The organism is Pantoea sp. Ae19-2 (assembly GCF_059801205.1).
On sequence record NZ_JBCHWE010000001.1, the window covers coordinates 1783597 to 1841267 of the forward strand.

The 57671-nt window shown below is 55.3% G+C and carries 51 protein-coding genes (2 of these 51 only partly in view); 15 read left to right on the forward strand and 36 right to left on the reverse strand.

Translation table 11 applies throughout. The features are described 5' to 3' along the window. A protein-coding gene (gene fetA / locus AAIE03_RS08195; RefSeq protein WP_029570002.1) for an iron efflux ABC transporter ATP-binding subunit FetA crosses the window boundary here: on the forward strand, nt 1-482 show its 3' portion. It extends 187 nt beyond the left edge of the window; only the last 482 of its 669 coding nucleotides appear in the window; the start codon falls outside the window, past its left edge; it ends in the stop codon at nt 480-482. Continuing rightward, nucleotides 469-1236: an iron efflux ABC transporter permease subunit FetB gene (gene fetB / locus AAIE03_RS08200; protein WP_210523628.1), complete on the forward strand. Its 768-nt coding sequence runs from the start codon at nt 469-471 to the stop codon at nt 1234-1236. Before fetA ends, fetB begins: the two co-directional genes overlap by 14 nt. 484 nt (nt 1237-1720) lie before the next feature. On the opposite strand, the gene AAIE03_RS08205 is transcribed toward fetB, so the two are convergent. Further along, nucleotides 1721-2596 (reverse strand): MCP four helix bundle domain-containing protein, encoded by an 876-nt coding sequence (locus AAIE03_RS08205; RefSeq protein ID WP_498562938.1) that lies wholly within the window; start codon nt 2594-2596, stop codon nt 1721-1723. Between the two features lie 725 nt (nt 2597-3321). Here AAIE03_RS08205 and AAIE03_RS08210 point away from each other — a divergent pair. Further along, the gene (locus tag AAIE03_RS08210) at nt 3322-3936 is read left to right on the forward strand and encodes an undecaprenyl-diphosphatase (RefSeq protein WP_104933372.1); all 615 of its coding nucleotides are present in this window, start codon (nt 3322-3324) and stop codon (nt 3934-3936) included. A 457-nt stretch (nt 3937-4393) separates the two neighbouring features. Then, complete coding sequence (gene curA / locus AAIE03_RS08215; RefSeq protein ID WP_210509617.1) at nt 4394-5425, forward strand: NADPH-dependent curcumin/dihydrocurcumin reductase; 1032 nt, start codon at nt 4394-4396, stop codon at nt 5423-5425. Between the two features lie 49 nt (nt 5426-5474). Here the strand turns inward: curA and AAIE03_RS08220 are convergent, their stop codons facing one another. The 6 genes from AAIE03_RS08220 to AAIE03_RS08245 form a co-directional block, all read right to left on the reverse strand. Next, the gene (locus AAIE03_RS08220; RefSeq protein WP_089517356.1) at nt 5475-6332 is read right to left on the reverse strand and encodes a PfkB family carbohydrate kinase; all 858 of its coding nucleotides are present in this window, start codon (nt 6330-6332) and stop codon (nt 5475-5477) included. 2 nt (nt 6333-6334) lie between these two features. Further along, nucleotides 6335-7192, reverse strand: coding sequence for a MurR/RpiR family transcriptional regulator (locus AAIE03_RS08225; protein ID WP_014605861.1), 858 nt, complete (start codon nt 7190-7192; stop codon nt 6335-6337). Further along, the gene (locus tag AAIE03_RS08230) at nt 7192-8163 is read right to left on the reverse strand and encodes an ABC transporter permease (protein ID WP_014605862.1); all 972 of its coding nucleotides are present in this window, start codon (nt 8161-8163) and stop codon (nt 7192-7194) included. The genes AAIE03_RS08225 and AAIE03_RS08230 overlap by 1 nt, the downstream gene beginning before the upstream one ends. A 29-nt stretch (nt 8164-8192) precedes the next feature. Beyond that, nucleotides 8193-9692 (reverse strand): sugar ABC transporter ATP-binding protein, encoded by a 1500-nt coding sequence (locus AAIE03_RS08235; protein WP_498562939.1) that lies wholly within the window; start codon nt 9690-9692, stop codon nt 8193-8195. A gap of 16 nt (nt 9693-9708) precedes the next feature. After that, nucleotides 9709-10749: a sugar ABC transporter substrate-binding protein gene (locus tag AAIE03_RS08240; RefSeq protein WP_014605863.1), complete on the reverse strand. Its 1041-nt coding sequence runs from the start codon at nt 10747-10749 to the stop codon at nt 9709-9711. 65 nt (nt 10750-10814) lie between these two features. Continuing rightward, nucleotides 10815-11795 carry a TIM barrel protein gene (locus AAIE03_RS08245; protein WP_014605864.1) on the reverse strand — a complete coding sequence of 327 codons (981 nt, stop codon included), beginning with the start codon at nt 11793-11795 and terminating at the stop codon, nt 10815-10817. A gap of 321 nt (nt 11796-12116) precedes the next feature. On the opposite strand from AAIE03_RS08245, the gene AAIE03_RS08250 reads away from it, so the two are divergent. After that, nucleotides 12117-13583 carry a catalase gene (locus AAIE03_RS08250; RefSeq protein ID WP_014605865.1) on the forward strand — a complete coding sequence of 489 codons (1467 nt, stop codon included), beginning with the start codon at nt 12117-12119 and terminating at the stop codon, nt 13581-13583. 53 nt (nt 13584-13636) lie between these two features. Here the strand turns inward: AAIE03_RS08250 and AAIE03_RS08255 are convergent, their stop codons facing one another. The 19 genes from AAIE03_RS08255 to AAIE03_RS08345 all read right to left on the reverse strand — a co-directional run bounded on the left by AAIE03_RS08255 (nt 13637) and on the right by AAIE03_RS08345 (nt 29927). Further along, on the reverse strand, nt 13637-14266 hold the full coding sequence (locus AAIE03_RS08255; RefSeq protein ID WP_210509613.1) for a DapH/DapD/GlmU-related protein: 630 nt from the start codon (nt 14264-14266) through the stop codon (nt 13637-13639). A gap of 626 nt (nt 14267-14892) precedes the next feature. After that, entirely contained in the window at nt 14893-16194 is a 1302-nt protein-coding gene (locus AAIE03_RS08260) for a PQQ-dependent sugar dehydrogenase (RefSeq protein ID WP_014593685.1), read from the reverse strand. A gap of 12 nt (nt 16195-16206) precedes the next feature. Then, nucleotides 16207-16614 (reverse strand): DUF2231 domain-containing protein, encoded by a 408-nt coding sequence (locus AAIE03_RS08265; protein WP_014605867.1) that lies wholly within the window; start codon nt 16612-16614, stop codon nt 16207-16209. A 115-nt stretch (nt 16615-16729) separates the two neighbouring features. Then, nucleotides 16730-17197 carry a thiol-disulfide oxidoreductase DCC family protein gene (locus AAIE03_RS08270; protein ID WP_072138750.1) on the reverse strand — a complete coding sequence of 156 codons (468 nt, stop codon included), beginning with the start codon at nt 17195-17197 and terminating at the stop codon, nt 16730-16732. Then, nucleotides 17148-17789, reverse strand: coding sequence for a P-loop nucleotide/nucleoside kinase family protein (locus tag AAIE03_RS08275; RefSeq protein WP_015700330.1), 642 nt, complete (start codon nt 17787-17789; stop codon nt 17148-17150). Before AAIE03_RS08275 ends, AAIE03_RS08270 begins: the two co-directional genes overlap by 50 nt. Next, a complete protein-coding gene (locus tag AAIE03_RS08280) occupies nt 17786-18223 on the reverse strand; it encodes a PTS sugar transporter subunit IIA (RefSeq protein WP_013025742.1) in 438 nt (145 codons plus the stop codon). The genes AAIE03_RS08275 and AAIE03_RS08280 overlap by 4 nt, the downstream gene beginning before the upstream one ends. Nucleotides 18224-18232: 9 nt before the next feature. Further along, nucleotides 18233-18502 carry a hypothetical protein gene (locus AAIE03_RS08285; protein WP_013025741.1) on the reverse strand — a complete coding sequence of 90 codons (270 nt, stop codon included), beginning with the start codon at nt 18500-18502 and terminating at the stop codon, nt 18233-18235. A gap of 66 nt (nt 18503-18568) precedes the next feature. Further along, a complete protein-coding gene (locus AAIE03_RS08290; protein ID WP_014605870.1) occupies nt 18569-19411 on the reverse strand; it encodes a class II fructose-bisphosphate aldolase in 843 nt (280 codons plus the stop codon). After that, a complete protein-coding gene (locus AAIE03_RS08295; protein ID WP_014593681.1) occupies nt 19398-20765 on the reverse strand; it encodes a PTS sugar transporter subunit IIC in 1368 nt (455 codons plus the stop codon). Before AAIE03_RS08295 ends, AAIE03_RS08290 begins: the two co-directional genes overlap by 14 nt. Next, nucleotides 20758-21072, reverse strand: a complete 315-nt coding sequence (locus AAIE03_RS08300) for a PTS sugar transporter subunit IIB (RefSeq protein WP_013025738.1) — start codon at nt 21070-21072, stop codon at nt 20758-20760. Before AAIE03_RS08300 ends, AAIE03_RS08295 begins: the two co-directional genes overlap by 8 nt. 9 nt (nt 21073-21081) lie before the next feature. After that, nucleotides 21082-22062, reverse strand: coding sequence for a 6-phosphofructokinase (locus AAIE03_RS08305; protein WP_014593680.1), 981 nt, complete (start codon nt 22060-22062; stop codon nt 21082-21084). 522 nt (nt 22063-22584) lie between these two features. Next, nucleotides 22585-23169 carry a YceI family protein gene (locus tag AAIE03_RS08310; protein ID WP_022622759.1) on the reverse strand — a complete coding sequence of 195 codons (585 nt, stop codon included), beginning with the start codon at nt 23167-23169 and terminating at the stop codon, nt 22585-22587. Nucleotides 23170-23287: 118 nt separating this feature from the next. After that, entirely contained in the window at nt 23288-25549 is a 2262-nt protein-coding gene (pqqF, locus tag AAIE03_RS08315) for a pyrroloquinoline quinone biosynthesis protein PqqF (protein WP_498562940.1), read from the reverse strand. Then, nucleotides 25549-26691 carry a pyrroloquinoline quinone biosynthesis protein PqqE gene (gene pqqE / locus AAIE03_RS08320; protein WP_013025734.1) on the reverse strand — a complete coding sequence of 381 codons (1143 nt, stop codon included), beginning with the start codon at nt 26689-26691 and terminating at the stop codon, nt 25549-25551. The genes pqqF and pqqE overlap by 1 nt, the downstream gene beginning before the upstream one ends. Next, nucleotides 26678-26956 (reverse strand): pyrroloquinoline quinone biosynthesis peptide chaperone PqqD, encoded by a 279-nt coding sequence (gene pqqD, locus AAIE03_RS08325; RefSeq protein ID WP_013025733.1) that lies wholly within the window; start codon nt 26954-26956, stop codon nt 26678-26680. Before pqqD ends, pqqE begins: the two co-directional genes overlap by 14 nt. Before the next feature lie 2 nt (nt 26957-26958). Further along, nucleotides 26959-27714, reverse strand: a complete 756-nt coding sequence (gene pqqC, locus AAIE03_RS08330; RefSeq protein ID WP_194761442.1) for a pyrroloquinoline-quinone synthase PqqC — start codon at nt 27712-27714, stop codon at nt 26959-26961. Nucleotides 27715-27717: 3 nt separating this feature from the next. Further along, the gene (gene pqqB, locus AAIE03_RS08335; RefSeq protein ID WP_014593676.1) at nt 27718-28635 is read right to left on the reverse strand and encodes a pyrroloquinoline quinone biosynthesis protein PqqB; all 918 of its coding nucleotides are present in this window, start codon (nt 28633-28635) and stop codon (nt 27718-27720) included. 52 nt (nt 28636-28687) lie between these two features. After that, a complete protein-coding gene (gene pqqA / locus AAIE03_RS08340; RefSeq protein ID WP_009090272.1) occupies nt 28688-28759 on the reverse strand; it encodes a pyrroloquinoline quinone precursor peptide PqqA in 72 nt (23 codons plus the stop codon). Between the two features lie 145 nt (nt 28760-28904). After that, entirely contained in the window at nt 28905-29927 is a 1023-nt protein-coding gene (locus tag AAIE03_RS08345) for a dipeptidase (protein WP_022622756.1), read from the reverse strand. Between the two features lie 186 nt (nt 29928-30113). Between AAIE03_RS08345 and leuA the strand changes: the two genes are divergently transcribed. Continuing rightward, complete coding sequence (leuA, locus tag AAIE03_RS08350) at nt 30114-31829, forward strand: 2-isopropylmalate synthase (protein ID WP_022622755.1); 1716 nt, start codon at nt 30114-30116, stop codon at nt 31827-31829. Here the strand turns inward: leuA and AAIE03_RS08355 are convergent. Both AAIE03_RS08355 and AAIE03_RS08360 read right to left on the reverse strand, forming a co-directional pair. Beyond that, nucleotides 31750-32532: an AraC family transcriptional regulator gene (locus tag AAIE03_RS08355; protein WP_024471589.1), complete on the reverse strand. Its 783-nt coding sequence runs from the start codon at nt 32530-32532 to the stop codon at nt 31750-31752. The two genes, leuA and AAIE03_RS08355, sit on opposite strands and share 80 nt — an antisense overlap. Continuing rightward, entirely contained in the window at nt 32529-33389 is an 861-nt protein-coding gene (locus tag AAIE03_RS08360) for an NAD(P)-dependent oxidoreductase (RefSeq protein WP_194761443.1), read from the reverse strand. The genes AAIE03_RS08355 and AAIE03_RS08360 overlap by 4 nt, the downstream gene beginning before the upstream one ends. A 385-nt stretch (nt 33390-33774) precedes the next feature. Between AAIE03_RS08360 and pqqU the strand changes: the two genes are divergently transcribed. After that, complete coding sequence (gene pqqU, locus AAIE03_RS08365; RefSeq protein WP_498562941.1) at nt 33775-35901, forward strand: TonB-dependent receptor PqqU; 2127 nt, start codon at nt 33775-33777, stop codon at nt 35899-35901. A gap of 910 nt (nt 35902-36811) precedes the next feature. Here the strand turns inward: pqqU and AAIE03_RS08370 are convergent. Further along, on the reverse strand, nt 36812-37369 hold the full coding sequence (locus tag AAIE03_RS08370; protein WP_014605880.1) for an isochorismatase family protein: 558 nt from the start codon (nt 37367-37369) through the stop codon (nt 36812-36814). A 152-nt stretch (nt 37370-37521) separates the two neighbouring features. Then, nucleotides 37522-38067 (reverse strand): helix-turn-helix domain-containing protein, encoded by a 546-nt coding sequence (locus AAIE03_RS08375; RefSeq protein ID WP_014605881.1) that lies wholly within the window; start codon nt 38065-38067, stop codon nt 37522-37524. Between the two features lie 92 nt (nt 38068-38159). Between AAIE03_RS08375 and AAIE03_RS08380 the strand changes: the two genes are divergently transcribed. From AAIE03_RS08380 to AAIE03_RS08395, 4 genes are all read left to right on the forward strand, one after another. After that, a complete protein-coding gene (locus AAIE03_RS08380) occupies nt 38160-39335 on the forward strand; it encodes a benzoate/H(+) symporter BenE family transporter (protein WP_498562942.1) in 1176 nt (391 codons plus the stop codon). Between the two features lie 162 nt (nt 39336-39497). After that, complete coding sequence (locus AAIE03_RS08385; RefSeq protein WP_498562943.1) at nt 39498-40835, forward strand: SrfA family protein; 1338 nt, start codon at nt 39498-39500, stop codon at nt 40833-40835. A 2-nt stretch (nt 40836-40837) separates the two neighbouring features. After that, nucleotides 40838-43801 carry a virulence factor SrfB gene (locus tag AAIE03_RS08390; protein ID WP_498562944.1) on the forward strand — a complete coding sequence of 988 codons (2964 nt, stop codon included), beginning with the start codon at nt 40838-40840 and terminating at the stop codon, nt 43799-43801. Beyond that, the gene (locus AAIE03_RS08395) at nt 43798-46173 is read left to right on the forward strand and encodes a virulence factor SrfC family protein (protein WP_014605884.1); all 2376 of its coding nucleotides are present in this window, start codon (nt 43798-43800) and stop codon (nt 46171-46173) included. The genes AAIE03_RS08390 and AAIE03_RS08395 overlap by 4 nt, the downstream gene beginning before the upstream one ends. On the opposite strand, the gene AAIE03_RS08400 is transcribed toward AAIE03_RS08395, so the two are convergent. The 3 genes from AAIE03_RS08400 to AAIE03_RS08410 form a co-directional block, all read right to left on the reverse strand. After that, the gene (locus tag AAIE03_RS08400; protein ID WP_014605885.1) at nt 46170-46433 is read right to left on the reverse strand and encodes a barstar family protein; all 264 of its coding nucleotides are present in this window, start codon (nt 46431-46433) and stop codon (nt 46170-46172) included. The genes AAIE03_RS08395 and AAIE03_RS08400 overlap by 4 nt on opposite strands. Nucleotides 46434-46435: 2 nt before the next feature. Beyond that, a complete protein-coding gene (locus AAIE03_RS08405) occupies nt 46436-46873 on the reverse strand; it encodes a ribonuclease domain-containing protein (RefSeq protein ID WP_019105253.1) in 438 nt (145 codons plus the stop codon). A gap of 96 nt (nt 46874-46969) precedes the next feature. Continuing rightward, nucleotides 46970-47317 carry a helix-turn-helix domain-containing protein gene (locus AAIE03_RS08410; RefSeq protein ID WP_498562945.1) on the reverse strand — a complete coding sequence of 116 codons (348 nt, stop codon included), beginning with the start codon at nt 47315-47317 and terminating at the stop codon, nt 46970-46972. 302 nt (nt 47318-47619) lie between these two features. Here AAIE03_RS08410 and AAIE03_RS08415 point away from each other — a divergent pair, with 302 nt between their 5' ends. The 3 genes from AAIE03_RS08415 to AAIE03_RS08425 all read left to right on the forward strand — a co-directional run bounded on the left by AAIE03_RS08415 (nt 47620) and on the right by AAIE03_RS08425 (nt 53340). Then, nucleotides 47620-48774: an efflux RND transporter periplasmic adaptor subunit gene (locus AAIE03_RS08415; RefSeq protein ID WP_014593664.1), complete on the forward strand. Its 1155-nt coding sequence runs from the start codon at nt 47620-47622 to the stop codon at nt 48772-48774. A gap of 12 nt (nt 48775-48786) precedes the next feature. Continuing rightward, the gene (gene oqxB, locus AAIE03_RS08420; protein WP_498562946.1) at nt 48787-51942 is read left to right on the forward strand and encodes a multidrug efflux RND transporter permease subunit OqxB; all 3156 of its coding nucleotides are present in this window, start codon (nt 48787-48789) and stop codon (nt 51940-51942) included. A gap of 108 nt (nt 51943-52050) precedes the next feature. Further along, on the forward strand, nt 52051-53340 hold the full coding sequence (locus AAIE03_RS08425) for a dienelactone hydrolase family protein (protein ID WP_498562947.1): 1290 nt from the start codon (nt 52051-52053) through the stop codon (nt 53338-53340). Between the two features lie 141 nt (nt 53341-53481). Here the strand turns inward: AAIE03_RS08425 and AAIE03_RS08430 are convergent, their stop codons facing one another. Both AAIE03_RS08430 and AAIE03_RS08435 read right to left on the reverse strand, forming a co-directional pair. Beyond that, on the reverse strand, nt 53482-53976 hold the full coding sequence (locus AAIE03_RS08430; RefSeq protein ID WP_014605889.1) for an RrF2 family transcriptional regulator: 495 nt from the start codon (nt 53974-53976) through the stop codon (nt 53482-53484). A gap of 187 nt (nt 53977-54163) precedes the next feature. After that, complete coding sequence (locus tag AAIE03_RS08435; protein ID WP_116584519.1) at nt 54164-55348, reverse strand: MFS transporter; 1185 nt, start codon at nt 55346-55348, stop codon at nt 54164-54166. Between the two features lie 198 nt (nt 55349-55546). Between AAIE03_RS08435 and tus the strand changes: the two genes are divergently transcribed. Then, nucleotides 55547-56476, forward strand: coding sequence for a DNA replication terminus site-binding protein (tus, locus tag AAIE03_RS08440; RefSeq protein ID WP_014605891.1), 930 nt, complete (start codon nt 55547-55549; stop codon nt 56474-56476). A 33-nt stretch (nt 56477-56509) separates the two neighbouring features. Here tus and fumC read toward each other — a convergent pair whose 3' ends face one another. Further along, a protein-coding gene (fumC, locus tag AAIE03_RS08445) for a class II fumarate hydratase (protein ID WP_013025710.1) crosses the window boundary here: on the reverse strand, nt 56510-57671 show its 3' portion. It continues 236 nt past the right edge of the window; only the last 1162 of its 1398 coding nucleotides appear in the window; its start codon lies beyond the right edge, outside the window; it ends in the stop codon at nt 56510-56512.

Consider the following 57671-nt stretch of genomic DNA (forward strand, 5'->3'; position numbering starts at 1 on the left):
AAATTCGCTTCAGGGGGCAGGATATCACTGCGCTTAACGCCGAAGAATATCGCCAGCGGGTGTCTTATTGCTTTCAGACCCCACAGCTATTCGGTAACACGGTCTATGAAAATCTGGCACTGCCGTGGCAGCTTCGCCAGCAGAAGCCCCAGCGCGACCACCTTGTGGCAGCCCTGGAAAGCGTGAATCTGTCACCGGAGATGCTGAATAAACCGGTTGAGCAACTTTCAGGTGGGGAAAAGCAGCGTGTCGCACTGCTTTGTCATCTGCAATTTGTGCCTGATGTCCTGTTACTCGACGAGGTGACCAGCGCGCTGGATGAAGATAATAAACGGGTGGTTCACGCGTTGATTAACAGCTTTGTCACCAGCGATCAGATGGCGGTTGTGTGGGTCAGCCATGATGTGAATGAAATACAGCACGCCACACGCCTGTTACGTTTGGCACCGTCAGAAAAGGAGAATAATGTTGAGTCAGCATAATATTACTGACACCTCGCTACTGCTGTCCCTGATCCTGGTGGCCGTGGCAATGCTGATCAGCCAAAAAGAGAAACTGGGTATGGGGAAAGACATCCTCTGGAGCGTAACCCGGGCCATCATTCAGTTGGTCATTATCGGTTATGTTTTGACGTCGATTTTTGCTGTCAACAATAGCTGGCTGACGGTGTTGATGGTGCTGTTTATTTGCGTGAATGCCGCCATTAACGCGGGAAAACGCAGCCGTAATATTGAGCATGCCGTTGTGATCTCCTTTGTGGCGATCGTCAGCGGAACGGTCATGACGCTGGCTATTTTGGTGTTGAGCGGTGCGATCGCGTTTCTGCCCATGCAGGTTATCCCCCTTTCGGGAATGATTGCCAGTAATGCCATGATTGCGGTGGGCCTGTGTTACAGCAATCTGAACCAGCGCTTTAGCGATAACCGCCAAAAAATTGTGGAAATGCTCAGTCTTGGGGCACCGGTAAAGCTGGCTTCTGCGCGCATCATTAGTGAAAGTATCCGGGCTGCCATGATCCCAACAGTGGATGCGGCTAAAACGGTCGGTCTGGTGAGTTTGCCCGGCATGATGTCTGGATTGATTTTCGCAGGCATTGATCCATTAAAAGCGATTAAGTACCAAATGATGGTTACGTTTATGCTTATTGGCACGGCCAGCTTGTCGACCATCATTGCAGCCTACCTGTCCTATCGGCGATTTTATACTGCCCGTGCACAGCTCAAAATGACCTTGTAGGCGATTTTTAACGCGAGTCTGGCTGTGCTCGCCTTTGCTCGTGGCAGTAACATCGCTGCGCAACGCCTGAGCCTGTTAAATTCACCTCTGTCGTCCTGTTGTTATCGCTTATTTTCAACACAACGAGGTAAAACACATTCATTAAATTTATGCTTAACCATTGGCAAAAAATGCTTTTTTTGTTAATTTTTGTTCATCGTTATCTGTCGGGCATCACAATCAATGCGCGTTTTAATTGTCGAAAAAGAGCAATCCTGTGGTCACGAGCTGGCATCCCGGTTGTCCTGCCAGGGCATGGTGGCCGACATCGCTTTTGAAGGCAATGACGTAGTCCGCCTTATCAAAAAGAACCCGCCTGACCTGTTTCTCTTCCGGTGTCATCAATTAACGGAGCAACACTGCGCGTTGATAGCGCGTTACCGTAAAAGAGGCATAGACGTACCTGTCCTGATTGCTGCGGCGGAGAGCACTAAAGCACTCAGGATTAAGGTCCTGGGAGTTCCGTGTTGCCTTGAGAGATCTCATCAGCAGCGAGTGCAACGGAGGAGGACGTATCCCTGATATGGGTCACCATGCTGCGCAGATTCGTCTGCATGGCATTGAGCGAAGCCAGCAGGCTGGACGTATCATTACGTCGCAGTACGACAGGCGATGTCAGATTACCCGAAGCGATAGCCGCTGCCAGAACCTGCGCCTGCGCCGGCTCTCCGCCAAGCTGGCGCATTAACGTGCGGGTAATAATCCAGCACGCCGCGATGGCGATGCCAAAAGAGAGAGCCACCAGCACCGACATCAGAATTGCAGTCTGGGATACCGTTTCCCTCGCATCTTTGACCGTTTTTTCACTGACCTGCATCTGGATTTCAGAAAGTTTATCCAGTGCGTTTAACATCTTACGTTGTACCGGCCTCACTGTTTTCATCAGGTAATCGATCGTTCCCGACGGCGATTTGTTCATGGCTGTTTTACCCGCGAGGGTAAGCATATCCAGGGCTGTATCATCCGTTGCCCGCAGATTTTCAAGGGCGTTTTTTCCTTCTTCTGAAACGTTCACTGCCATGCTGGTAGCCAGCTTGTCTCGGTTCAGTATGTATTTTTCCTTTTGCGCCATCAGCCTGTCCCATTCCGGCTGTTTTTCCTTTTCGTCGGTTAACAGTGCGATGTTTCTTACCGCCACCGAGATGTCCCTGGCCGAGCTGCGCATATCCTGAATCAGGTTGTATCGATACATTTTATTGTTTACCGCATTATCCATGTCATCGCGCGCCTTAAGGAGTGCGTGAAGTGCAATCCCTGTGCAGAGTAGAAACAGGATAATCAGCAGACTAAAACCGGCTGCGAGACGGGTGGCTATTTTCATATTATTTTCCTTTATGGTTCTATACTTTGCTGTGTCGTACTGGCATTGCTGAAAGTATTCGCAGGTAAGCAGGCTACGAATGAAGTTTTTCTCGTCTTAGTACGTTTAACGGCGGACCGGGCATTATTTATAGATCAGAATTGTTAGTTTATAGCGGACAAAACGGACGAGACGATAAACCAGGGACGCAAAGCCCAGTACTAGTGCGGTTCTGACCATAACGAAGGCAGGCTGAATATATTGTTATAAAAAGTTTCATAACGTGAAGGGACAATTTCAGCAAACGTTTTTTCTTTCTGCCATGCGTTCTGTATTAAAATTGAGAGCAGGCAATACGATAAATCAAGTCGCCATCGCCTTCATTTTTATCCGGGTTCGATGACCTTTCCAACGGATAAAAATCGCCCCATGCTTTAACTTATCACTATGATATAAATATCTTTTTCACACTCACTGTAAACGCCCAATACCTTTCTCCTGAAGATGGCGCTTCTGATGCTGCCTGTAAACTTTAACTTCATGTATTGCTAAAACAGGCGCACGTATAATTTTTATCAAGTAATGGTTACCAAACCGACTTAACACAATTTTTTCTGTGAAGGATTTCTTAGCGAAGGTAACAGTAAAATGCTTTTTTAAAGTAAACAAAAATAATGACGTTAAGGTTTCTTTAATGTCTTGACTGGAAAATAGGCCTTTTATTCTCCCAACGGACACATACCTAAATGGGCAATGCTCTTGAGACATATAATCAGGCTTTATTCCTGAAAATCAACGCCCTTCCCGGGACGCCTGAATGGCTGATCGATTTTGGCATTTTCTGCGCTCAATACCTGATTTTTTTGCTGCCGCTTATTCTGCTTATCTACTGGTTTGCCGGTGGACGAGAGGAACGTGGAACCGCCTTGTTTGCTGCAGCAACGGCATTTATCGGACTGTCCCTGGGCTTCCTGTGCTCTGCTGTCTGGTTCCATCCGCGCCCGTTTATGATTCGGCTGGGTCATCTCTGGATTGATCACGTGGCGGACTCGTCTTTTCCCAGCGACCACGGTACGCTTTTTTTGAGTATCACACTGGCGTTATTTGCACGACGCAGCTGGCTCGGCGGCATCGCATTGGCACTGATGTCAGCGCTGGTCGCCTGGGCACGTATTTTTCTGGGCGTTCATTTTCCATTAGACATGGTAGGCTCACTTGCGATGGCAGTTATAGCCGTGTTGATGACTCAACGCATGTGGCTACACAAGGGCGCATTGCTGCTCTCTCTTTTTGAAGCACTATTACTGTTACTCCTTAGCGTTTTACCCTTTAAGTTTGTTCGCTGGAGCAACAGAAGATGACAGGCGCAGACGCAGAGCGCGCGTGAAGCAGGCCGTTGAAGCGTATCCAGTGCTGGGATTGTTGTCGTAAGATGCGTGTTCGGCAGCGTCCTGCATTAACGTCAGCGTCAGAGGAAGGCCATACTGACCTGTTTTCAGATCTGCTGACATCATCCAAAGCAGGCTTTTGTCATGTCGCTGCGTTTAAACAGTCAGGCTAAATCTGAAACGCGCGACGCCGGGTGCTCAGCCCGCATCCGATTAACCGGGACATCCTGTTCCCCACTCCACGCCGTGGATTCAGAGCAATCCGAATGCCCCGTAAAAGAGGCGCTGCGCTTAGTGGCGCGCCCTTCTGACCCTTTCCCGCCGGCATGTTAACAGCCAGCAGGGTTAAGCATGCTTTTTTCACTCATCTACACTTTAGCCATTCATTCCCGGCAAGCCTCAGCGGTTTGCCCATGCAAAGGACGACACTATGACTGAACAATCGACAACAAATCACGCCTGGCTTTTGGCTTCACGCCCACAGGGTGAACCAACGGAAGATAATTTCCGTTATGTTGCGCAGCCAACGCCTGAGATCAAAGAGGGCGAGATCTTACTGCGGACGATTTATCTGTCACTCGACCCTTACATGCGTGGACGCATGGACGAGGGAAAATCTTACGCGCCACCGGCAGAGCTGGATCAGCCGATGGTAGGCGGTACGGTCTGTCAGGTCGTCGCATCAAAAAACGGTGAGTTTAAAGAAGGCGACTGGGTTCTTTCACAGAGCGGCTGGCAGGAATATGCCGTTTCCAAAGGTGACGATGTTGCCCGCCTTGATAACGATCTGCCCCATCCTTCCTGGGCGCTGGGTATTCTCGGTATGCCCGGCTTTACGGCCTATATGGGGTTAATGGATATCGGTCAGCCGAAAGAAGGTGAAACCCTTGTGGTTGCCGCCGCAACGGGTCCGGTGGGCGCCACCGTGGGCCAGTTAGGTAAAATTAAAGGCTGCCGCGTGGTCGGCGTGGCTGGTGGTGAAGAGAAATGCCGCCATGCCGTTGAAAATCTGGGGTTCGATGCATGTATCGATCACCACAGTCAGGACTTCGAAGAGCAGCTGAAAAACGCCTGCCCGGACGGTATTGATATCTATTTCGAAAACGTGGGCGGTAAAGTATTCGATGCCGTGTTCCCGCTGTTGAACACTGCCGCGCGCGTGCCGGTCTGTGGGCTGGTTTCCGCCTACAGCCAGAAAGAGCTGCCTGCCGGTCCGGACAGAACCTCGCTGATTATGGCAGGCATTCTGAAACGCCGTATTCGCATGCAGGGTTTCATTATTTTCCAGGACTACGGCGATCGCTACCCGGAGTTCCTGAAAGCCATGACCCCGCTGGTGGAGAGCAAGAAAATTCAGTATCGCGAGCACGTCATTGAGGGCCTGGAAAATGCCCCTAAAGCCTTTATTGATATGCTGAACGGCAAAAACTTTGGGAAAACGGTCGTTAAAGTGGCCTCGTAATCCCGCTCTGGCTGGCAAAATGCAACGTCACTGACGTTGCATTTTTTTATCAGGCCGGGCGGGAAACGTGATCTGCCGCCGCATTGTTGGCTTTAGCGACCGCGCCCGCGAGTTTATCGCCAGCGTTAAGCGACTGACACAGCACGCCCATGAAGCAGTCGCCCGCGCCATGGGTGCTGACCAGGGTGACCTGACGGGCAGGAAAAGCCTGCGTTTCCCCTGCTTCACTGAAGGCCACGCCGTGCTCTCCGGCAGTCACCACCACGCGGTCGAAACGCAGTGCCAGCTCTGCTGCAGCCTGCCTGGCTGAGGCCAGATCGGTCACCGCGATGCCAGTCATATCCCGGGCTTCAACCCCATTCACCACCAGCAAATCAATGCAGCGCGCGAATTCGGGAGAGAGTGGCCGGGCCGGTGCCGCATTAATGCACACCGGAATCTGCTGCTGCCGCGCCGCCTGCGCCGCGACCAGATTAATGGCTTCCGGCACCTCATTCTGCAGCACCAGCATCGACACATCCTGCCAGAAACCGGCCTGCATGAACGGCTCGGCAGCGATATGTAGATTGGCGTTGGACACCACCACCGCGCCGTAATCGCCTTCAGCATCGGTAATGGCAACGCTCATGCCAGACGCAATATCGTCAATCCTCGTGACTGCATCGGTATTCACCCCTGCCTGGCGCAGCGTTTTCAGCAAAAACGCGCCCTGTTCATCGGCCCCTACCGCACCAATAAAACGGACATCTGCACCTGCTTTTGCGGCCGCTATCGCCTGATTGCCACCCTTGCCCCCAAACTTGTAGTGGCAGGCGGTTCCCATAACCGTTTCGCCTTTTTCAGGCCGATGATGCGCATCCAGCATAATGTCGTAGTGAAGACTGCCGGTAACTGCAATTTTACTCATGCTCAGAATTCCCGCAGATCCTGAACCGCATGCTGGGTTTTCATCAGGTTTTTCTCCGCACGCGTTAAATCCTTTTTCGCGATGGCCACGAACAGCGCATCCAGTATATTCAGCTGGGCAATTCGTGATGCGGCATTTTCACCTAACAGATGCGATCCCTGAGAAGTTGAATTAAGTACCACATGCGCATGACGCGCAATAGGCGACTCGGCGTAATTCGTAATCACAATTACTCTGGCACCGTTACGTCCGGCTAATTTAACCGGATCGTTAACAGCACGCGTCGCACCGGAGTGACTAATCGCAATCACGACATCATCGTCAGATAACACGGCGGCAGACATCAGCATAATATGGGCGTCATCGTAGGCAGTGGACTTAATGCCGATCTTCAGCATCTTGTGGGAGAGATCGCGGGCAACCGTGGCCGATCCCCCTACCGCATAAAGATCAATATGACGCGCCTTAAAAATAATATCTGCTGCGCGGTTAAATTCAGATACATCTAAAATCGACAACGTTTCTTCAATAGCCTGAATAGATGTTCTGAAGACTTTTGCCAGTAATTGTTCCGATGAATCATCGGGCTCAATTTCCGCATGTAAACCTGCCACTTCAGAGGCGTTATAATAAATTAAACTGCTTCTGAAATTCCTGAACCCCGTGAAGTTAAGCTTTTTAGTGATCTTAACTATCATGGCTTCCGATACGCCGTTTTCCTGCGCAATCTCTTTTAAAGACGTGTGTTCGGTGATATCCGTTCTGGCAATGATTGCCTCAATGACTCGCCGTTCTAACGGCGTCAGTTGGGGTAATCGCATACGAATTTGAGCGCCAATGGCTCGCGGATCTTGCTTCATTACTTGCCTCGGGTCGCTCGGTCAATCAACATCGCTATGATAATAATAAGACCCGTAGCGAGCAATTGATAAAACGCCTGAATATTAAGCAAGGTCAGGCCGTTACGTAACGCCCCGAGAATAATCACGCCAATCAGGGTGCCAAAGATACTGCCTTTGCCGCCCATCAGTGACGCACCGCCGATGGCAGCGGCCGCAATGGCATCCAGCTCCCACAGGTTGCCGATGGTGGGTTCCGCCGCACCCAGACGGCCAATCAGAATCAGCGACGCCAGAGAGGCCAGCATGCCAGAGATCACGTAAACCGTGACTTTGGTGCGTTTAACCGGCACACCTGCCACGCGGGCCGCTTCTTCATTACCGCCAATCGCCAGAATGTACTCTCCCAGCGGGGTTTTATTCATGACCGTCCAGAGGCACAGCGCAATCACGGCAACCACGACGATCGGCGTGGGCACGCCGAACACCGTGCTGTTGATGAGGCTACGGAACGACATGGGAATACCGAATACGGGATTACCGCCGGTGGAGATCAGCGCGATAGCACGAAACAGCGACAGGCCACCCAGCGTAACGATAAAGGGTTGCAGGCCGGCATAAGCGATAAGCGTCCCGCTAAATATCCCGCTGACTGCGCCGACGCAAAGCGTGGCCATGATGGCCAGCGGCACCGGCACGCCAGACACCATCAGCGTGGCGCCCAACACGGCAGAGAGCGCAGCCGTTGGCCCAACCGATAAATCAATTCCGCCTGAAATGATCACCAGCGTCATGCCCAGCGCAATTAAGGCATTAATGGAGGACTGCTGCAGAATATTGAGCAGATTCGGAACGGTAAAAAATACCGGCGACAGAAAAGAAAATGTCACCACAATAATCAGTAATCCAATTAACGTGCCGGCATCGCGCAGATTAAATTTTAACAGCGGAGAGGCGCGGCTCACCGGCTGCATGTTCGTTTCAGTCGTCATGGTTATCGCCTTTATATACAGGTATGAGATCAGGCAGTTTCAACATCTTTAATGGCAAAACGGGCAATATTGTCTTCGGTGATAGCCTCGCCCTTTAACTCTTTGGTTATTTTCCCTTCGCGCATCACCAGTACACGATCGGAGATACGAATGATTTCCGTCATTTCCGATGAGACAACAATAATGGCTTTACCTGCCTTCGCCAGTCGTTCAATTAAATTATAGATTTCTGACTTGGCACCAATATCAATGCCGCGCGTGGGTTCATCGAATAAAAAGACTTTTGCGTCAGCGGCTACCCAGCGTCCGATAATGACTTTTTGTTGATTACCGCCACTGAGCGTACCGATGGTTTTTTCAATATCCATGGGGCGCAGTTTAAGATCGCTCATCACCTCATGTGCTGCCCTGTTTAACCGCTGCTTATTGATCACGCCGCCCAGGGTGAACTGACGCATGGACGGCAGCGCCATATTCATTTTCACCGGGCGGGCTTTAATAATGCCCTCTTTTTTACGATCTTCCGGCACCAGACCAATCCCCGCTTTTATGGCCGCGCTGATATTATGGTTTGGAACGGAATACCCATTGACCTTCACCGTGCCGCTGCTGCGCCTGTCGATACCGGCAATCAGCTTAAGCAACTCGGTACGTCCTGCGCCGACCAGCCCCGCAATGCCCAACACTTCCCCGGCGTTGACGCTAAAATTAGCGGGCGATATTTCATTGCCACGCGCCAGATTTTCGACGCGTAATACTTCCTGAGCGGTGACAAAGGCGTTGTGATCGAGCCGTTCTATTTTGCGCCCGACCATTTTAGCCACGATGCTTTCTTCATCTTCATCGCAGATGTTCACCACCCCAACCTGTTTGCCATCGCGCATGATCGTCGCCCGGTCACAGACTCTGAAAATCTCGTTCATCTTATGTGATACATAGATTAAAGAGACGCCCAGCGATTTGAGGTCGGCGATCAGTTCAGCCAGCCGGTCAAACTCGCGCGGCGTCAGACTGGAAGTTGGCTCATCCATCGCGATGATTTTGGCGTCATCCAGCAACGCACGGGCTATTTCGACAATCTGCTGCTGCGAAACCTTAAGATGTTTAATCGGGCTGTTGGGATCGATCGTGGGATCGAGCCGTTTCAGAATCAGCGCGGCACGCGACAGCTGGGCTTTTTTATCCACCCACCAGCCTTTTGCTTTGGTCAGTGGGCGGCCCAGAAACATATTCTGCGCGACCGAGAGCTCTGGAACATGCTGCAGTTCCTGATGGATCATCGCGATCCCCGCATGACGCGCGCTGAGTGGGCTTTTCATCTGCACCGTCTGGCCGTTGACGCTGATTTCGCCACTGTCTGCGCCGCGCACGCCGGAGAGAATGTTTAGCAGCGTAGATTTGCCCGCGCCATTCTCACCGATCAAGGCATGTACTTCACCGGGCTTCACAAAAAAGTCGACATTTTGTAAAGCTGCGGCGCTGCCGTAGGTTTTGTTGATGCAGCGCATCATTAAACGATACTGTTCCATACGCTCTCCGCCAGGCTTACTGTTTAGCTAACAGTTGACGCAGCTTTTCCATGTCCTGAGTGGAAAACGCATCCGCATTCTCTTTGGTGATCAGCGCCTGCGGTGTGGACACCACGCGTGAGATTTTCTGGCCGTTAATCAAACGCAGCATCACATCCATCGCCACTTCACCCGTCAGCACCGGGAAGCTGTCCACGGTACCGGTCAGTTCGCCGCGCTTGATGGAGGCATAGGCATCGGAGATCCCATCGGTTCCGAATACGGCCACCTGTTTGGCTTTGTCCATGGCGCGTACCGCTTCCACCACGCCCAGCGCCATCGTGTCGTTATTGGCATAAAAACCGATCAGGTCAGGATGCTGTTGCAGGATAGTGCTCGCCGCATTAAAGGCCTGCTCACGACTCCAGTTGGCCGGTACGCTGGCCACCACATTGAATTTGCCGTTGGCCTTGAGCGTTTCTTTAAAGCCGCTGGTGCGCTGACCGGCAGCATAGACGCCAGGCTGTCCTTCGATCACCGCAACCTTGCCGCCCTGCGGATGGTGCTCGATAAACCATTTCGCTACGCGCACGCCGTTGTCTTTCTGGACATTACCGACGTAGTGTTCCGCATTCGGCATCACCGCGTCATTGACGTTCACAACCGGGATTTTTTTACTGTTGGCGCTTTCCAGTGCAGGCTCAAGGTTAATGTCGGTTTGCGGAGAGACCAGCAGGCCGTTATAGCCCTGAGAAATCATGGTTTCGGCAATCGACAACTGGCCCAGTTGATCGTCTTCATTTGCCGCGGCCTGATAAGCAACGGTGATGCCATATTTTTTGGCGGCGTTCTGGTAGCCCTCGCCCAGCAAACGCCAGTATTCATTGGTCAGGGTTTTGGATACGCCACCGATTTTGAGAGATTTATCGACTTTCGGCATCGCGCCATAGCGACTGTCGAGCGTTGACCAGTCGGTGCGGTCCTGTTCCGTATCGGACTTAAGCGGTGCCAGATCGGCGGCATAAACGCTGGCACACAAGAGCGACGAAGCGATAACGGCGAGTAAACGTTTTTTCATTTTTTCAGCCTTTTATTCTGCGTTTGTAGGGTAAGAAATTGCTGTTCTGCAGCCGGCGTCGTGCGTTAACGCGCCAGCATAATGTCGTTGACGATTTGCTGTGAGGCGACCGCATCCTGACGGCTGATCGCCGCTGCCAGCGCCGGATTATCATTAAGCTGGTCGCAAAGCTTGAGTAATCGCGTCACGGTGGCAATGTTGGTTTCGGCTTCACGTACTGGATCCAGTCCGCTGGCATCCGGGAAGGTGTCAAAATAGTAGGCGCCCTGATAACCATCACGCTGCATCTGCCACAGAAACTCCAACGTGGCGCGCGGATTAACCGATGCCGCCATCAGTCCGTCATCACGTTTGCCCCAGCCGTCGTTTAAATCCAGCCCCAGCAGCCGGGAACGACGCGCCACCATGGCCGCCGCCCAGGCAGGAATTTCATTGGCGAACAGGACATGGGCGAAATCCAGCGTGATGCCGAGGTTCGGGCTTCCGGCCTCTTCCACGGCCAGCAGGCAGGTGGTCACGTTGGGAAAAATGCTGTAGGCACGCGGCTCGTTGGGTTTGTATTCAATGCTCACATCCACGTCCGGCGCGTAGTCGGCGATTTCACGCACCGCGCTGACGGCGTCTTCCCAGATTTTTTTGTAATCGACCTGGAAGCAGTAGTCGAAACCGTCCTGGCCCATCCATAACGTCATTAAGCGGGAGCCAAATTCCCGTCCGGTATCGATTCCCCGCTTGGTCAGGTCAATCGCCTCACGGCGAATTTTCGGATCCGGATGGGTAAATGCGCCAATTTTGAACTGCGGTGCATCCCACCGCATCTGCATGCCGTTGACCGCCAGCCCGGCATCCTCAATAGCCTGGCGCAGCGTTTTACTGTCACTGGTGAGGTGCTGCGGATAGTTGAGATCCAAATGCGTTAAGCCTTTAACCTTGCCCGCGCGCGCCACCATTTGCAGTACAGAGGGCTTGCCCTGCAAATCTGGCCAGTAGAGATGTGCCCCCGAAGCAAAGGAGTTAAGACGAGTAGCAAACTTTAAATCTGACATGAGGCTCAATCCTTAGTAACAGGGTTGTAATGTACTTTCCTTTTTCACAACTAACTGTGAAGTTATATTAGAATTTACACTTCTCGCTTGAACACGCAATCCTTGTTGTCGCTGAAATAACCAAAATGCGAGAGCGGTCACGGATTAATCAGCGCGGGCAACGATCTGCGGGGACAGCCAGTAAAACGTGGACGACTGCGCCAGGTCAGCCATAGCCGGCAGCAGTAAATGTGAAAACCCGGGAGGATTAGCCGATGCAATGGCCAGATATGCACTACGCTTACTCCATGCATTACCCTTATAAAAATGGAGACTATTTCGATGAGTCATGATGAGCGTAAACCCACCACAACCGATGCCGGTATTCCGGTGGCCAGCGATGAGCATTCCCTTTCCGTCGGTCCCGATGGCCCCCTGGTGCTTCACGACCATTACCTGATTGAGCAGATGGCCAACTTCAACCGGGAACGCATCCCCGAGCGGCAGCCCCATGCGAAAGGAAGCGGCGCATTTGGCTTTTTTGAGGTGACTGAAGATGTGAGTCGCTACACCAAAGCCAACGTTTTTCAGCCGGGCACGAAAACTGACGTGGTGATGCGTTTTTCAACGGTGGCTGGCGAGCGCGGCAGCCCGGATACCTGGCGCGATCCGCGCGGATTTTCCATTAAGTTTTATACCCGCGAAGGCAATTACGACATGGTGGGCAACAATACACCGGTGTTCTTTATTCGCGATCCCATGAAGTTTCAGCACTTTATTCGCTCACAAAAGCGCCGCGCCGATAACAATCTGCGTGACAATGATATGCAGTGGGATTTCTGGACGCTGTCACCCGAATCCTCGCATCAGGTCACCTGGCTAATGGGCGACCGTGGGATTCCCAAAAACTGGCGTCATATGAATGGGTATTCCAGCCACACTTATATGTGGGTCAATGAACAGGGTGAAAAGTTCTGGGTGAAATATCATTTCCACACCGACCAGGGCATTGAATACCTGACGCAGGAGCAAGCCGATAAACTGGCAGGCGAAGATGGCGATTACCATACGCGTGACCTGTTTATGTCGATCAAAAACGGCCAATTCCCGAGCTGGACCCTGTACATGCAGATCATGCCGTTTGCTGAGGCTGACAGCTATCGTTTCAATCCTTTCGATTTGACCAAGGTGTGGCCGCACAGTGATTATCCACTCATCAAAGTTGGCAAGCTGACGCTGAACCGCAACCCAACGGACAACCATGCGCAGATTGAACAAGCCGCATTTGAACCGAATAATCTGGTCCCTGGCATCGGGCTCAGCCCGGATAAGATGCTGATTGGTCGCGTGTTTGCTTATGCCGACGCCCATCGCGCACGGCTTGGAGTGAACTATAAACAGATCCCGGTTAATGCCCCGCAGTCGCCGGTGAACAGCTACAGCAAAGACGGGGCGATGCGGATGAATCCGGTATCCGACCCGGTTTACGCCCCCAACAGCAAAGGCGGCCCGGTGGCAGATGGCGACCGCTATCCCACCGACTCGGTCTGGTCAGCCAGCGGCGACATGGTTCGTGCCCCTTACTCACTGCGTCAGGACGATGACGACGTGGGCCAGGCAAATACCCTGATCAACAAGGTGATGGATGATGCCGCGCGCGACAGGCTGGTCAACAACGTTAGCGGTCATCTGCTGAACGGGGTTGAAGAGCCGGTGCTTTCGCGAGCGTTTCAGTACTGGCGCAACATCGACCAGACCATTGGCGATCGTATCGCCAGCAAGGTGCAGGAAGCACGCGCTAAGCGATAACCCGCACATCTGACGGTGGCGTAAGCCACCGTTACTCTTTTGCGCAAACGCGCTCAGCCATGTCTGGCACAAAACTGCTCAATATCCCCTGACTGAAAATCGGCCAGGTTAGCCATGATTTTTTCCAGCGGCCAGTTCCACCAGGCAATCTGCTGTAGCCGGGTTGCAATCGCCGGATGAAAACGAACGCGGATTGGTTTAGCCGGCACGCCACCCACGACGGTATAGGGCGCCACATCTTTGGTCACCACCGCACCTGCCGCCAGCACCGCACCATCGCCTACCGTCACGCCAGGCAGGACAATCACGCCATGACCTATCCAGACATCGTTGCCAATGATCACCCGTTCTTCGCGGCGGGCGCTAAAAAAACCGTGGTCGCGCGTGGCCGTAGCATCGTAATACTCCGGACAATAAGTAAAGCGGTGTTGCGACGCCCGATCCATCGGATGGTTAGGTGCACCGATGCGTACCTGATTGGCAATGGCGGTGAAGCGGCCTATTGCGCTGTCTGCGATGCAGCAGTGTTCACCGACGTAAGAGAAGTCGCCAAGGGTGCTGTATTCAAGGTAACTGTGCGCCAGAATTTCACACTGTGAGCCAATCTGGGTTTCGCGCATACGTACGCTGGCGTCAATTTCGGTCTGCTGGAGTTTGGCGGGTTTGACAATGGCAAGTGACATGAAAAGGCTCCCGGAACTGGTCTGATGTCTGGATAAGTTGTGCCTTTGAGGCACCCGATTGCCGCGCCACTGTAGCCGGGAAAGATGACAGGCAATTGACAACGAAAAAGGCGGAGTGGTTAGCTCCGCCTTGGTCAAAGTTCCGGTTAATTTGCATGACCGGTCAGTTGCATAAGGGCAACGATGATCTGCAAGATGATCCGGATGATTTCCAGAATCAGCTTCGTCAGTTCCATCACTTTCCTTCTCCCGCAACAGGAGCGCGCTGTTCAGCAACCAGGGCCTTACCGTTACCCGCCAGGTGCCTGAGCACAACTTTGTGGAGAGGGCTGAGCGGCACTCGGGGTTTAAGCCACAGGTCAGCACCACCTGTTACCTGCCGGGATTTGCATTACCGAGCTCCCCTGGAAGCAATCAGTTAACCCTGCGGCGATACCCAACACTCAACACATGTATAAATATACAGTATTTTCGCCAAACTTGAAGTCTTGCGCAGCCCTCTTTACAATCAATTTGTGGAGAGTGCTGAGCACCTCGTTCGCCATCCGGTTACCCGCCGGGCAACGAACGCATAAAAAAAGGATTTGGCGTAATGCCAAATCCTTTTTTGTGTCTGCAGTTTAGCCTTAGTTCGCCGAACTCACGCGCCAGATCGTATCACCGGCGTCATCCGCAATGATCAGACCGCCCTGTTTGTCGCTGGCCAGACCGACCGGTAAGCCACGCACCTGTTTCTCGTCTTGGGTTAAGAAGCCGGATACCACGGTTTGCGGTTGCCCTACCGGTTTGCCGTTCTCAAACTTCACCCAAATCACTTTGTAACCGTTGAGGGGTTTGCGGTTCCAGCTGCCGTGCTCACTGATAAACGCGCCACCGCGATACTGCGGCATGTTCTCAGCGCCGTAGAACAGCAGTCCGAGCGGTGCGACATGCGAACTCAGCGCATAGTCAGGCTTAATCGCCTTTTCAACCAGGTCCGGCCGCTGTGGCTGCGCCCGCACGTCAACATGCTGGCCGAAATAGCTGTAAGGCCAGCCATAGAAGCCGTTCTCTTTAACCGAGGTCAGGTAATCAGGCACCAGGTCAGAGCCGATTTCATCACGCTCATTAATCACCGCCCATAGCTGCTTCGTCTGGGGTTCCCAGTCAAGGCCGGTGGGATTACGCAGCCCGCTGGCATAGATCCGGCTGGCGCCGCTGGCGGCATCCACTTCCAGAATCGCGGCGCGGCGATATTCGGCGCCAATGCCGTTCTCGGTAATGTTGCTGTTGGAACCGACGCCGACATAGAGCTTGCTGCCGTCCGGGCTGGCCAACAGCGCTTTCGTCCAGTGGTGGTTAATGGGCCCGCCAGGTAACTCGGTGACCCACTGGGGCGCGGTGCGAATTTCGGTTTGCCCTTCGCTGTAAGGGAATTTCACCAGACTGTCTGCGTTAGCCACGTACAGCGTGTTCCCCACCAGCTGCATACCAAAGGGGGCACTCAGGTTTTCAATAAAGCGATGCTGTTCCCATTTACCGTTTACGTTGCGCAGCAGCGTGATGCGGTTGCCGCCCTTGCCCCCTTTGCCCGAGGCATTTTTGACCAGCCCGGTGATCAGCTCTTTGGGCTTGGTGGTCGGTTTTGGCATGCCGTTCGATTCGGCGATCAGGATGTCGTTATTCGGCAGAACATAAACCTGACGTGGATGCTGAAGATGGTCGGCAATCTTTTCAATTTTCAGCCCCTGCGCCACGGTTGGCTTTTCACCGTTCTTCCAGGGTGCGCCTTCCGGTACCTGCATGGGCGGCACCATAAAGTTTTTGGCTTCCGGTAACTCGGGATTGGCACCGATTTGCTTTTGCGGATCGATCGTCGCCCCGGTATCACAACCCGCCAGCAGGGCCATCATCGTCAGCGCAATAAGGGATTGTTGCGGCATTTTCATTATGGCTTCTCCTTAAGCAGTACGTTGACGTAGCGCAAGTTGCACGTTCGCCAGCAGCAGCAGTATCACGACCAGGGTCGACAGAATCGCCGCCGTTGGCACCACGGCATACGCGTCACGGCTGTGAATAAAGGCATTGGCAATGGCCAGAATGATGGCGACCAGAGAGAGCCAGAAATGGGTTTTCTCTGGCGCAGTGCTGCCGCGAAACATATAAATCAGACTAATTATTCTGGGCAGGATGGCAATCACAAGGCCAATGGCGATTAACCAGCTGGCACTGATTGACCAGAGAATGATAAAGGTTTTCATATAGATGATATCGAACAGCCAGGCCGCCACGAAAAAGCCAAGCGGTACAGGCTCCAGAAGAGCATACAGCGTCACAGCGACGGCCGAACGTCCAGAGGTATTGCGCATGTTTTTCTCCATTTTGAATAATATTACAGCTCAAGCACAGCGCATTACTTTTCCATCACGCCGTAAACCTGCCTGTAAAATATTAGTAAATCTGAAGAAAAATGACGGTTTTAATTCACATTATCGCGGATTTAACCTGACCCGCACCGCTGTCAGGCGGCGATGAGAGAAAACGCCCCGGATAATCGGCCGTAATCGCCTGTTCCAGGGTATGGCGCCCGAACAGCCTGTAGCGGTTGAGCGCGATACCGTTGTAGAAAAAATTACTGATGGGGTCGGGAAACGCGCGCAGGACGCTCAGCGCCCGCCACGGCAGCGGTAACTGCTGCATCACCCGCAGCACCGCCTGGGCACGCAGCCAATGACCCTCGCTACGGATATAGACGATCGTATTGATATTATCCTCGGGCAGGCCGGCCCATTTCAGCAGCCCTTTGCCCTGTTCACTTTGCACGGACGCAAAACGAACCTGCCGCGCCAGCCGATGGCGCAGCAGAAAACGCACCCAGCCCGTACAGAGTTTACATACGCCATCATAAAGCACGACGCTCTCGCCCGTTTGCAGATAGGGTGGCTGTGGCATGCTCCTCTTCCTCTGTTTCATCCTTAACAGAAGCAGTATAGCCTGCCCACCTCAGATGTTGAGCCAGCCACTGGCCCACCGCGTGCTCGTCAATGGCACTGGCATTGACTTTCAACAGCGGCCCCAGCGCCATCGGCTGCGCCTCCTCTGCCAGGCGACGCAGCTCGGGAAGGTACTCGGCGCCAGGATGGCCCGGCATGCGCTGCGTGAGCCGTGACTGATAGCGCGCGACGGCGGCGTCAGGTGCTATCTGCATCCAGACCTCCAGCACCTCGCTCACGCCAGCCCGCTTTAATCCCTGCTCCAGTACGCTTTTGGGCTGAAACCCAAACCATGCATCGATCAGGAAGACGCAATCAGCCGGGGACTGAGCGACAATGTTCCAGATAGCCTGGTACGCTGCACAGCCCAACTGCCGGTTACGCTGGCGGTCGACCGGCGCAAAGCTGGACATAAAAGGCTCCTTCAGGCTGTCCAGCGTGAGAACCGGCAGGGAAAAACGCCGTGACAGCGCACGGGCCAGCGTGCTTTTGCCTGAGGCGGGAATGCCGTTAACCAACACCACCCGCTTGATGACAGTTTCACTGGTCATAGGATCTCCATCACTTCCGCGACGCTGCTGGCCTGACGTAACCTGACCAACGTTTCTTCATCCTCTAGCAGGGTGACAATCGCGCGAATCCCCTCTTCTATGTGGGCATTACTGTCACGGGCGCCAAACATGATCACAATATCCGCCTTGTCGCTGCCGTCAAACGAGACCGGCTCCGAAAGCAGTACCATGCTGAAGCAGTCGCGAATCACGCCCGTTTCCGGGCGGGCATGCGGGATGGCGATACCTTCTTCAAACACGTAATAGGCACCGTGAGTCAGCGTATTCTCGATCACCGCCTGAGGATAAGAGGCCTGAATATAGCCGCCCTCCACCAGCGGCCTGGCCGCCATGGCGATAACCTGCTGCCAGTCCCTGGCGGCAATACCTACCTGAACAGCATTGGCTTCCTGTAATAACTGTTTAATGGTCATTACTGCTCCTTAAACTGATTTACGCACCAGATTGCGTAATTCATCAATTTTCACAAAAAGAGGATCAATGTCATCCCGGTAAAGGCGACTTTTCGCAAACAATGATAATGCACGGTTATATTCCAGCATTAATTGTTTTTGCGTTTCAGTGTCGCCTGAATTCGCTGCCAGCTTTGCTTCCAGCGCCGTTATTTTTTGACTGACCTGCTCTGCCTGACGATCGCGTTCTGCATCCTCTGAGGCCGTATTTTCCACTTTCTTTTTCATGAATCCAAACATAGCGTCTCCTGCCCCGAAAAGCGCCAGGGCACTTCAGGTTTATTCACGTCGGGATAATAAAAGTGCTTAACGGAACAGCTGCATTTTTTCTACTAATACATTGGTCACTGCATTATTCGCAGGCACGAGGAAATTACGCACGCTGTCGTTAACTTTGCCTTTTTCAAACGTTGCCTTGCATTGGGCGACCCACTGCACATTCATTTCCGTTCCCACGTTCACTTTTTCGATACCGCTGCCCACCGCCAGGCGCATGTCCTCGTCACTGACCCCGGTACCACCGTGCAGAACCAGCGGCGTAGCCGTGGCAGCCGTAATCTCCGCCAGCCGTTGATGCTGAATATGGGCTTTGCCGGTGTAGAGCCCGTGAACCGTGCCGATGGAAATGGCCAGCATATCCACGCCGGTTTCATTCACAAAACGTTTGGCATCCTCTACCGTGGTGAACGCAATATCGCTCATTTCCACACATTTCCCGTCTTCAGAGCCGCCAATTGCGCCCAGCTCCGCTTCCACAGAGACATTTACGGGGCGGGCCATATCAATCACCCTGCGGGTATTGGCAATATTCTCATCAAGCGGTAAATGTGACCCGTCATACATGACCGAACTGAACCCGGCTTGAATTGCCGTCTGAATCGCGTCTAAATCGGAACAGTGATCCAGGTGCAAACAGGTCGGAATATTTTTACTCTTTGACAGCGATTTAATTGCATCCACCAGTAATTCATGTCCCAAATATTTCGCTGTACCGGTTGAAATTTGAATCATTAATGGGCTGTTGGTATTTTCGGCAGCTTTAAAAAAAGCCGGTAACATTTCCAGGCAGTGTAAATTAAATGACCCTACCGCTTTAAATTGGCGTTCTTTGGCAATTTTCAGCAATTCGGTAAAGTTATAAAGTTTCATGCACGTTTTCCTCACGGGGTTTAGTGGATTTTCCGTTAACAAACCAGGCGATAGCGGTAACAAAAGCAATGAACACGGCAACGAACAGCCAGTTATTCTGGAAAGCATGTCCCAGCACCAGGCCGGTACTGATGACGTCGGAATCGCTGAAGGTCACGCCGGTAAAACCGTAGCTTTCCAGCATCGGCACCAGAATGGCGGGCAGGAAAGTGATAAACAGGCCGTGGACGAATCCGCCGATCATCGCCCCGCGTCGTCCGCCCAGCGCGTTACCGAACACGCCTGCCGTTCCGCCGGCAAAAAAGTTAGTCAGCAGACCGGGCAGAATCATCGCCAGACCAAACATCGGGAAAACCAGCATCCCCACCACAGAGCCCAGCGTTGTCGCGAGAAAGCCGACAATGACCGCGTTTGGCGCATAAGGGAACATAACGGGACAGTCGAGGGCGGGTTTCGCATCCGGCACCAGCCGCATGGCAATACCGCGGAAAGCCGGCACCAGTTCGTTCAGCAGCAGTCGCACGCCGCTGTAGAGCACAAACACGCCTGCCACAAACTGGATGGATTGCATAAAGGCATACATCAGGTAGTTGGTGCCGCTGCTGTACTGAGCGATAAAAGCCGGGCCTGCCGCCACGGCAGGAATCAGGTACATCGGCACCATCACCACCGCCATAGACAGATAGGTGTCCTGCAGAAACTTAAAGTTATCGGGCAGCTTTAAGTCTTCCGTCGAGCGTGAGCCTTTTCCGACCACCTTCGCCACTGCCGCAGTGAGCAGGTAACCAATGGTGCAGAAGTGACCGAGCGCGACATCGTCCGAGTCGGTGATACGACGCACCACCGGCTGCGCCAGCGCTGGCATCACGACCGCCATCACGCCACCAAAAATACCGCCGGTTAAAATGAGCGGTAATCCGGTGAGGCCGGCTTTATAGCCGATAACCGCGCCAATGGTGGCCATCCACAGTAGCGCCTGGCCGGTCAGGAAGATGTATTTAAACGGTGTCAGGCGGGCAATGATGATGTTGACGATGAAGATCACCAGCAGCGTCATGGCCACTTCCGATCCCAACTCGCGGTTTGCCAGTCCGGCAATCGCCGCCACGTCGGTGATGTAGCCCTGCATCCCAAAACCATGGGTGAAGATGCTGTTAAGGAAGGTCAGCGCGCCCACGATGATGTTGATGCCGGCCATCATGATCAAGAACCCCAACAGGGTTTTAAACGTGCCTTCTACCACCTTGCCGGCAGATTTTTTTTGCAGGACCAGTCCGATTAGCGCAATAAACGCGATCAGAATGGATGCCTGCCCCAGTAAGTCTTTAACCAGAAAATTAATTACACTATTCATGATTAGCAACCTTCACATTACGCTCTTTTAAGAAAGCCACGATTTTTTGCTCAATTTCAGCTTTATCGGTGAGTTTATTTAATATAATTACGCGTTTAATCTGTTCTGGTGTGGCGTCGGCATTTAAGACATCCGCAAAGGCTTTTTGCGTCAGGATCATGTCGGATTTAAATGCGTTAGCTTCTGAAATCGTGGTGTGATCGATGTCGGCGTCAATCTCCAGTTTTTTTAAAACGGCTTTCGCACTCATTTCGATAGCGAAACTTGACCCCAGACCACAACCACAGACACATAAAATTTTCAGCATGTTTTCTCCTCACAATATATGCAGTTGTTTAGCGAGTTTATAATGATGCCCTTCTGTATCGACCAGGCGTTTTTTCATGCTTATTAAGTCAATCGGAATAGGCTTATTACTGCCGTTAATAATCACGGCTTTATTGCGCATTCCGGATTGAATACAACGAACCACTTCACTTGCCATAATGGTGCCCTGATAAATTTCCTCACAGGTGGGATCGCCATTTCGCAGTCCATAGCCGACGATCGTTTTGCGAATGCGCACGCCGATCAACGGTTCAAGCTGCTTAATTAATGTGTCAATCGCCCCCTGAAAGCCCGGTGAATATTCCCGTGTGTAACCTTCTGAGCAGAGGATTACCACGCTGTTTTGTTCGCTGAGGCGCTGAGTGATGCGTTCTGCCAGCACGTTTGTGGGGATCTGGCATTCCGGGATCAGTGCAAAGTCGGCGTTGGATTTGAGCGCTGACTGGAGCGTCAATTCACCACAGTAGCCGCCGAGCAGTTCCACCATAAATACCCGGCCCGTTAATGCCCGACCGGTGTTTCTGAGCTTTGCCACCTCTTTTAAAACCTGCTCACAGGCGGTGGAAAAGCCCACCGTGTAATCACTGCCGTAGACATCGTTGTCAATCGTCATGCCGATGCCAAAACAGTTCACACCAAATTCACTGAGCGTATGCAGAAATTGCAGCGATCCGTCGCCTCCAGCCAGAATTAATACGTCGATGCGTAATGCTTTTAACTGCCGGGCGATCGTTTCATATTCGCTACGAATTAATTTTCGCGCGGTTCGGCCTGACTGCATTACCGGAAGAGAAGTAATGGAAAAATCCACTAAATCGCGCTGAGAAATTTCCTGGCAGACATTATCCAGCAAGCCTGGAATGCCACCGTTAAATAATATCATCTCCGCCTGCGTCATCCTGGCTATCTGGAAAATGAAATTATTAATGCCGGTGACGTCGCCGCCGCTAATGACCATTCCGATTCTCATCCTGACATCCTTCTGGCTTAATGCGTCTGAAGCTATTGTTTCGGGATATCAGCCTGGTATTTGCAAGTGAGATCACAAAAACGAGAGGAATTTATGCAGGCAATATATTGACAGCCCCTTGAACCAGCTTATTTATGTGAAACAAATCACATTTACTGATTCAGGAAAGACGATTAGCTTCACGTTATAAAACAACAGGTTAAATATAGGGATCGGAATAACTTTTCTGTCAATACGGCATCACGCCGTTGCCAATAAAATCTCGATGTGAATTTGTGATTCTGACCTCATTTTTTTAGGTTCGGCAGGCGATCTGTTATTTCCGAAACAGACGATGGCGTGGTGAATCCGCAGGAACACCATGATGAGATGCATTTTTTAGCGCGTACTGTCGCAGGGCGAAAGGATGCCGAGGGGTGAGTGCAAGGACGACGAATGGCGCTTAGCCTGGCCGGCGGCGGCGTAATCTGCTGCAAAAAAAAAGCCCGACACCTGGGTGCCGGGCCGGAAAAGTAACGGAATTTACTTGGCGTAAGCTTCCGTAGAAATAGTCAGTGTCACGTCATCACTGACTGCTGGTACATATTTGTCCAGTTTGAAGTCAGAACGCTTAATGGTACCGGTGGCGTCAAAACCAATCGCCTGCTTCTTGACCATCGGATGCTCACCCTGCTTATTCAGCGTGGCATGCAGCGTCACAGGTTTGGTAATGCCTTTAAGAGTGAGGTTCCCTTCAACATCAAATTTGTTATCGCCTTTGGCAATGACTTTGGTGCTGCGGAAGGTTGCACTGGGATACTTCGCCACGTCGAAATACTCCGCGCCTTTGAATTCCTTGGTCAGGGCAGGAACATGGCTGTCGATTTTGCTAACCGGTAACGTGACGTCAACGCGCGACTGCTCAGGCTTGCTGCTGTCAAAAACCAGAGAACCTGTCGTGTCTGGAATGTCAGCAGTCGGATGGGAGAAGCCGAAGTGCTCCCAACTTACCACAACAGAGGTATGTTGCGGGTCGAGTTGATAATGCATGGCTTCAGCCTGAGAAACCGGAACATACAGTGCAGCAGCTGCGAGCAGTGGCAGCGTGAAACGTTTTACATTCTTCACTTTTACTTCCTTATTTTATGACATCACCTTGAGTCTGAGCCATATAAGCAGGAAGTAAAAGTGAACAGATTTGGCGTAAACAATCAAAATTATTCAGCAATATCAGTGTGTGATTATTCTAATTCTTACCTTTAGCATACAGGATCTGCCAGCGGTGCCGATCGGTCAGTAAATGCTGCTGTAACTGCTTCACCTCTCCCTCAGTGAGTGCGGCTATCCTCTCCGCCTCCAGGTTTGGCAACCCATTCGCCTGGCGTAACGCCACTTCACTTGCATCTTCTTTCACCTGCAAAAGCGGCGTTTTGAGCAGATCGATTGCCTGCTGGGCAATGTAGATCGCTATGTCACGCAGAAAGTCTTCGCAGTATTGGATCAGCGTCGATGCCGGACAATCCGGTGACTGAAGCGCAAAGAGAAGACCATCGCTATCCGTACTGCGATGGTAGCGGCAACTGACGACGTAGCCGATCGGCTGTTCTACCCGGTAGCGCTGATAAAAGCGCGGCTCACAGATCAGCGCCAGCGCGCGAAGTGCGGCTACCTGCTGCGGGTCGCCCAGGGGAATAAACAGCAGAACGGCACTGTCATCGCTGGGATGGGGAATACAGGTTTCACCGCCTACGCAGCGGTACTCAGGGCGCGTAGGTGAATTCACCGTCAGCACACTCAACTGCCGGGACACGAGCCGATGCTGTTCGGCATTGCCCCCGAGCAGGACGGCACGCCAGCATTGCGGATTGAGTGACGTCGCCAGCCGGAGCGGCAGCTGGCGCAGCAGTTCGCGTATCGCAATGCCCGGTATCACCGGCGTGGATACGCTGTGTGTCTGCATCAGGCATTGCACAAGCTGCCCCAGTGCCGCACTGAGCAGCGTCTTGTCTGACGGCAGGCGCAGGGTGAGTTGCCAGACGCCCTGCACCTCACGCCACTCTCCGCTGCCGGAAAAATGCCGCAGCACCGCAAACACGGGGCGTAACTCAGGCTCGCAGGCCGCGCCGGCTGCCCATGTTGTATAAAGTTCAGGACGCAGCACCAGCGTGCCCTGCGTCTCATCCGGTGTGATATGGGGTAACACGGCCTGACCGGTCGGCTCTGCACGCAGCGGCAAGAGATTCGGCTGCGGGTAAAATGTCCACCTGACGGGCGGGCAATTCATCACGGGCTTTTGCCAGGCTGTCAGTGACAGGTCATAACCCTGAACCCTGTGCGTTTCACCTTTCACCTCGGCGGCGCACATCAGCGTGGTCGCCGTGGCGGCGTGCATTTCGTTCAGTAAGGCGTCCAGGTCGGGACAGTCGCCCACGGCCGCAAAGCCCAGCGCGCGCGCCTGAAGTTGCTGCAGGGGGGACTGTGCGGCCAGGCGCTGCTGCGCCAGCTGCCAGTAGTGCTGCCGCTGCACCGGCGTGGTATGGCGCAGCGCCTCAAGAAAGGACGCGATCAGGGGCGGAACAGCGGCCGGATCCTCCGTGACGAACGTGACCGCCACCCACATGTCCGCGTCCGACTGATAAAGCCATTTCACGTCAGGCTGGCTGGCCCGCGTGCGTGCATACAGCGTTTCCAGCAGCCCGCCTGGGGCATCATCAAGGAAAAACTCGCGCAGTAAAGTGACACTGTCACGAAGTTGCGCGGGTAAAATCCAGCTTTGCCAGAGTGCTGATGGCCCTTCCTGCTGTAACGCCAGCGCCCTGTTGGGCGAAAGCATTACCGGGGCATCGGGCCGCCTGGCACTGTTGCGTGGCTGAAACGCAGCGGCAAACGCCTTCGCCAACGCGGTGAGCTGTTCCAGCGACTGTGGGCCCTGCAGCCACAGCGTCAGGTTGTCTGAGTGAAAGAAGCGCTGATGAAAAGCCCGCAGCGCCGCCTGCAAATCAGTGACGTTGTCACCGAGCGACATCCTGTTCCCGACATGAAAGCGTTTAAACTGCGCCGGAGACGTCACTGGCGTAAACATGGCGGCTTCCGCGCGGGCCGCAGCATGGCGCTGCAGCAGGCGGTACTCTGCATCAATCACCGCGATTTCCTGGCTGATGGCCTCGCGGGTCAGGCTCGGCGCACTCAGCATATCCTGCAGGCGCAACAGGCCTTCACTGAAGTTGTCGGGGGTGACCTCAAAAAACCAGGCGCTTTCGCGTGCCTGGGTGGTAGCATTCACCTGTCCGCCGTTCGCCTGAACCCAACTCATCAGCCGCCCGTCATGCGGCCAGCGCTGACTGCCAGTAAAAAGCAGGTGTTCCAGCAAATGCGCGAGTCCAGGCCAGCGCTCTGGCTCGTCATGGCTGCCTGCCGCCACTTTGACCAGCGCCGCCGCCTGGGTGGCGTCCGGCTGGTGGCACAGCGTTACGTTCAGTCCATTGAGTTGCAGGCAGCGTGAATGCATTACAGAATCCGCGTTTTATAGATCAGCTGAGAATTGCTGCGATTGCGGAACTGAAGCTGACCAATTTTAATGTCGCTGCAGTCGGCTTCACGGCGGGCATCAAGGATTTTGCCATGGTGCGGCGATTTGCTGCAGACCGGATCGGCATTGTCTGCATCGCCGGTAAGCATAAAGGCCTGACAGCGACAGCCGCCAAAATCTTTCTCTTTTTCGTCACAGGAGCGACAGGGTTCCGGCATCCAGTCATAGCCGCGATAGCGGTTGAAGCCAAACGAGTGGTACCAGATATCCTCCAGGCTCTGTTCAAGCACAGAGGGAAAAGCCACCGGCAGCTGGCGTGCGCTGTGGCACGGAAGCGCGGTGCCATCGGGCGTGACGCTCAGGAAGATCGCGCCCCAACCGCCCATGCAGGGCTTGGGACGTTCTTCATAATAGTCAGGCGTCACGAACAGCAGATTGGTGAGGCTACCGCTGTCGCTCATGCGCGCACGGTACTGATTCACGATGCCTTCGGCCCGGGCGATCTGCTCACGGGTAGGCAGCAATCCCTCACGGTTTAACTGCGCCCAGCCGTAAAACTGACAGGTCGCCAGCTCCACATCATCGGCTTCAAGCTCGATGCACAGGTCGATAATCTTATCGATCTGATCGATATTGTGACGATGCAGCACGAAGTTCAGCACCATGGGATAGCCGTGGGCTTTGACCGCCCGCGCCATCTCCAGCTTCTGCTGAAACGCCTTCTTAGAGCCGGCCAGCGCCGCGTTAAGGGTTTCATCACTGGCCTGGAAACTGATCTGAATATGATCCAGTCCCGCGTCGCTGAAAGCCTCAAGCTTTTTCTCCGTCAGGCCAATCCCGGAGGTAATCAGGTTGGTATAAAAACCTAAGTCACGTGCCGCTTTGATCAGGTCGGGCAGGTCTTTGCGCGTTAACGGCTCCCCGCCGGAAAAGCCGAGCTGAACGCTGCCCATGGCGCGTGCCTGGCGAAAGACGTCGATCCACTGTTCAGTGCTCAGCTCTTTTTCCTGCTGGGCAAAATCCAGTGGATTTGAGCAGTACGGGCACTGGAGCGGACAGCGGTACGTCAGCTCGGCCAGCAGCCACAGGGGCGGATTGACGCCGGGTTTATGCTGGTTCACGAAACTGTATCCACTTCTGTTCATAGGCTGACTGCAGGAATTCTTTGACATCCTCGCCCACACCGCCGGCCTCGGGGAAACGCGCATCCAGAATGGCAATGATCGCGGCGATATCCTGCTTGCCGTCAACCAGCTCCAGAATGGCGGCGGCGGTTTCATTGAGTTTCGCCATGCCTTCCGGGTAAAGCACGACGTGGCTGTCCTGTGCCGCTTCCCATTGCATACGGTAGCCCCGGCGAAAGGCGGCAATTGTGTGTTCGTTCATCGTTATACCAGTCGGGTTGTGTGCCAGGCCGCTTTATCCGTCACGCTATGATAAGGCGGGCGTTGAAGTTCGTAAGCCATGGTCATGGCATCCAGCATGGTCCACAGAATATCCAGCTTGAACTGCAGGATCTCCAGCATGCGGTTCTGTTTTTCCGCGGTGTCGCAAAACGCCAGCGCCAGCGCCAGGCCGTGCTCCACGTCGCGGTTGGCCTGACTCAGGCGGCTACGGAAATAGAAGTAACCTTCTTCTTTGATCCACGGATAGTGCTGCGGCCAGCTGTCGAGCCGCGACTGATGTATCTGAGGCGCAAACAGCTCGGTCAGCGAGCTGCAGGCCGCTTCCTGCCAGTTTGCGCGACGGGCAAAACTGACATAGGCATCAACCGCAAACCGGACGCCCGGCAGGACATGCTGCTCCAAGACCAGTTCATCCCGGCTTAAGCCCACCGCTTCGCCCAGGCGTAACCAGGCCTCAATGCCACCATCTTCGCCCTGGCTACCATCATGATCCAGGATGCGTTGTACCCATTTACGTCGGGTTGCCGGATCGGGGCAGTTGGCCATAATCGCCGCGTCTTTCAGCGGAATGCTGGTCTGGTAGTAAAAGCGATTCGCCACCCATCCCTTAATCTGCTCAGGCGTAGCCTGACCGTTATGCATCGCAATATGGTACGGGTGATGAATATGGTAGTAGGCGCCTTTATCACGCAGCGCCTGTTCAAAGGCCTGCGGCGACAGGGTTTCCGTAATCAGCATCGTTTAGTCCTGAAGATGTATCGCCATCCCGTCGTGACTCACCTCAATGCCCTGTTGTGTCAGGTACTGCCGCTGAGGTGACTGTTCGTTGAGAACGGGATTCGTGTTGTTAATATGGATTAAAATCTTTCGTTTTGCTGGCAGACGGGCGAGCAGTGCCATCAGCCCCTGCTCTTCGGCCAGCGCCAGGTGGCCCATGGCCTTGCCGGTATTTTTACCCACGCCCGCGGTCAGTAATTCATCATCCTGCCATACCGTACCATCAATCAGCAGGCAGTCGGCCTGCTCAAGCCAGGGCAGGATCACCGCATCCGGCTCCCCAAGCCCAGGGGCATACAGGAGCGTCTGGCCGTTGGCGCGGTTTTCAATAAACAGCGCGACGTTGTGGCCCGGTAACGGACGGTCACGGTAAGGTGAATACGGCGGTGCATTGCTGAGAATCGGGATAGCGGTAAACTGGAGATCCGGACACACATCCACGTTAAACGGCGTTAACGGACGAATGGGCCGGTGTTGAAGTCCGCCATTCCAGTGTTTCAGCATGGTAAACACCGGGAAACCGGTCGTCAGATCGTCATGCACTTCGGGTGTACACCACACCTGATGTGGGCAGCCCTCACGCAGGCTAAGCAGCCCGGTGGTGTGGTCAATCTGACTGTCGGTAAGAATAATGCCGCCGATCGCGGTCCCGCGCAGAACGCCCTTTTTCACTAATTCAGGCGTGTGCAGTATTTGCTGGCTGATGTCAGGTGAGGCATTGCAGAGAACCCAGTCTTCACCGTTATCACTAATGATGATAGAGGACTGGGTGCGCGGGCTGGCCTGCAGAGTCCCGTTACGCACACCATCACAGTTGGGGCAGTTGCAATTCCACTGAGGGAATCCACCGCCTGCAGCCGATCCAAGGACTTTAATAAACATGAAAGGAACCAGGTGTTGAAACAAAATGCCCGCACAGACGGCGGGCAAGTGATTAGCGGTTGGAGATGTACAGCGTCACTTCCAGACCGAGGCGCAGGTCAACAAACGTTGGTTTTTTCCACATAACTTTCTTCCTTATAGATTGAGATAAACAGACAAATAAATGACTGCAAGACAGCATTGTGACAGGGGTTAAAATGCGAACCTTGTCACACTATTTTCACGCAGACGGCCAGGTGAAATCAATGAAAAGCCCGTAAGAAAACGTGTTAGTGCAGTCCGGTGTGTTGCAAAACCCGCAGCCAGTTTCCCCACGTTAATTTTTCCAGCATGCGTTGATCATAGCCCGAGTCGCGAAAAACGGCGAGCAATCGCGGCAGACCGCTGACGTCACCTAATGCCTCAGGCGGCGAGATCCCGTCAAAGTCTGAACCGAATGCCACGTGATCTTCGCCCATTATGTTAATTAAGTGATCGCAATGTTTGACGATTTCTGTCAGATCGGTATCGCTGTCGCGTTTTCCATCAGCACGAAGGAACGCATTGCCAAAGTTTATGCCAACCAGCCCACCGCTGGCACGGATCGCCTTAAGCTGGTTATCGGTCAGGTTGCGCGGCTGAGCACATAAAACGTGAGCATTAGAGTGGCTGGCCACCAGCGGCGCAGCGGAAAGCCGGGCCGTATCCCAGAAGGCTTTTTCATTCATATGCGACACATCAATCATCATGTTTAAGGCAGCGGCCTGCCTGATAAGCGCTTCCCCTTCTGCCGTCAGGCCTGGCCCCGTATCCGGCGAACCTGGAAAACTGCCGTTAACCCCTTCGCCGAAGCGATTTTTCAGATTCCAGAATGGGCCGATAGACCGAACACCTGCCTGGTAGAAGGCGTTTAGCGTTTCGCCCTCCGCATCCAGCGCGTCGGCCCCTTCAATATGCGCCACCAGCGCCAACACGCCCTCAGCAAAGCAGGCTTCAATCTCTGCAGCGCTGTGGCATAGCCTGGCACGGCCCGCTGACTGCGCAGCGATCTGCTGCAGTATCGCCAGCTGCTGCCACATGATTGTCAGCGGATCATAGGGTTCTTGCGCGGCGCGAGCCGGGGCGACCTGAGCGAGATAGTCCTGCGGCGGCACAAAAACAGCAAACAGCCCACCGGCAAAACCGCCCTGCTGCATACGAGGAAAGTCGAGGTGACCTTTTGGCACGCCCGCATAGAAAGCCTCTGCGGGCGCATCGCGATGGTACAGCCACAGATTGAGTAACAGATCGTTGTGCCCGTCGAAAACCAGCATAGGGGAACCACCTTGAGAAACATCAGGTTATGCTACCGCTCTCTTTCCCCTTCAGCAAACGCCTGCGCACTCAGCGCCACAAGGCGTCAACAAAATTGTCACTTTTGCGCTTCAGGTTGTCAGTTTTCCGCGCGCGGCGGGCGTAACGCCACGCCACACTGGATTAACACCTACAAGGAGATGACTATGTTGATGCATCCGGCTGAGAAATATCGTCCGTTCCCGTCCGTTGATCTGGCCTCTCGCCAGTGGCCTTCACAGCAGATCACCCGCGCGCCACGCTGGCTGTCTACCGACCTGCGGGATGGCAATCAGGCCCTGGCAGAACCGATGAATCGTGCGCAGAAACTGCAGTTCTGGCAATTATTACTGGACTGCGGCGTTAAAGAGATTGAAGCCGCCTTTCCTTCTGCCTCGCAAACGGATTTTGACTTTGTGCGGGATCTTATCGAACAAAAGCGCATTCCTGATGACGTGACGTTGCAGGTGTTAACGCCAGCACGTCACGACCTGATTGACAGAACATTCTGCGCACTGGAAGGCGCACCGCGCGCCATTGTGCATTTGTATAATGCCACCGCCCCCTTATTTCGCGAACGCGTGTTTAATCAGAGTAAAACACAGATCGTGGCGCTGGCGACCACGAGCGCAAGACAGATTCGTGCTGCATGTGAGGCCGCGCCTGACACACAGTGGAGCTTTGAATATTCACCCGAAACCTTCTGTTTTACAGAGCCGGCCTTCGCGCTGGAGATATGTGAGGCGGTAGCAGAGGTCTGGCAACCCAGCCCGGAACGTCCCATGATCATCAACCTGCCCGCCACTGTTGAAGTGAATACGCCCAACGTCTATGCCGATCAGATAGAGTTTTTCTGCCGTCATTTTAGCCGACGCGACGCGGTATGTATCAGCGTTCATCCTCATAACGACAGAGGAACGGGCGTCGCCTGCGCGGAACTGGCCCTGCTGGCAGGCGCGGATCGGATTGAAGGCTGCCTGTTTGGCAATGGTGAACGTACAGGTAACGTTGATTTGGTGACGTTGGCGTTAAATCTTTATACCCAGGGCATTGCGCCGGGACTGGACTTTAGTGATATGGCGCGGGTTATTGAGGTGGTGACCGACTGCAATAAACTGCCGGTCCATCCCCGTCATCCCTATGCCGGTGAGCTGGTATTTACCGCTTTTTCCGGCTCGCATCAGGATGCGATTAAGAAGGGATTCGCTTACCGCCGCCAGCATAAGGAAACGCAGTGGCAGATCCCCTATTTGCCACTCGACCCTGCCGATATCGGCTGCAGTTACGAAGCTGTGATTCGGGTAAACAGCCAGTCGGGTAAAAGCGGGGCCGCCTGGTTGCTGGAGCAAAATCATGGCCTGCAACTTCCCCGCCCTCTGCAGCAGGATTTCAGCCGTTGCGTTCAGCAGGAGAGCGATCTGCACGGTAAAGAAATGACGCAGCACGCTGTCTGGCAGCTTTTCTGCCGTCACTATCAGATTGAGCAGCCCGCTCTGCGCCTGATGGAAGCGCACAGTCAAAGCGAGTCGGGCGAGCAGACGCAACTGCGTGCCCAAGTCCATCATCAGGGCCGCACTCTGCGTCTGACAGGCCGCGGTAATGGCCTGCTTTCCGCCGCTGTGACGGCACTCCGTCAGTCCCTCGACCTGGCGCTGACCATTGAAGATTATCATGAACATACGCTGGGAAAACGTAGCGACAGCCGCTCAGTTGCCTATGTCAGCTGCATCAACCTTCAGGGCGAACGCCACTGGGGCGTCAGCATCGACAATGATACGTCGCGCGCCGCACTGCAGGCGTTGCTTAACGCGGCAAGCCACTTTCTGCCGCAGGAAAATAGTCCGTTGGCGATACACCCAGCAGACGGCGAAACATGGCGCTAAAGGCACTCGGGCTTTCATAGCCCAGATCCAAAGCCACGCGCAATACGCTGTCGCCCTGCGCCAGCCGTGTCAGTGCAACAGCCACGCGCGCCCGCCGGACCCAGTCACTGAACTGCAGGCCGGTTTCACGCACGAAATGGCGAGCCAGCGTCCGGCCAGACAGGTTGAGCCTGGCGCTGGCCGCCGCCAGAGACCAGTCGCCCGCCAGATCGGCCTGAATCTGCATGCACAGCGCCCGTAAACGTGGGCTCTGTGGCAGGGGCAACGCATAAGGCAGCGCATCCATGCCGCGAATTTCATCCAGAATCAATTCATAAATCCGCTCGCTACGGCTGGCTGGCGCATAGGACACGGGCAAATCGATGGCGTGGATGATCAGCTCGCGCAGCAGGGCTGAAATCTGCACGACCTGGCAGCTGGCGGGAAGATCGGCCCTGGCAAGGGGATCGATAAACAGCGTGCGTGCGGCGACTGCGCCGGTAATGTACAAGCGATGACGAGTAAAAGCGGGCAGCCAGACGCCACGACTTGGCGGTACGGTCCAACTGCCCTGTTCTGTTTCCACGCGCACGACGCCGCTCAGCGTATGAATAAGCTGCGCGCAGCTGTGATGGTGCCAGGGTTCTGTCGCACCATGCGAATAGTCGTGCGCCAGCGGCACCAGCGGGCGCGTGCTGAAATCAAAACTGACCCTTGAACTCATTGCGACTTAAGATATTTATAGATCACGGCTAAGTCCTCTTCACCGTGCCCGGCTTCCACGGCCTGCTGCCAGACGCTGGCGATATTTTCCAGCGCGGGCAGTGAACTGTCTGAGGCGTCCAGTGCCAGCTTCGCGTCTTTAAGCGCCCATTGCAGATGCATCTGCGGGGTATAATCATCGCTGGCCATCATGCCCAGCTTCATTTTGGCATAAGGCGCCGCCAGCGGGCCACCGTCCAGCACCTGCCACAGATCGTCGGTTGAGAAACCAAACTGGTCGGCAAGCCGGGTACTTTCGGCCAGGCTCTGCATCAGACCAATCAGCCAGCTGTTGATGACCAGCTTCATGCGCGAGCTCTTGCCCGCCTCACCCAGCCACTGCGTGCCTTTACCTATCGCGTCGAAGACGGCCTCTGCGGCCTGAGCACGGGACCGATCGCCACTGGCCATCACCAGAATCTGGGCGTTCTCTGCGGGCGCCTTGGTACCGGAAACCGGCGCGTCGATAAACACCACATCGGGACGAGCCTGAGCAAAGAAAGTGATTAGCGCATCCGTTTTTTCAACGCCGATCGTGCCCATCTGGCACAGCGTTGCGCCCTGTTTCAGCGCCGCTTTCACCTCGTGCAGGACCTGCTCTGTGGTCTCGCCGTCTGACAACATGGCAATCACCACGTCCGCCTTCTGCACGGCTTCCGCTGCGGAATCGGTTAACGTCAGCCCCGCCGCAATCAAATCTTCCCCCCGCGCACGGGTGCGGTTCCAGCCGTACACCCTGAACCCCTTTTTCAGTAAATTAGCGGCAAAGGCATGCCCCATCGCCCCTAATCCCAGTACTGCAACATCAGGTTGTTTCATGCTGATTTCCTTCGTTCTGATTATGGGTATCCGTCTTCTGTGTACCTGACGGCGCAGGCTAAAATGTAGCATCTGTTACCCGGCGCGTCCCGTCGGCACGCCGTGACCCGCGCGTACCGGGCCATGAAGACACCGTTTCCCGACAGGCCTCTTCGTGGCGTCGAGCCGGTCAGAGAATAACAAGGTTGGCGACGATGCGATCACATAAACCGGCCAATCATTTACGCTTTCCAAACCTCTGACAAAACCAGTAACATGTGTCGCGATTGTTCCAGTTGGTTCATTTAGTACCACCATTTTCGCGACCTGCCGATAGCCACCGTTGTTTTCGTCACTCTGGCAGGCGACATATACCCAGGGATCCACGCTTTCAGGCCAAATACAGATGAATATTAAGCGATCACGCCAGGCAAGCCTGCCGTTATTAGTGCTGCCTGTCCTCTTTCCGCTGCCGCTGTTTGCGGCAGATGGCGGTAATACCCTTGTTGTCAGCGCCGCGCCACCAGCAAAAGGCCTTAATGAACTTGATACGCCTGCCGCCGTGAGCGTGGTAAACGGCGACGATATGCGCCAGGCCGCCCCGCGCGTTAACCTGTCAGAAAACCTGACCAGCGTACCGGGGTTGCAGATCCAAAACCGACAAAATTATGCACAGGACCTGCAGTTGTCCGTGCGCGGCTTTGGTTCCCGTTCGACTTACGGGGTCCGTGGCCTGCGCATTTATGTCGATGGCATTCCGGCCACCATGCCGGATGGTCAGGGACAAACGTCCAATATTGATATCGGTTCGGTCGATCGGGTGGAGGTGCTACGTGGGCCGTTTTCTGCGCTGTATGGCAATGCCTCCGGCGGCGTCATTAACGTTACCACTCAGACCGGTCAGCAGCCCCCCACACTTGAAGCAGGGAGTTGGTTTGGCAGCTACGGTAGCTGGCGCAACAGCGTGAAAGCCAGCGGCGCCACCGGCGACGGCACAAAAGCCGGCGATGTCAATTACACGCTTTCCGCCTCGCGCTTTACCACTCACGGTTATCGCGACCACAGCGCCGCGCAAAAAAATCTGGGTAACGCAAAGCTGGGCGTACGCATTGATGACGTCAGCACCCTGACCTTACTGTTTAACAGCGTTCATATCGACGCGCAGGACCCGGGTGGGTTAACGCCTGACCAGTGGCGCGCGAATCCCCGTCAGGTTGTCAGTAATGTCTCACTTTACAACACCCGCAAAACCGTCGATCAAACCCAGGGCGGCCTGCACTATCAGCGTCGGATGAGCGAAAACGACGACCTGAGCGTGATGATGTATGCCGGGATGCGTGAAACGACGCAGTTCCAGTCCATTCCTGCCAACGTGCAGCAAAGCCCATCGCATCCCGGCGGCGTGATCGCGTTGACCCGCCACTATCAGGGCATTGATACCCGCTGGACACACCGTGATGATCTGTTTTCGGTTCCGGTCACGCTGACTGCCGGGCTGGATTACGAAACCATGAGCGAACAGCGCAAAGGTTTTGAGAATTTCACTACGGCCAACGGCGTGACGCAGTTCGGTGAGCAGGGAAATATGCGGCGCAACGAACGTAACCTGATGTGGAATCTTGATCCCTATTTGCAGACCACCTGGCAGCTCAGTCAAAAATGGTCGCTGGATGCAGGCGTCCGTTTCAGTACGGTCAGTTTTGACTCCAACGACTTTTACATCACGCCAGGCAACGGCGATGACAGTGGCGATGCCCGTTATCACAAATGGCTGCCCGCCGCCGCGCTGAAGTATGCGTTTGACGACAGCTGGAATGCCTATTTATCTGCCGGCCGTGGATTTGAAACCCCGACGATTAATGAGCTGTCCTATCGTTCAGACGATCAGTCCGGCCTGAATCTGGGGCTGAAACCCGCGACCAGCGACACGGTTGAGTTAGGCAGCAAAAAACGTCTGGGCAATGGCCTGCTCAGCGCTGCCGTTTTCCAGACCGATACTCAGGATGAAATTGTTGTCGACAGCAGCAGCGGCGGACGCACCACTTACAAAAATGCCGGAGAAACCCGTCGGCGTGGCCTCGAACTGGCGTTCGATCAGCAGGTTAACTACGACTGGCGACTGAAAATGGCCTATACGCTGCTGGATGCGCGCTACCGCAGTAATGCCTGCGGCAACGCCAGCTGCGACGGCAACCGTATTCCGGGCATTGCGCGCAATATGCTGTATACCGGGCTGGCTTATGCACCTGAAGAAGGCTTTTATGCCGGCGCGGAATGGCGTTATATGAGCAACATCGCAGCGGATGACAGCAATGCTGTCCGTGCGCCTTCCTATGCCATCACCTCGGTCTACAGCGGCTATAAGTGGCTTGTCGATGCCTGGACGTTGGATTTGTTTGGTCGGGTGGATAACCTGTTTGACCGCAACTACGTTGGCTCGGTGATCGTCAATGAAAGCAACGGTCGCTACTTTGAACCGGCTCCGGGCCGCAACTACAGCGTGGGCCTGACGGTCAGTTACGCTTTCCAGTAGTGAACATGGCCGCCGCGTGAGCACAACGCGGCGGCGCAGCGTGGCGACCTCTCAGGTTATTCTCATCGCGCCTGGCCTCAAACAATCCCCTGACGTATTACCCTCTTTCGCCGTCAACGTCGGCCTCCAGAATACCAATTTGCGAAAGCGCTCGAATTTTTGTTCAAAACTCGCTCAAACACAGTCCACGCTCCTAAAATCCATGCAGTAACGTAACGACATCATAAGGAGCACGCACGTTGAGCAGCAAAATCTGTTTCAGTCGTGCCTTTAATCAGGATGTTACCAAGGCGAAAAAAGAGGCGGAGGAAGGTCCAGTGTACATCACCGATCACGCTAAACCGCTCATGTCCTGTTAACGGTTGAGACATATCCGAGGTTAACGGGAGGTAAAAAAAACTGGCCATGACGCTGGCAATGCCTGAAACGGCAGATATCGATTTCGCACCTGAACGGCCTGTCATCACCGGACGAGATGCCGGCTTCTAATGCGTTATCTGCTGGATAACCCTATCTTCTGGGTTGCGTAAGGCAGGCACGCCGCGTGTTGATCCCCATGTCCTGGCATGGGCTAATGCTATTGACCTTGACAGCACGTTCATTTCAGCCCTGACGCGGCTGGAACAGAGACAGGTATTTTGCGTCTTGAAGGGCGGGATGGGTAGCAGGCATAACGTTTGCACCACGAGTATCAGACGCAGGAGCTTGAGGCGGATCGCCAGAGAAGGTTGCCGATGGTCCGTTCGCAGGCCGGTGCGCCATGCTGCACCTGCCCGACTGACGTTCCGCAACCGATGCGCTGATTGCGGCAACGGCGCTACAGCACGATGTCATTCAGGTCACGCGTAACCTGAACGATTTCCAGGGACTGGGCGTGATGCTGCTCAATCCCAGGCCTGCCTGACAGGGTTTACAGCGCGTTCAGTTTGGCAATCACATCATTATAGCTGCCCGTTTCACCCAGGCGGGGAAAGACGCGCTTGATGCTGTTTTCGTGCGTATCACTATTGAGATCGGTCATCGCATCCACTGCAAGCGTGACGTTGTAACCTGATGCGTACGCCTCACGCGCCGTCGATTCCACACCAATACTGGTGGCAATGCCGCAAATGACCACCTGGGTAATGCCACGCTTTTGCAGTTCATCATGCAGCGCGGTGTCATGAAACGCGCCCCAGGTTTTTTTGGTGATGGTCAGATCGTTATGCTGCGGTGTCATGGCGGGCACCAGGGTCGCCCAGTTTGCAGGCAGCTCGCCTTCGTGACGCGGCTGTTCATTGCGACCAGGCGCACCGCCTGCCACGTTGACGAGCACGACGGGCAGATCCTTTTCACGGAAGGCGCTGGCAAGCCGCGCGCAGCGTTCAATCACCGGCTGTGGCTCGTGCACAACTGGCAGCGCAACAATCCCCTCTTGCAGATCGATGACGATCAGAGCGGTTTTCGCATCAAGTGTGGTTATAGCCATAGTCATTCCTCACAAATCGGTAACAGATAAAGCGTCAGTATGGCGCAGACGGCGGGCGTTGATACAGCCTGCAAAGCGCGCCATACAAGGGAAACGAAGTATACAAATGCCGGTCGGGCCTGAACAGACGCGGCTGGTTTCAATTTGTAAGCTCAGGTTCGACCCAGATAGTGGATCAGGCTGTGAAACCGCAGGCGGCGGTCAAGGGGATTACGATAGCTGTGAGCGACGTCGGCCCGGAACTGAAAGGCTTCGCCCTGTTTAAGCCGTCGCCAGGTCTCTTCCACGCCTAACAACAGTTCCCCTTCCAGTACCACCACCTGCTCAATCACCCCTTTCTCATGGGCAGTGGAGTCGCTTTGCGCACCCGCTGCCAGCTCAACCGCCAGTAAATCAAAACGCAACCGGGCGTCGTAAGGCAGCAGCGGCGTAACCGCCATCTGCGCATTCTGCTGCCGGTAACAGGTCACCTCGCCTGCGGAATGTGTCCCGGAATGAACAAAAAATGAGAACGGAACGTTGAAGCCGGTCGCTATTTTCCACAAGGTCGCGACCGTGGGGCTGGACTCGCCGCGTTCAATCTGGCCCAGCATCGCCTTACTGACGCCCGTTTTTTCTGCGGTTAAGCTCAGGCTCCAGCCATTGGCCTGGCGCAATTGTTTTAGCCCATCGCCAAGATATTGATGCAAATTTTCCATGTTATCTCCTGCTTTACCGCTTCAGTGTAACACTTGTGCGTTATAACGCCCTGTGCGAGGATGTGCGCTATAACGCACAAGAGGGTTACACCATGTCAGCACGCCGCGCACCCTTTCCCGTTACCCTGCCCATTGCCGTTTCCGGCCTGGTGGCGGTATTAGTCGGCTACAGCAGTACCGGTGCGATTATCTATCAGGTTGCCCTGTCCGCGGGCGCCTCATCCGCGCAAATTGCCGGCTGGCTTTCCGTCATTGGCCTGGCGATGGGCATTGCTTCAGCGGGGCTCTCTCTGGCGTACCGGATGCCGATCTTAGCCGCCAGGTCCACGCCGGGCGCGGCATTACTCGCCACCAGCCTTCAGGGCGCATCAATACACGAAGCCGTCGGCGTATTTGTTTTTGCCAATGCCCTGATTGTGTTGTGCGGGGTGACGGGCCTGTTTGCCCGACTAATGAACTACATCCCTGCCTCGCTGGCCGCCGCCATGCTGGCCGGGATTTTACTGCGCTTTGGCCTGCAGACGTTTAGCGATTTAGCGGTAAATTTTACCCTGGCGGGCGCAATGTGCTGTGTTTGGCTACTGGCACGCCGGTGGTTGGCCCGCTACGCCATTCTGATCGCGCTGCTGGCAGGCCTGGCTGTCGCATACGGGCAAAACAGCCTTCATTTTCCCGCGCATGCGGCGAGTTTTAGCCTTCCCGGCCCTGTCTGGCCGACCTTTTCATGGCCTGTGCTTATCGGTGTGGGTCTTCCCTATTTTCTGGTGACCATGGCGTCACAAAATGCACCTGGCATCGCCACATTGCACGCCCATGGCTACCGCCCCCCGGTCTCCGCGTTGATGAGTTGGACAGGACTGCTGGCCCTGGTCTTGTCACCGTTTGGCGGGTTTTCGGTATGTGTGGCGGCGATTACGGCGGCCATTTGCATGGGAGAAGATGTGGATGTCGATCCCCGTCGCCGTTGGATAGCTGCCGCGCTGGCCGGTTTTTTTTATCTGCTGGCTGGCTTTTCCGGCGCGTTAATTGCCGTGTTATTCAGCGCACTGCCTGCGGTAATGGTGCAGGTGCTGGCGGGGCTGGCACTGCTTGCCACGCTCGGCGGCAGTCTGCAACGGGCGCTTGAGCAGCCCGAGGAGCGGGACAGCGCCCTGATAGCCTTTTTGATCACCGCATCCGGGGTAACGCTCTGCGGCATCGGCGCGGCGTTCTGGGGCCTGGTCGGCGGTGTGGTTGCACATCTGTTATTAAAGCGTAAAACAGCGTAACATCATCTGGGCATTGGTTATTTTCCCGCCAGCGGGTCAAAAAACCACGCATTTATCCCCTTTTTCAGCGGTTTGATTTGCCATTGTCCCACGTAAAATCACCGTAATCGACGATAACACGCGATCTTCTGCCTCAGACAACGACCGATAAGGGCTTAACAGGTGGCAAAAACTTTTCTGCGCAGCGGCAATCTGGATGCGGTTCTGGCTTTGGGCGAGAACGGCCAGCCTGTATATGCGTCCGCCCTGCAAATCCGTGAAACCCTGCGTTTGCGCCGTCAGAGCGCGCTGGCAAATTGCCTGGCGATTCCACAAACGAACGAACGTGGCGACCGGCTTGACTGGTACTCGCCCTTCCCGGGCAAGGTTAAGTCCTGGATGGGCGCCAGCGATTATGAACGCCGCCAGGCTTTACAACATCTCACAGCCTGTCAGCAGGATCTGCAAGCCATCAGCGCCAGCGCAAGCGGTGCGGCCAATCCGGCAATGCGCCTGTTCGGCGCGCTGTTAGGCAAAAGCTTGCAGTTTCCCAATCAGCAATATGTTTATCTGGTCAACGGCAAACCCGTCATAACCTTTTGGGGGTTTGTTGACGCGCAGGAGCGGAATCGCGACGATGCGCTGGCCTGCCTGCGAGACAGTCTTGAAGAGTCGCTGCCAACCGTGCTGGTTGAACCACCGCCCGAACCGGTGACGATCGCTGCCGCCTCTGAACCCGAACCTGTTGTCGCACCGGAGCCGGAGATCGTGACGCCGCCGGTCCAGGAAAGCGCGGTTCAGGCCCCAGAACCTACGCCCACGGCGACAGCGCGTCGTCGGCCTTTCCGCCTGTGGTATTTACTTCCAACCCTGGCGGTTGCCGCCGCGGCAGCGACCGCTGTGATCTTGCATCTGCCTCAGTCAGAACCGGTGACGGTCACGCAACCGGTCGCGCAAAACACCCCGGTTACCGCCACTAAGCCACCGGCGGTCGTCGCGTCTGCTGAAAAACTGTCTGCCACGCTGCCGCAGAAACCGGCGGCGGTGGTCGCAAATGCATCAACTGCGGCTGCACCGACTTCCGCTGCGCCCGCGCCCTCATCAACCCTTTCAAATGTGGTGGTGCCTGCTGTGCCCGCCAAACCCGACGATCTGGTGGTGACGCCGGATGCCGTGCGCGATGGACAGGTACAGGTCATTGATGGCCGCTGGCGTGTGGATATTGAACAGATCAAAACCCCGACCGGTAAACCGCCGGTGATGCGTTTCCAGTTCAATAAAGGGAAAGGCAGCGTGCAGATCAGTCAGGGCAATACCACCTGTAAGGCCGACGTGACGGCCGCGATGACCAGCGCAGGAAACCTGGTGATTGAGAGCCGCTTTACTGCCCGGTGCGCGGACAAATCCCGTTACCGTATGCCATTGTTAGTGTGTCATTCCAGCATTGGCGCGGCCGTCTGTGAAGCGCAGTACAGTGCGGATCGTGTGTATCCCATTACGATTAAGCGTGAGAGTAAGTAACTATGTTGGCTCCCCTGATCGATGATAAGCAGAAAATTTCTCTGATTGAGAACAGCGGCGTGCAGTTCCTGGATTTTGGTCTGCAGCTTTCCGCGCCCCAGGCACGACGCCAGTTTGTGCGCCAGACGGCAAACGGCCCATTGCTGCGACTGAACGTGGACGGCAACAGCGGCAAATTTTTACTTTACCCACAGGACGGTGGCGCGCCTGAAGTGGTTCGTCCTGAAACCGACATCGCCCTGTCAGACTCGCTGACGCTGCTGGAAGCCTGCTGGTTGCCCCTGCCGATGCTGCGTTGCGCATCGGGCCGCCGCTTTATTGGCGGCCCTGAAAACTGGGCGCGCATGCGTCTGGTGGCCCTGGATAAACCCGACAGTACCGGCAATACGCACCGCGTCACGCTGGCTTTCGATACCCGCTGCGTCGCTGATGAAGACGGCGGCGAGCAACTCGGACTCACGCCTTCCGATGCGCAGAACGGCGTGACCTTTGCGCTGGCCTGGCATAACTACGAGCTGGGCGAATTCCTTGACCATACCTGGGTTGATGGCTGGTTGCGTGAGTCCTTCACCGACCGCGTAGCCGATCGCCGGGAGCAGGCAATCAGCCAGGCACTGCGCGAGTTTGAATATCAGGCGCATTACCTTAACCTGCTGGAATTACTGGGCGAGCAGCTTAACCTGACCGAGATCCACATTCAGGCCGCCACGCTGCAAGCCCCGGCGGTCAACGTCGATATTATTCTCGACGTAGGGAATTCCCACACCTGCGGCATTCTGGTGGAAGACCATCCGGAAGAGAGCAACGGCCTGAAGCAAACCTATGAACTGCAAATGCGCGACCTGTCTCAGCCGCATCGGGTGTATAACGAACTGTTCGACAGCCGGCTGGAATTTGCCGAAGCGCGTTTTGGTAAAGCCAATTTTTCACTGGAAAGCGGCCGCGAGCAGGCTTTTATGTGGCCCTCGTTAACCCGCGTCGGGCGTGAAGCCAGTCGCCTGGCCCTGCAACGCGCCGGTCTGGAAGGCAGTACCGGCCTGTCCAGTCCACGCCGTTACCTGTGGGATGAAGCACGCTATCAGCCGGGCTGGCGCTTTAATCAGCAGAGCCCGCAGGGGGAACCTCAGGCCTGCGCCGCGCCGTTTACCTCGTTAATGAATGATGAAGGTCAGCCGCTGTACGCCCTGCCCGTGGATGAACGCTTACCGGTGTTCTCCGCCCACTACAGCCGCAGTTCGCTGATGACCTTTATGTTGTGTGAGTTGCTGGCTCAGGCGCTAATGCAAATGAACAGTGCGGCACAGCGCCAACGTATGCCGCAAAGCCATGCCCCGCGTCAGCTGCGCCACGTTATTTTGACCCTGCCGTCTGCCATGCCAAAACCTGAACGGGAGATCTTCCGCCGCCGCATGCAGGAAGCCATCGCCCTGGTGTGGAAAGCCGAGGGCTGGCACCCGGCCGATGAGGATTTTACCGAGCAGAGCCAGGCCCAGAGCAGCAAGCCCGTACCGGATGTGCAGATGGAGTGGGACGAAGCCACCTGTGGCCAGATGGTGTGGCTGTTTAATGAGACGCAGGTGAACTTTGCCGGACGGGCAGAAGATTTCTTTAGCAGCATGGCACGTCCCGACCGCCCGCGTGAGGCGGATGAACTGCCGGGCAAGAGCCTGCGTATTGCCTCTATTGATATAGGCGGCGGCACCACCGATTTAGCGATTACCCAGTATCGTCTTGACGACGGCCAGGGTAATAACGTCAAAATCACCCCGCGCCTGCTGTTCCGTGAAGGCTTCAAAGTCGCCGGTGACGATATTCTGCTGGACGTGATCCAACTGTGGATTTTACCCGCTCTGCAACAGAGCCTGCAAAAAGCCGGGCTGACCCTGGCGGAGCCGCTGATCAACAAGCTGTTTGGTCACGACAGCCGCATGGACGGACAGGCCACGTTACGCCAGCAGGCGACGCTGCAGCTGTTTATCCCGCTGGCTCAGGCGGTACTGGAGCGCTACGAAAACTGGGATCCGCTGGAAAGTCACGCCGAGATCAATGCGCTGTTCGGTGAACTGGTCGATCAGCGCCCTGCCGATGCGGTGCTGGCGTTTGTTAACGGTGAAATTCAGCGTGAACTCGGCGGCAACAGCCGTTTTGATCTGCTTGAGGTGCCGCTGGTGGTCAGCATGGCTCAGTTGCACGGTGAGTTTATGCAACATCGCATGGCAATCATTCCGGCGCTGCGCTCTATGTGTGAAGTGGTGTCACTCTACCAGTGTGACGTCCTGTTGCTGACCGGACGTCCTTCGCGCTTCCCCGGCATTCAGGCGCTGGTACGTCATCTGCAGCCGCTGCCGGGCAGCCGTATTTTATCGCTTGAGGGCTATCACACCAGCGACTGGTATCCGTTTAATAAACATGGTCGCATTGATAACCCCAAATCGACCGCCGCGGTCGGCGCAATGCTGTGCCTGCTGGCGCTGGATTTGCGCCTGAGCAGCTTTTGGTTCCGTGCAGGCGACTTTGAGCCTTATTCAACCATTCGTTATCTCGGTATGCTGGACGAAAATCAGGCGCTGACGGACGAAAACCTGTGCTACAGCGAAATCGACCTCGACGATCAGCAGTTTTCGCTGGATCGCAAAACCAGCTTTCGTATTCGCGGCAACGTGTGCCTGGGATTCCGCCAGTTAGATAATGAGCGCTGGCCTGCCTCGCCACTCTACAGCCTGACGCTCAATGATGCAGCGCTGGCGCGTAAGGTTGCGGGGGAAAGTGTCCTGCGCGTCAAGCTCGCCGTGAAGGCCGGTCCGGGTGCGCCCGGCCCTGAAAATCTGGTGTTAAGCGAGGCTAAACTGGATGATGGCACGCGTGTTCCGCTTGAACATCTGAGCCTCAAACTCAATACTCTCTCCGCCACGGGCAATGCCAATGCGCAATACTGGATTGACAGCGGGAGTGTGTGTAAACGATGAGATCGGTAAAACCCCGCCAGCCGCAGACGCTGGCAAAACGCCTGAGTTTATTGCAGGACGCCCTGAACGGCAGCCTGGCCTGGATTGAGAATACCCGCGAGCAGTCGCCCCGTCTGGCTCTGGAAGCCGAAACCCTGACCCTGCAGCTACGGCAGGCTCGTGTACAGGCCCAGGCCCTGGCGCAGCAGGTTGCGCGCCCGGTGACGCTGGCGCTGTTTGGCCAGTCCCAGGCGGGTAAAGCCTGGCTGTTGACGGAAATGGTGGCCGATGCACAGGGCCAGTTGATCACCGCGTTAAGTGATAAACCGGTGAATTATTTTCAGAATGTGAATCCCGGCAATCTCGACTTCGCCACCGCAACGCGTTTTACCCACCAGCGGGAACCCCTCTCTTCAGAGTGGCCCGTTGAGCTGACGCTGCTAAGCGAGGCCGACGTGCTGCGCCTGGCCATCTCCTGTGGTGGCGGTGTCACCCAGCCCGACACCGCAAAAATTGACAGCGTGTTGCAACGCCTGCAACGCCATCGCTTAACCACGCCGCTGCCGGGTCTGGAGAGCGACGCGCTGGTCACGCTCTGGTCCTGGTGCCGCCGTCATCACCTGTATGATGCACAGCTTGATCGCCACTTCTGGCCACAGGCTGTTGAACTGGCACCCTGGCTGAGCGTTGACGACCGCGTGCAGCTGTTTTCACTGCTGTGGCCAGCCGAGCCCGCCCTGAATGAGCTGGTGCGGAGTTTACTGCATCTGCGCCATCAGCTTCGTAACAGCACCCGGGTACTGGCTCCGCTTAGCCTGCTGACGGATAACGCCCTGTTGCCCGCGGAGCAGCTGATTGTTCCCGCCAGCGAGCAGGATCAGTCGCTGCCGATCGAGGTTTGCCCGTTAAACGGTAATCGTCTGGGTAAACCGCAGAACGTGGCGTTGGGATTACTTGCCCTGCTCACGCTTGAGGTCACTATTCCCCTTAGCTCCACCCCGCGCACCGCGCTCTATGATGACGCAGACATGCTGGAGCTGCCCGCACCGGGTACGCCCAGCGATCCGGCCCTGCGTGAAGAGCGCCAGCGCCTGCAGCAGCAGGATGCATTACGCGCACGCCTGCTGGAGCACAAACGTACACTGATACCGGGCATTTATGCCGCCCGCCAGAGTATCGATTTGCTGTTAATCTGCACCGCCGCCAGCCAGCGTCAGGATGTTGACGTCGCCAGTCAGGCGTTACGGGAATGGCAGCGTCACCAGCCGGTCAATGAGGCGGGCGAGAAACCCCGTCTGATTTGGGCTATTACCCCTTACGATGCGCGGCATCAGCAGATCAACGTCGACGAGGCAGTGCAGCGTCAGGTGGGGCAGCCGGGTCAGCAATGGGGTTCCATGCTGGCACTGGATCGCGCAGGCGTGGACCGGATGTCTGACTGGCTACAGGAAGAAATGCAGCCTGAAGCCCGTCGCGATATGCTGATCGCCCAACTGGCACAAATTCAGCACACCGTTGTCGAGCGTCGCCTTCAGCCCTGGACGGAAGCGGGTGCATCGCCCGACCAGGCGGCACGCAAGCAAAGCATCGCCGATACACTGCTGAAGTGTTTACAACACCGCACCGGTTTACATGGCGAACTGCTTGAGCGCTTACAGCCCTCCCGCGAGGCCCTGCGTCAGCTCTGGCTCAACCAGTCCACCTCATCCGTTCCGGCGGCGACGTCCAGCATTCAGGCCCCGGAAAATCAGTTTGGTATTGGCTTTGAATTTGATTTGTTCAGCGATAACGAAGTTGAACAGCCCGCCCCGAAGCAGACCAGCTTCGGTCAGGGCTCGGCACAGTTCCCGCGTCAGGTGTTTAGCCTGTGGCTTAACCACCTGCGCCAGCTGCCGGAAAATCAGAGCCTGCTGGCTTTACTGAATATTGATAAAGCCACGATGGAGTGGTTGATCGAAGAGTTGATCACGGCCAGTTTTCGTACCGGTATTCTGCAGTCCCTGCAGCAGGCGCTGCATGAACCCGATGCGCAGAGCATGACGCATGAATCACGTGCTGACCGTCAGGTCACGCGCGCGATGACGGTGCTGGGGGATTTTGTGGCCTGGCTGGGCTTCCTGCAGCGTCCGGAATCGGAACGTCCTGGCAGCCGGGTCAATCGCGGGCAGCCTGTTTTCTCGCGCCCGCCGGCACCCAGCGTTAATTTCAGTGCAGGACAGCGCCTGACGAAGCTTTCCGCCGCGCCAGCAAACCATACGGCCTACTATATTTACGACTGGCTGGTGGGGCTTAACACCGTGATTATCGAAAACAATGGCTATACCGGTGGGGGCGACCTGCCGGTTGCAGCGCGAGAGTCACTTACAGCCCTGCTTAAGCCACTGCGCCACTAACCGTAAATCAGGCGCAACTCGCCCGCCAGCGACTGCGCCGCCTCTTCCAGCAACGCCACCACGGGGGCCAGTTCCTCATTGCGCCGTTCTGCATGCAGCAGATGAATCGTGGCGGGCAACGCCATTCCTCCGGTCAGCCAGTCCCATAGCGCATCCAGATTATTGCCAAATCCGGCAGGACAATCGCTCTGCGCTGCAAACGCATGATAGAAAGCCTCGCGATCGATGAGCTGGCGCAGATCAAAGCTTAAGGTCAGCATGGTTACTGAACCGGCTTAAAGGTGCGATAGTGGTCGGTCGAGAGGAAAACCAGACCATCAGAGGAGTAAACCAGCCTGTCAGCCTCGCGGTGGCCGCAGCGGTAGTTCACATCCGCCTCAAACCACTGGCGATCGGCGCGCTCGGGCAATTTTCGTTCCCGGTTGGAAAAGCGATCGCCGCCGATGGCCCGCCCCGGCAACACCTCACACAAGTCCCCTTTCGCTGGATTCCAGCCAAGGCGACGCGCCTGCTTTTTGGTAATGTAGTAATCGGGCAATTGCTGATGCTGCAGCACCCAACGGGCGACCGTTCGCACATCCGTTAAGGCAGCGATATCCGAGGCCGACGTTTTGGCTGGTGCAGACGTCAGATAAGGTTTTAACCCCACCCAACAGAGAACAAGGATCAGAACCAGTCCAACCCACAGTTTTTTTGACATGATGGCATCCCTTTAAACAGGATGCAGATGATAACAGCTTTAGTGGGCGATAAAAAAGCGCGGGCCAGATTGCCTGGCCCTGGCGGTAAACTGCTTTTACTGCATGGCTGACTGCGAAGGCAAAGTGTGACGGCGCCATGCACCTGGGGCAACACCGTACTGACGCTTAAAGCTGCGGTTAAAAGACTGTTGCGAGTCAAATCCCAGCGATATCGCTACATTCAGGATAGGCTCGTTGGTGCTGGTCAGACGGTCGGCCGATTTTTTCAGCTTCTTCATGCGAATGTATTCACCCAGTGGATAGCCGGTGTGCTCTTTAAACATCCGTTGCAGGTGCCATTTAGAATAGCCAGCGCGCTCAGAAACGGTGTCGAGATCGAGACGTGCTTCGATATTGTTATCGATCCAGCTAATCAGGTCGTGAATAAAAGCGTTACTCATCATGTTTATTCTCCCGTCGCGGCGCGAACAGTAATAGTATCAGTTGCAGTTACACTTAAAGCGTGACTGACAATGCCATTTAATGCAAGTTTAATTAATACATTAAATGCCGCACTTTTTATGGGGCTTATTTTTGGCTGCTGTCAGGCACCGATCGCGGCGTTGAAAACCGCACATAAAGTGTATCAGTAATTCTTGCAGTTCTTAGACGCACAAGCCTACACTCCTCGCGATAAATTGCAACCATAGAAGTTGCAAATATTGGCCTTCGGGCCTTATTTCACTGTCATCGCGGGATCACAAAAATGATTACTCACTGGGTTCGTCAGGGATCTTCCCTGCTGGGAATGGGGCTGCTGGTTAGTCTGCTAAGCGGTTGTGACACGGGCCAGGCTAAAAATGCCCCGCCGCCGCCGCCCGACGTCAGCGTTGCGGATGTGTTGGTGAAGCCTGTCAGTCAATGGGACAGCTTCAACGGGCGCGTTGAAGCCGTAGAAAGCGTGCAGCTCCGGCCTCGCGTTTCGGGTTATATCGATAGCGTTAATTATCATGAAGGCGACGAGGTCAGGAAAGGTCAGGTCCTGTTTACCATCGACGATCGCAGCTACCGTGCCGCACTGGAACAGGCAAAAGCGACGCTGGCCCGCGCGCGCAGTCAGGCCAGCCTGACCCGCAGCGAATCGGCACGCACCGAGAAGCTGGTGGGTACACAGGCGGTGTCACGCGAGATGTGGGAACAGCGACGTTCAACAGCCAGTCAGGCTCAGGCTGATGTGCAGGCCGCCGAATCCTCTGTCGACATGGCTCAACTCAATCTGGATTTTACCCGCGTCACCGCGCCGATTGACGGACGGGCCAGCCGGGCCATGATTACTGCCGGTAATCTTGTCACCGCCGGCGATAGCGCCAGCGTACTGACCACATTGGTTTCGCAGGACAAGATGTTCGTCTATTTCGACGTCGATGAGACCACCTTTCTGCACTATCAGGCTATGGCACGTCAGGGACAACAGCGGCATGCCCTGCCCGTTGAAATCGGCCTGGCCGGCGAACAGGGTTACCCACATCGCGGCAACGTCGATTTTCTTGATAACCAACTTAATGCCAGCACCGGTACGATCCGCATGCGCGCCCTTCTGGACAACCGCCAGCGCACCTATACGCCCGGCCTGTTTGCCCGCGTTCGCCTTCCAGGTAGCGCGCAGTTTAATGCCGTGTTAATCGACGACAAAGCCGTGTTGACCGATCAGGACCGCAAGTATGTCTACGTGGTCGATGCACAGGGTAAAGCCCAACGTCGTGATGTTCATCCCGGCGCGATGGCGGACGGATTACGCATCGTTACCACCGGTTTACAGGCGGGCGATCGGGTTATCGTTGCCGGCCTGCAAAAAGTGTTTATGCCTGGTATGCCGGTAACGGCAAAAACCGTCGATATGGCCGCGACTGCCGCGCGATAACCTGAGGTTGTTATGGATTTTTCCCGCTTTTTTATTGATCGGCCGATCTTTGCCGCCGTGCTGTCCGTCTTGATTTTTATGACCGGGCTGATCGCCATCCCGCTGCTGCCCATCAGTGAGTATCCGGACGTGGTGCCGCCCAGCGTGCAGGTGCGTGCCGAATATCCCGGCGCTAACCCGAAAGCCATCGCCGACTCCGTGGCAACGCCGCTGGAAGAGGCGATTAACGGCGTTGAAAACATGATGTACATGAAGTCCGTGGCCGGTTCTGACGGTGTACTGGTGACCACCGTGACCTTCCGCCCGGGTACCGATCCGGATCAGGCCCAGGTTCAGGTGCAAAACCGCGTAGCCCAGGCCGAGGCACGGTTGCCGGAGGACGTGCGCCGTCTCGGCATCACGACGCAAAAAATGTCGCCGACCCTGACCTTAGTGGTGCATCTGTTTTCCCCTAATAACACCTACGATTCGCTCTATCTGCGTAACTACGCCACGCTGAAAGTCAAAGATGAGCTGGCCCGTCTGCCGGGCGTGGGGCAAATCCAGATTTTTGGCGCGGGTGAATACGCGATGCGCGTCTGGCTCGATCCCAACAAAGTGGCGGCGCGCGGCTTAACCGCCTCGGACGTTGTGAAAGCGATGCAGGAGCAGAACGTACAGGTTTCTGCGGGGCAACTTGGGGCGGAACCGTTAAAAAAACAGAGCGATTTACTGCTGTCCATTAATATGCAGGGACGGCTGGAAAACGAGCAGCAGTTTGGCGATATCATTCTGAAAACGTCAGAGGACGGCTCACTGGTCCGGCTGCGTGACGTGGCGCGCATTGAAATGGGTTCAGGCAGCTATGCCCTGCGTTCGCAGCTCAATAACAAAGACGCCGTCGGTATTGGTATTTTCCAGGCACCGGGCGCCAATGCTATCGATCTGTCAAACGCGGTGCGTGCCAAAATGGATGAACTGGCCACCCGTTTCCCCAACGATGTGAAGTGGGCTGCGCCTTACGATCCCACCGTGTTTGTTCGCGACTCCATTAAGGCTGTGGTGCAAACCCTGCTGGAAGCGGTGTTTTTAGTGGTGCTGGTGGTGATTCTGTTCCTGCAAACCTGGCGCGCTTCCATTATTCCCCTGCTGGCGGTTCCGGTATCCGTGGTCGGCACCTTTAGCGTGCTGTATCTGCTTGGGTTCTCGCTCAACACGCTAAGCCTGTTCGGACTGGTGCTGGCCATCGGTATCGTGGTGGACGATGCCATCGTGGTGGTGGAAAACGTTGAACGCAATATTGAGATGGGACTGTCACCAAAAGCCGCTGCCCATCAGGCGATGCGTGAGGTATCCGGCCCGATCATTGCCATCGCCCTCGTGCTGTGCGCGGTGTTCGTGCCCATGGCGTTTCTGTCGGGCGTGACCGGCCAGTTTTACAAACAGTTCGCCACCACGATTGCGATTTCAACCGTGATCTCCGCCATCAACTCACTGACCCTGTCGCCCGCACTGGCCGCGATGTTACTGAAGGATCATCAGGCCCCCAAAGATATGCCGACGCGCCTGATCGACAGGCTGTTTGGCTGGATTTTCCGGCCGTTTAACCGCTTCTTTCAGCGTAGTGCGCACGGCTATGAATCGATGGTGGGGAAAACCCTGCGTCGGCGCGGCGCGGTGTTTGGTGTTTACCTGGTGTTACTGGCTGGCGCGGGCTGGATGTTTCATGCGGTGCCAGGTGGGTTTATTCCCACTCAGGACAAGCTTTACCTGATCGGCGGCGTCAAAATGCCGGAAGGCTCGTCGCTGGCGCGCACCGATGAAGTGATTCGTCAGATGAGCGAAATCGGCCTGCAAACGGAAGGCGTGGCCTATGCGGTGGCCTTCCCCGGCCTGAACGCGTTGCAGTTTACCAATACGCCGAACAGCGGCACGGTCTTTTTTGGCCTGAAGCCGTTCAGCGAACGTAAACTAACGGCGGCGCAGATTAACGCGGAGATCAATGCGAAAATTTCCCGCATTCAACAGGGATTTGGCTTTTCAATTATGCCACCGCCTATCCTGGGGCTAGGCCAGGGTTCGGGCTATTCCCTTTACGTTCAGGATCGGGCCGGACTGGGCTATGGCGCACTGCAGACCGCGATTAACACCCTCTCGGGCGCGGTTATGCAGACGCCGGGCATGCACTTCCCGATCTCCTCTTATCAGGCTAACGTGCCACAGCTGGAGGTGCAGGTTGACCGCGATAAGGCGAAAGCACAGGGCGTAGCGTTAACCGATCTGTTCAGTACGCTACAAACTTATCTGGGTTCATCCTACGTTAATGACTTTAACCGTTTTGGACGCACCTGGCGCGTGATGGCGCAGGCCGACGGGGAATTCCGCGACAGCGTTGAGGACATCGCGAACCTGCGTACCCGTAACGACCGCGGTGAGATGGTGCCGATTGGCAGCATGGTGCACATCACCACGGCCTACGGCCCCGATCCGGTGATTCGTTATAACGGCTATCCGGCGGCTGACTTGATCGGCGATGCCGATCCACGCGTGCTCTCATCGGCCCAGGCGATGCGTCAACTTGAAACGATGTCGGGTCAGCTGCTGCCGAACGGCATGAGTATCGAATGGACCGATCTCAGCTATCAGCAGGCGACGCAGGGTAATACGGCCCTGATTGTTTTCCCTGTCGCTGTCCTGTTGGCGTTTTTAGTGCTGGCTGCACTGTATGAGAGCTGGACGCTGCCGCTTGCGGTGATCCTGATTGTGCCGGTGACCATGCTGTCTGCCCTTGTGGGCGTCTGGTTAACCGGTGGGGATAACAACGTATTCGTGCAGGTTGGACTGGTCGTGCTGATGGGGCTGGCCTGTAAGAACGCCATTCTGATTGTGGAGTTCGCCCGCGAACTGGAGATTCAGGGCAAAGGCATTACAGAAGCGGCGCTGGAAGCCTGCCGTCTGCGCCTGCGTCCTATCGTAATGACCTCTATCGCCTTTATTGCCGGCACGATCCCCCTGATTCTGGGTCAAGGTGCGGGTGCTGAAGTGCGTGGCGTTACCGGCGTTACCGTGTTCTCCGGTATGTTAGGCGTTACGCTGTTTGGCTTGTTCCTGACGCCGGTGTTCTACGTGACGCTGCGCAAGCTGGTGACGCGTAAAGCCGCTCAGCAGCGCTTACAGAACGCACCATAACGGAGTCGACAGCAGGCGATGAAAAACCGCCTGCTTTCATCCCTCCGACTTCATGCTTTCCCACCTGCTTAGCGCACCGCTTTTGCTTTTAAAAATAAAACCCCGTTAATGGGCGAGGCAGAATTTCGCCGTCGCATGCATGACATAGTTATGGCTGATAATGTGACGGACGCGATATCCCGCATGATTGATAATCTGTCGCCCGCTCCTGTGACCTTCAAAAGCAAAAAGCAAAAGGAAATGTTCAGAATGCCGTTTCGTTTTCAGCGCAATATGATGATTCTGTGCCTGCTTGTGATTTCACTTCCTTCAATTAGCTTGCCCCTTTCGCAATACCAGCAATTTGATGGACTGATAAGAGCGCCCCTTACCCTTGAGGTGACGCTGAGCAATGGCCAGTTCGCTGAGCTTGATGCCTTTGTCACCCGACCCAGCGGAACCGGTGCCGCACCGCTGGTCTTGATAACTAACGGGACTGAAGGCTCCCGGGCCTTTGATCGCGGCATCATGAATCCAAACCGTATGTCAGGCACGGCTCTGGCGTTTGCACGCCACGGCTATGCTGCAGTGGTGGTGTTACGCGAAGGCTATGGCCACTCAAGCGGAAACGCAGAATATGCGGGCGGTTCATGTGAGCAGCCGCGCCATCAGCTGGCCGGGCAGCGAGATCGGATGGATCTGCTGGCCGCGCTGGCTGTACTGCAAAGACAGCCCTGGGCATCGCGGGAAAACGCGATTCTGGCTGGCATGTCTTCCGGCGGCTTTGCCGTTCTGGCAACCAGCGCGGCGAATCCGCCTGGCGTTAGCGCGGTCATTAATTTTGACGGCGGCCGGGGCGCGAATAAAGATAAATCGCTTTGTGATGGACCGGGTCTGCTTACCGCATTCGAACGCTACGGTGCAACGGCACGTCTCCCCTCGCTCTGGCTCTACTCTGCCAACGATCAGGATTTCTCGCCTGACATGGGAAGAACGTTTTATGACGCCTATCGACGTCAGGGCGGCAGCGCTGAATTTCGTGAAATGCCCCCCTTTGGTAAGAATGGGCATGTTTTCATGGATAGTGCGCCTGAAGCATTTTGGTGGCAGACGGTTTCCGCGTTTCTACAGGCGCATCATCTGCCTTACCAAGAGGTTGTCTCTCTTCCCGACACCACCTTGCCCGTGCCTGCGGCGTTAAATAAAGCCGGGGCGGAGGCGTTTAAACATTACACCTCGTCCCGTCTGTATGAAAAAGCCTTCGCGATCGGTCCGGAAGGCGCATGGGGAAGCGCCTATTGGGCCAGAACCGGCGACGATGCGGCCAGCATCGCCCTTGAATATTGCAATACCTTTAACCGTGGTGATAAAGGCAGTTGCAGGCTGTATGCCATCGGTGATGCGGTTGTTTTACGCTAAGCCTGCACGCTAAAAAAATGATGGGCCGGGCAGAAAGGACAGTGCCCTGTAACAGGGGGATAATCATGGTGACGGGCAAAATGTGACGCGCGGCAAAGCGCTGTTTCCTTGAGGGACAATCAACACATAAAAAAAGCCGCATCAGCGGCTTTTTTTGCACTCGCTTTCAGGCTCTGCCACATCCGGTTCCGGTACGGCTGTGCAGTTGCTGGTATCGTGGGTTTTCAGCTCATTTAAGGCATCGGCCACCGTGCGTTTGGCCAGGACCGCGAGTGAGGCCTGCTCGGCTTCTTCTGCGATGGATTTAAAATACCAGCACAGGTTGGCGCTGACCAGGCAACGCGGCGCGACGTCCGGGCGCGCAGCCCAGAGTTTTTTATCATCAGTGACGGAAACATAAATATCACGCAGGGTGATGTCTGCCGCCGGTCGGCCAAGATGAATGGAGCCGGTGCGTCCCAGCGTAGACACAATAATGCCGTCACGCGTTAATGGCACCATCAACTTGCGGATAAAACTCGGGTTTGCTTCAAGCCCGTAAGCGAGAATCGCGCTGGTAGAGCGTTTTCCCATTTGCTCCGCCATCGCCACGCTCAGAACCATTTGCAAAGCTGTCGGGAAGCGATAATCAAGCATCTTTGTATCCTGAATTGCGGTGCGTTTTTGTTGTTGTATTGCCGCATGAGTGAACAATGAATCAGCTGTAAATATAACAAAGGCGGTGGGTTTTTAGAAGCAAGAGGCCCGCGACAAGGCACATATTCACCACACTGAAGCCGTCAACAGCACAAGGTGCTTACCGCCATTCTGCTTGCCGATTCGCTTAAGGCGCTGCGTTGACCGGTGCGGGAAGCCGTTTTTTTAACGCCACCACCAGCAGCAGGTTCAGCACGGCGAGCGTGCAAAGCAGCCATAAGGTGGCGTCTGCGCCCAGGGTGGCAAACACATAGCCAAACACCAGCGGCGTTATTGCCTGGCCCATTAGCGCCGGGCGCGCCATTCTGCCTGCGAGCACGGCATAGGCTTCCGGTTTGACCATTACCAATGGCAACGTGCCCCGCACTATCGCACGCAGGCCGTTGCCTGCACCGTAAAGGATCATGCTGAACAACGCCGTTTGAGGAAACAGCGCCAGCAGCACCAGGCCCAACGCGACGAATCCAACAGAAAAAAACGTGGTCCAGATGGGATGACTCCCTTTGAAAACCATATCGATAATCCGCGAAGCCACCTGGCACGGCCCCAGTATGGTGCTGATCGCCAGCGCCGATGCCAGGCTGTAACCGCTCGCTTCCAGCAGGGTAATAAGCTGCACGGAGATGGCCGTCATGATGACCGATGCCAGGGTGAAAATGGCACACAGCAGGCGAAACAGTACCACAGGCAAATCGGCCTCAGCGGGAGGCAGGCTTTGACGTTTAACCGCTACGGGCAGACTGCTCTGCGGCAGTGCAAAGAGATAAACGGGCAGAACGCAAACCATTAACAGTCCGGCGATGGCAAAACAGGCGCCGCGCCAGTCAAGCCAGTGGATCAGCAGTGCCGTTCCCGGCCAGACCAGGCTGGTGCAGAAACCGGAAATAAGCGTTATGCCGGTTATCGCGCTGCGCGCATGTCCGCCATAGCGAGTGCCCAGGGTGGCAAAGAGCGCATCGTACAGCCCCATCGCCATGCCCACGCCAATGATGACCCAGGCCAATAAAAACACAGGTAAATGATGGCTGAACCCCATGAGGATCAACCCTGCCGCCATCACAAAGCCATTTAACGCCAGCATCAAACGCCCGCCGGTCCGGGCAATCATGTGCCCACAGCGCGGGGCCAGTAGCCCGGAAACCAGAATGCCTAACGAGAGCCCACCATAAACCCACTGTTGCGACCAACCTGTCTCCGCCACGATGGGCGCGGCCATCACCGCCATCAGATAAAAGGATCCGCCCCAGGAGAGGATCTGAACCAGCCCCATAAGGACAATGCTGAATGAACCGGGCTTTTTGATTACGTCCATGTCGGGAATCCGTTAGCGAGCGAAGCGTTTTTATAACATGTTAATGCAATGGAAAAAACGGGGGCCACTTTTTCCTGCCTGCGCCGAATGGCGGCACGGTTTTAACAACACGACTAATAGTATGTTGTAACTACATTCGCTATTGCAGCGCCTTGCGACTTCTGCCACATTGAGCATGTTGTAACTATGGAGAACAGAATGGCGCGCTACGATTTAGTGACTGATATGCAGCAATGCGTAAAAGATCTTGAGCAGGCGTTAGGTGCCTTGCGGCAGCAGATTGAGTCGCTACCGCTATTGATTGCCCGGGTCTTTCGTTTACCGCCCGTCGAAAAAGGTCATGAGCACGATCCTGTGACGCAACTTGCCGTTGAGCAGCTGCTTGGCATTCAGGCGCGAGACATGGCCATGAATCACTACTGCCGGCTGTTTATGCAACATCAGTCGGAAAAGCTCAGTACTAAAGCCGCCGTGCGCTTGCCAGGTGCGCTTTGTCTTGCGTGCAGCGAACAGGAAGAAACGGAGCTCACTGAGCGCATCGCGGGAATCAATCACCTTAAAGCCCGACTGGAGCACCTGATTACGGTGGAGTCCGGCCTGCCCTCTGAAGCCCGCTTTGAGTTTGTCCATCAGCATTTGCGAGGGCTAATCACCCTGAATGCCTACCGGACCATCACTGCGATCCCGGCACCGGAAAGTGTACGTTTTGGCTGGGCCAATAAGCAGGTGATTAAAAACGTGAAACGGGAAGAGATCGTTGCCCAACTGGAAAGAAGCCTGAAAGCAGGCCGCGCCCAGGCGCCCTGGACACGAGAACAGTGGGCAGAAAAGGTTCAACAGGAGCTGGCAGATGTCCGCGCCCTGCCCGCCTCAGCACGTCTCAAGATTAAACGCCCAGTGAAAGTGCAGCCTATTGCGCGTATCTGGCGCGCAGAAGAGAAAAAGCAAACCCAGCTGGCCTGCCCGTCACCGATTCTGGTGCTGTGCCGCGACCGCAGCCAGGTGCCGCAGTTGGGTGAGCTGCTGAATTATGATGCCGACAATATTACGCATCGCTATAAACCAGCCGCCGAACCGCTGTCTTTGCTGATCCCCCGGCTGCACTTATGGGTTGATTGTCTGGTGTGATATCAGGGCCGTGAAGGCCCTGACGTGCCTGACTCACTGCTTCATGCTGCCAACCATCTCTTCCGGGCGAACCCAGGCATCAAACTCGTCTTCAGTCAGATAACCCAGTTTCAGCGCCGAGGCTTTAAGCGTTAAGCCTTGCTTGTGAGCCTGCTTGGCAATTTCTGCCGCTTTGTCATAACCGATGTGGGTATTTAACGCGGTAACCAGCATAAGCGATTCGTTGAGTAACTGTTCAATTCGCTCACGCACCGGCTCAATACCGGTCGCGCAGTGGTGGTTAAAGCTGTCCATGCCGTCGGCCAGTAAACGAACCGATTGTAGGAAGTTATGAATAATCATCGGACGATAAACGTTCAGCTCGAAGTTGCCTGACGCACCGCCCATGTTAATCGCTACATCATTTCCCATCACCTGGCAGCACAACATTGTCAGGGCTTCACACTGGGTTGGATTTACTTTGCCCGGCATAATGGAGCTGCCCGGTTCATTTTCCGGAATAGCGATTTCACCGATACCACAACGTGGGCCCGATGACAGCCAGCGCACGTCGTTGGCAATCTTCATCAACGACGCCGCCAGCCCTTTAAGTGCGCCGTGCGCATGCACCAGCGCATCGCAGGTTGCCAGCGCTTCAAATTTGTTGGGCGCGGTCACGAAGGGTTGTCCGGTCAGGTCGGCCAGAGCTTTAGCCACGCGAACGGCATATTCAGGATGCGTATTCAACCCGGTTCCTACCGCCGTTCCACCCAGCGCCAGTTCTCCAAGGTGCGGAATGCTCTGTTCGATGTGCCTGAGGTTATGCTCAAGCATGGCAACCCAGCCCGAGATTTCCTGTCCCAGTGTTAACGGCGTGGCGTCCTGGAGATGGGTGCGGCCAATTTTAACGATGTCTTTAAACGCCTCAGATTTGGCGCTCAGCGTTTGTTTAAGCACGTTCAGCTGTGGGATCAGATGTTCACGCACCGCAATGACGGCCGCCACGTGCATGGCGGTGGGAAACACATCATTCGAACTCTGGCTCTTGTTAACATCGTCGTTAGGATGCACGAGGCGCGACATACCGCGCTCTCCGCCGAGCAGCTCACTGGCCCGGTTAGCCAACACTTCATTCATGTTCATGTTGGTCTGGGTACCTGAACCGGTCTGCCAGATTGCCAGGGGGAATTCGTCACTGTGCTTGTCCGCTAACACC

Excerpts from the sequence above, each read along its gene's own strand:
- AAIE03_RS08205 (WP_498562938.1), bottom strand. The coding sequence starts at position 2,596 with ATGAAAATAGCCACCCGTCTCGCAGCCGGTTTTAGTCTGCTGATTATC.
- AAIE03_RS08210 (WP_104933372.1), top strand. The coding sequence starts at position 3,322 with ATGGGCAATGCTCTTGAGACATATAATCAGGCTTTATTCCTGAAAATC.
- curA (WP_210509617.1), top strand. The coding sequence starts at position 4,394 with ATGACTGAACAATCGACAACAAATCACGCCTGGCTTTTGGCTTCACGC.
- AAIE03_RS08220 (WP_089517356.1), bottom strand. The coding sequence starts at position 6,332 with ATGAGTAAAATTGCAGTTACCGGCAGTCTTCACTACGACATTATGCTG.
- AAIE03_RS08225 (WP_014605861.1), bottom strand. The coding sequence starts at position 7,192 with ATGAAGCAAGATCCGCGAGCCATTGGCGCTCAAATTCGTATGCGATTA.
- AAIE03_RS08230 (WP_014605862.1), bottom strand. The coding sequence starts at position 8,163 with ATGACGACTGAAACGAACATGCAGCCGGTGAGCCGCGCCTCTCCGCTG.
- AAIE03_RS08235 (WP_498562939.1), bottom strand. The coding sequence starts at position 9,692 with ATGGAACAGTATCGTTTAATGATGCGCTGCATCAACAAAACCTACGGC.
- AAIE03_RS08240 (WP_014605863.1), bottom strand. The coding sequence starts at position 10,749 with ATGAAAAAACGTTTACTCGCCGTTATCGCTTCGTCGCTCTTGTGTGCC.
- AAIE03_RS08245 (WP_014605864.1), bottom strand. The coding sequence starts at position 11,795 with ATGTCAGATTTAAAGTTTGCTACTCGTCTTAACTCCTTTGCTTCGGGG.
- AAIE03_RS08250 (WP_014605865.1), top strand. The coding sequence starts at position 12,117 with ATGAGTCATGATGAGCGTAAACCCACCACAACCGATGCCGGTATTCCG.
- AAIE03_RS08255 (WP_210509613.1), bottom strand. The coding sequence starts at position 14,266 with ATGTCACTTGCCATTGTCAAACCCGCCAAACTCCAGCAGACCGAAATT.
- AAIE03_RS08260 (WP_014593685.1), bottom strand. The coding sequence starts at position 16,194 with ATGAAAATGCCGCAACAATCCCTTATTGCGCTGACGATGATGGCCCTG.
- AAIE03_RS08265 (WP_014605867.1), bottom strand. The coding sequence starts at position 16,614 with ATGCGCAATACCTCTGGACGTTCGGCCGTCGCTGTGACGCTGTATGCT.
- AAIE03_RS08270 (WP_072138750.1), bottom strand. The coding sequence starts at position 17,197 with ATGCCACAGCCACCCTATCTGCAAACGGGCGAGAGCGTCGTGCTTTAT.
- AAIE03_RS08275 (WP_015700330.1), bottom strand. The coding sequence starts at position 17,789 with ATGACCAGTGAAACTGTCATCAAGCGGGTGGTGTTGGTTAACGGCATT.
- AAIE03_RS08280 (WP_013025742.1), bottom strand. The coding sequence starts at position 18,223 with ATGACCATTAAACAGTTATTACAGGAAGCCAATGCTGTTCAGGTAGGT.
- AAIE03_RS08285 (WP_013025741.1), bottom strand. The coding sequence starts at position 18,502 with ATGTTTGGATTCATGAAAAAGAAAGTGGAAAATACGGCCTCAGAGGAT.
- AAIE03_RS08290 (WP_014605870.1), bottom strand. The coding sequence starts at position 19,411 with ATGAAACTTTATAACTTTACCGAATTGCTGAAAATTGCCAAAGAACGC.
- AAIE03_RS08295 (WP_014593681.1), bottom strand. The coding sequence starts at position 20,765 with ATGAATAGTGTAATTAATTTTCTGGTTAAAGACTTACTGGGGCAGGCA.
- AAIE03_RS08300 (WP_013025738.1), bottom strand. The coding sequence starts at position 21,072 with ATGCTGAAAATTTTATGTGTCTGTGGTTGTGGTCTGGGGTCAAGTTTC.
- AAIE03_RS08305 (WP_014593680.1), bottom strand. The coding sequence starts at position 22,062 with ATGAGAATCGGAATGGTCATTAGCGGCGGCGACGTCACCGGCATTAAT.
- pqqF (WP_498562940.1), bottom strand. The coding sequence starts at position 25,549 with ATGCATTCACGCTGCCTGCAACTCAATGGACTGAACGTAACGCTGTGC.
- pqqD (WP_013025733.1), bottom strand. The coding sequence starts at position 26,956 with ATGAACGAACACACAATTGCCGCCTTTCGCCGGGGCTACCGTATGCAA.
- pqqC (WP_194761442.1), bottom strand. The coding sequence starts at position 27,714 with ATGCTGATTACGGAAACCCTGTCGCCGCAGGCCTTTGAACAGGCGCTG.
- pqqB (WP_014593676.1), bottom strand. The coding sequence starts at position 28,635 with ATGTTTATTAAAGTCCTTGGATCGGCTGCAGGCGGTGGATTCCCTCAG.
- AAIE03_RS08345 (WP_022622756.1), bottom strand. The coding sequence starts at position 29,927 with ATGCTGGTTTTCGACGGGCACAACGATCTGTTACTCAATCTGTGGCTG.
- leuA (WP_022622755.1), top strand. The coding sequence starts at position 30,114 with ATGTTGATGCATCCGGCTGAGAAATATCGTCCGTTCCCGTCCGTTGAT.
- AAIE03_RS08355 (WP_024471589.1), bottom strand. The coding sequence starts at position 32,532 with ATGAGTTCAAGGGTCAGTTTTGATTTCAGCACGCGCCCGCTGGTGCCG.
- AAIE03_RS08360 (WP_194761443.1), bottom strand. The coding sequence starts at position 33,389 with ATGAAACAACCTGATGTTGCAGTACTGGGATTAGGGGCGATGGGGCAT.
- pqqU (WP_498562941.1), top strand. The coding sequence starts at position 33,775 with ATGAATATTAAGCGATCACGCCAGGCAAGCCTGCCGTTATTAGTGCTG.
- AAIE03_RS08370 (WP_014605880.1), bottom strand. The coding sequence starts at position 37,369 with ATGGCTATAACCACACTTGATGCGAAAACCGCTCTGATCGTCATCGAT.
- AAIE03_RS08375 (WP_014605881.1), bottom strand. The coding sequence starts at position 38,067 with ATGGAAAATTTGCATCAATATCTTGGCGATGGGCTAAAACAATTGCGC.
- AAIE03_RS08380 (WP_498562942.1), top strand. The coding sequence starts at position 38,160 with ATGTCAGCACGCCGCGCACCCTTTCCCGTTACCCTGCCCATTGCCGTT.
- AAIE03_RS08390 (WP_498562944.1), top strand. The coding sequence starts at position 40,838 with ATGTTGGCTCCCCTGATCGATGATAAGCAGAAAATTTCTCTGATTGAG.
- AAIE03_RS08395 (WP_014605884.1), top strand. The coding sequence starts at position 43,798 with ATGAGATCGGTAAAACCCCGCCAGCCGCAGACGCTGGCAAAACGCCTG.
- AAIE03_RS08400 (WP_014605885.1), bottom strand. The coding sequence starts at position 46,433 with ATGCTGACCTTAAGCTTTGATCTGCGCCAGCTCATCGATCGCGAGGCT.
- AAIE03_RS08405 (WP_019105253.1), bottom strand. The coding sequence starts at position 46,873 with ATGTCAAAAAAACTGTGGGTTGGACTGGTTCTGATCCTTGTTCTCTGT.
- AAIE03_RS08410 (WP_498562945.1), bottom strand. The coding sequence starts at position 47,317 with ATGATGAGTAACGCTTTTATTCACGACCTGATTAGCTGGATCGATAAC.
- AAIE03_RS08415 (WP_014593664.1), top strand. The coding sequence starts at position 47,620 with ATGATTACTCACTGGGTTCGTCAGGGATCTTCCCTGCTGGGAATGGGG.
- oqxB (WP_498562946.1), top strand. The coding sequence starts at position 48,787 with ATGGATTTTTCCCGCTTTTTTATTGATCGGCCGATCTTTGCCGCCGTG.
- AAIE03_RS08425 (WP_498562947.1), top strand. The coding sequence starts at position 52,051 with ATGGGCGAGGCAGAATTTCGCCGTCGCATGCATGACATAGTTATGGCT.
- AAIE03_RS08430 (WP_014605889.1), bottom strand. The coding sequence starts at position 53,976 with ATGCTTGATTATCGCTTCCCGACAGCTTTGCAAATGGTTCTGAGCGTG.
- AAIE03_RS08435 (WP_116584519.1), bottom strand. The coding sequence starts at position 55,348 with ATGGACGTAATCAAAAAGCCCGGTTCATTCAGCATTGTCCTTATGGGG.
- tus (WP_014605891.1), top strand. The coding sequence starts at position 55,547 with ATGGCGCGCTACGATTTAGTGACTGATATGCAGCAATGCGTAAAAGAT.